The 55,089-nt window shown below is 70.3% G+C and carries 55 protein-coding genes, 2 tRNA genes and 1 other RNA gene (1 of these 58 cut by a window edge); 33 read left to right on the top strand and 25 right to left on the bottom strand.

Annotated features, from left to right (window positions below):
- Positions 1-108 precede the first annotated feature (108 nt).
- Positions 109-429 (bottom strand): helix-turn-helix domain-containing protein, encoded by a 321-nt coding sequence (locus LAJ19_RS13425; RefSeq protein WP_225476250.1) that lies wholly within the window; start codon positions 427-429, stop codon positions 109-111.
- A gap of 705 nt (positions 430-1,134) precedes the next feature.
- On the opposite strand from LAJ19_RS13425, the gene LAJ19_RS13420 reads away from it, so the two are divergent.
- Complete coding sequence (locus LAJ19_RS13420; protein ID WP_225476249.1) at positions 1,135-1,332, top strand: helix-turn-helix domain-containing protein; 198 nt, start codon at positions 1,135-1,137, stop codon at positions 1,330-1,332.
- Positions 1,329-2,546 (top strand): tyrosine-type recombinase/integrase, encoded by a 1,218-nt coding sequence (locus LAJ19_RS13415; protein WP_225476248.1) that lies wholly within the window; start codon positions 1,329-1,331, stop codon positions 2,544-2,546. Before LAJ19_RS13420 ends, LAJ19_RS13415 begins: the two co-directional genes overlap by 4 nt.
- A gap of 440 nt (positions 2,547-2,986) precedes the next feature.
- On the opposite strand, the gene LAJ19_RS13410 is transcribed toward LAJ19_RS13415, so the two are convergent.
- Both LAJ19_RS13410 and LAJ19_RS13405 read right to left on the bottom strand, forming a co-directional pair.
- A complete protein-coding gene (locus LAJ19_RS13410) occupies positions 2,987-3,610 on the bottom strand; it encodes a hypothetical protein (RefSeq protein ID WP_225476247.1) in 624 nt (207 codons plus the stop codon).
- A 54-nt stretch (positions 3,611-3,664) separates the two neighbouring features.
- The gene (locus LAJ19_RS13405; protein WP_225476246.1) at positions 3,665-3,832 is read right to left on the bottom strand and encodes a helix-turn-helix domain-containing protein; all 168 of its coding nucleotides are present in this window, start codon (positions 3,830-3,832) and stop codon (positions 3,665-3,667) included.
- Positions 3,833-4,155: 323 nt separating this feature from the next.
- On the opposite strand from LAJ19_RS13405, the gene LAJ19_RS13400 reads away from it, so the two are divergent.
- From LAJ19_RS13400 to LAJ19_RS13385, 4 genes are all read left to right on the top strand, one after another.
- Complete coding sequence (locus tag LAJ19_RS13400) at positions 4,156-4,728, top strand: hypothetical protein (protein WP_225476245.1); 573 nt, start codon at positions 4,156-4,158, stop codon at positions 4,726-4,728.
- Between the two features lie 68 nt (positions 4,729-4,796).
- Entirely contained in the window at positions 4,797-5,042 is a 246-nt protein-coding gene (locus LAJ19_RS13395) for a hypothetical protein (protein WP_225476244.1), read from the top strand.
- A 64-nt stretch (positions 5,043-5,106) separates the two neighbouring features.
- Entirely contained in the window at positions 5,107-5,418 is a 312-nt protein-coding gene (locus tag LAJ19_RS13390) for a hypothetical protein (RefSeq protein ID WP_225476243.1), read from the top strand.
- A gap of 114 nt (positions 5,419-5,532) precedes the next feature.
- Positions 5,533-6,381 carry a helix-turn-helix domain-containing protein gene (locus LAJ19_RS13385; RefSeq protein ID WP_225476242.1) on the top strand — a complete coding sequence of 283 codons (849 nt, stop codon included), beginning with the start codon at positions 5,533-5,535 and terminating at the stop codon, positions 6,379-6,381.
- A gap of 347 nt (positions 6,382-6,728) precedes the next feature.
- On the opposite strand, the gene LAJ19_RS13380 is transcribed toward LAJ19_RS13385, so the two are convergent.
- A tRNA-Pro gene (locus tag LAJ19_RS13380) sits at positions 6,729-6,805 on the bottom strand.
- 108 nt (positions 6,806-6,913) lie between these two features.
- Between LAJ19_RS13380 and LAJ19_RS13375 the strand changes: the two genes are divergently transcribed.
- Positions 6,914-8,149, top strand: a complete 1,236-nt coding sequence (locus LAJ19_RS13375) for an aminopeptidase (protein ID WP_225476241.1) — start codon at positions 6,914-6,916, stop codon at positions 8,147-8,149.
- A 67-nt stretch (positions 8,150-8,216) separates the two neighbouring features.
- On the opposite strand, the gene LAJ19_RS13370 is transcribed toward LAJ19_RS13375, so the two are convergent.
- Complete coding sequence (locus LAJ19_RS13370; protein WP_225476240.1) at positions 8,217-8,939, bottom strand: carbonic anhydrase; 723 nt, start codon at positions 8,937-8,939, stop codon at positions 8,217-8,219.
- Positions 8,940-8,997: 58 nt separating this feature from the next.
- On the opposite strand from LAJ19_RS13370, the gene LAJ19_RS13365 reads away from it, so the two are divergent.
- A complete protein-coding gene (locus LAJ19_RS13365; protein ID WP_225476239.1) occupies positions 8,998-9,363 on the top strand; it encodes a hypothetical protein in 366 nt (121 codons plus the stop codon).
- Positions 9,364-9,712: 349 nt separating this feature from the next.
- Here LAJ19_RS13365 and ffs read toward each other — a convergent pair.
- Both ffs and LAJ19_RS13355 read right to left on the bottom strand, forming a co-directional pair.
- Positions 9,713-9,811, bottom strand: an RNA gene (gene ffs, locus LAJ19_RS13360) — signal recognition particle sRNA small type.
- A 95-nt stretch (positions 9,812-9,906) separates the two neighbouring features.
- Positions 9,907-9,990 (bottom strand) — tRNA-Leu (locus LAJ19_RS13355).
- Positions 9,991-10,164: 174 nt separating this feature from the next.
- Here LAJ19_RS13355 and rpsO point away from each other — a divergent pair.
- Positions 10,165-10,440, top strand: coding sequence for a 30S ribosomal protein S15 (rpsO, locus tag LAJ19_RS13350; RefSeq protein ID WP_225476238.1), 276 nt, complete (start codon positions 10,165-10,167; stop codon positions 10,438-10,440).
- Positions 10,441-10,497: 57 nt separating this feature from the next.
- On the opposite strand, the gene LAJ19_RS13345 is transcribed toward rpsO, so the two are convergent.
- Positions 10,498-10,947 (bottom strand): gamma-glutamylcyclotransferase family protein, encoded by a 450-nt coding sequence (locus LAJ19_RS13345; RefSeq protein ID WP_225476237.1) that lies wholly within the window; start codon positions 10,945-10,947, stop codon positions 10,498-10,500.
- 56 nt (positions 10,948-11,003) lie between these two features.
- Complete coding sequence (locus tag LAJ19_RS13340) at positions 11,004-11,687, bottom strand: XRE family transcriptional regulator (protein ID WP_225476236.1); 684 nt, start codon at positions 11,685-11,687, stop codon at positions 11,004-11,006.
- A gap of 128 nt (positions 11,688-11,815) precedes the next feature.
- Between LAJ19_RS13340 and LAJ19_RS13335 the strand changes: the two genes are divergently transcribed.
- From LAJ19_RS13335 to LAJ19_RS13320, 4 genes are all read left to right on the top strand, one after another.
- Positions 11,816-12,169, top strand: a complete 354-nt coding sequence (locus LAJ19_RS13335) for a hypothetical protein (protein WP_225476235.1) — start codon at positions 11,816-11,818, stop codon at positions 12,167-12,169.
- A gap of 60 nt (positions 12,170-12,229) precedes the next feature.
- Entirely contained in the window at positions 12,230-13,384 is a 1,155-nt protein-coding gene (locus LAJ19_RS13330) for a S1C family serine protease (RefSeq protein ID WP_225476234.1), read from the top strand.
- Between the two features lie 94 nt (positions 13,385-13,478).
- A complete protein-coding gene (locus LAJ19_RS13325; protein ID WP_225476233.1) occupies positions 13,479-13,949 on the top strand; it encodes a multidrug DMT transporter in 471 nt (156 codons plus the stop codon).
- A gap of 53 nt (positions 13,950-14,002) precedes the next feature.
- A complete protein-coding gene (locus tag LAJ19_RS13320) occupies positions 14,003-14,635 on the top strand; it encodes a hypothetical protein (RefSeq protein ID WP_225476232.1) in 633 nt (210 codons plus the stop codon).
- Here the strand turns inward: LAJ19_RS13320 and LAJ19_RS13315 are convergent.
- A complete protein-coding gene (locus tag LAJ19_RS13315; protein ID WP_225476231.1) occupies positions 14,632-15,408 on the bottom strand; it encodes a GNAT family N-acetyltransferase in 777 nt (258 codons plus the stop codon). The two genes, LAJ19_RS13320 and LAJ19_RS13315, sit on opposite strands and share 4 nt — an antisense overlap.
- Before the next feature lie 50 nt (positions 15,409-15,458).
- Between LAJ19_RS13315 and LAJ19_RS13310 the strand changes: the two genes are divergently transcribed.
- Both LAJ19_RS13310 and LAJ19_RS13305 read left to right on the top strand, forming a co-directional pair.
- Complete coding sequence (locus tag LAJ19_RS13310) at positions 15,459-17,888, top strand: glutamine--tRNA ligase/YqeY domain fusion protein (RefSeq protein ID WP_225476230.1); 2,430 nt, start codon at positions 15,459-15,461, stop codon at positions 17,886-17,888.
- 105 nt (positions 17,889-17,993) lie between these two features.
- Positions 17,994-19,784: a WD40 repeat domain-containing protein gene (locus tag LAJ19_RS13305; RefSeq protein ID WP_225476229.1), complete on the top strand. Its 1,791-nt coding sequence runs from the start codon at positions 17,994-17,996 to the stop codon at positions 19,782-19,784.
- A 120-nt stretch (positions 19,785-19,904) separates the two neighbouring features.
- Here LAJ19_RS13305 and LAJ19_RS13300 read toward each other — a convergent pair whose 3' ends face one another.
- From LAJ19_RS13300 to LAJ19_RS13275, 6 genes are read right to left on the bottom strand one after another with little or no spacing between them, the layout of a single operon-like run.
- On the bottom strand, positions 19,905-20,390 hold the full coding sequence (locus tag LAJ19_RS13300) for a hypothetical protein (protein WP_225476228.1): 486 nt from the start codon (positions 20,388-20,390) through the stop codon (positions 19,905-19,907).
- Positions 20,387-21,559 (bottom strand): DUF1501 domain-containing protein, encoded by a 1,173-nt coding sequence (locus tag LAJ19_RS13295; protein ID WP_225476227.1) that lies wholly within the window; start codon positions 21,557-21,559, stop codon positions 20,387-20,389. The genes LAJ19_RS13300 and LAJ19_RS13295 overlap by 4 nt, the downstream gene beginning before the upstream one ends.
- 29 nt (positions 21,560-21,588) lie before the next feature.
- Positions 21,589-22,854: a DUF1800 domain-containing protein gene (locus tag LAJ19_RS13290; protein ID WP_225476226.1), complete on the bottom strand. Its 1,266-nt coding sequence runs from the start codon at positions 22,852-22,854 to the stop codon at positions 21,589-21,591.
- A 51-nt stretch (positions 22,855-22,905) separates the two neighbouring features.
- Positions 22,906-23,682: a transcriptional regulator gene (locus LAJ19_RS13285; RefSeq protein ID WP_225476225.1), complete on the bottom strand. Its 777-nt coding sequence runs from the start codon at positions 23,680-23,682 to the stop codon at positions 22,906-22,908.
- Complete coding sequence (locus LAJ19_RS13280; protein WP_225476224.1) at positions 23,679-23,939, bottom strand: hypothetical protein; 261 nt, start codon at positions 23,937-23,939, stop codon at positions 23,679-23,681. The genes LAJ19_RS13285 and LAJ19_RS13280 overlap by 4 nt, the downstream gene beginning before the upstream one ends.
- Positions 23,936-24,490, bottom strand: coding sequence for an RNA polymerase sigma factor (locus tag LAJ19_RS13275; RefSeq protein WP_432804213.1), 555 nt, complete (start codon positions 24,488-24,490; stop codon positions 23,936-23,938). The genes LAJ19_RS13280 and LAJ19_RS13275 overlap by 4 nt, the downstream gene beginning before the upstream one ends.
- Positions 24,491-24,558: 68 nt before the next feature.
- Here LAJ19_RS13275 and LAJ19_RS13270 point away from each other — a divergent pair, with 68 nt between their 5' ends.
- From LAJ19_RS13270 to LAJ19_RS13250, 5 genes are all read left to right on the top strand, one after another.
- Positions 24,559-25,236, top strand: coding sequence for a metal-dependent transcriptional regulator (locus tag LAJ19_RS13270; RefSeq protein ID WP_225476222.1), 678 nt, complete (start codon positions 24,559-24,561; stop codon positions 25,234-25,236).
- Positions 25,233-25,967: an adenosylcobinamide-GDP ribazoletransferase gene (locus tag LAJ19_RS13265; protein ID WP_225476221.1), complete on the top strand. Its 735-nt coding sequence runs from the start codon at positions 25,233-25,235 to the stop codon at positions 25,965-25,967. The genes LAJ19_RS13270 and LAJ19_RS13265 overlap by 4 nt, the downstream gene beginning before the upstream one ends.
- Before the next feature lie 19 nt (positions 25,968-25,986).
- A complete protein-coding gene (locus tag LAJ19_RS13260; RefSeq protein ID WP_225476220.1) occupies positions 25,987-26,550 on the top strand; it encodes a histidine phosphatase family protein in 564 nt (187 codons plus the stop codon).
- A gap of 32 nt (positions 26,551-26,582) precedes the next feature.
- Positions 26,583-27,668 (top strand): nicotinate-nucleotide--dimethylbenzimidazole phosphoribosyltransferase, encoded by a 1,086-nt coding sequence (cobT, locus tag LAJ19_RS13255; protein WP_225476219.1) that lies wholly within the window; start codon positions 26,583-26,585, stop codon positions 27,666-27,668.
- A 117-nt stretch (positions 27,669-27,785) separates the two neighbouring features.
- Complete coding sequence (locus LAJ19_RS13250; protein ID WP_225476218.1) at positions 27,786-29,630, top strand: S1 family peptidase; 1,845 nt, start codon at positions 27,786-27,788, stop codon at positions 29,628-29,630.
- Between the two features lie 50 nt (positions 29,631-29,680).
- Here LAJ19_RS13250 and LAJ19_RS13245 read toward each other — a convergent pair whose 3' ends face one another.
- Positions 29,681-30,916, bottom strand: a complete 1,236-nt coding sequence (locus LAJ19_RS13245; protein ID WP_225476217.1) for a phosphotransferase — start codon at positions 30,914-30,916, stop codon at positions 29,681-29,683.
- 113 nt (positions 30,917-31,029) lie between these two features.
- Here LAJ19_RS13245 and LAJ19_RS13240 point away from each other — a divergent pair, with 113 nt between their 5' ends.
- Positions 31,030-31,272, top strand: a complete 243-nt coding sequence (locus LAJ19_RS13240) for a hypothetical protein (protein WP_225476216.1) — start codon at positions 31,030-31,032, stop codon at positions 31,270-31,272.
- Positions 31,269-31,898, top strand: a complete 630-nt coding sequence (locus LAJ19_RS13235) for a phosphoribosylanthranilate isomerase (protein WP_225476215.1) — start codon at positions 31,269-31,271, stop codon at positions 31,896-31,898. The genes LAJ19_RS13240 and LAJ19_RS13235 overlap by 4 nt, the downstream gene beginning before the upstream one ends.
- Positions 31,899-32,150: 252 nt before the next feature.
- On the opposite strand, the gene LAJ19_RS13230 is transcribed toward LAJ19_RS13235, so the two are convergent.
- Both LAJ19_RS13230 and LAJ19_RS13225 read right to left on the bottom strand, forming a co-directional pair.
- The gene (locus LAJ19_RS13230; protein ID WP_225476214.1) at positions 32,151-33,002 is read right to left on the bottom strand and encodes an alkaline phosphatase family protein; all 852 of its coding nucleotides are present in this window, start codon (positions 33,000-33,002) and stop codon (positions 32,151-32,153) included.
- A gap of 439 nt (positions 33,003-33,441) precedes the next feature.
- Positions 33,442-35,025, bottom strand: a complete 1,584-nt coding sequence (locus LAJ19_RS13225) for a tetratricopeptide repeat protein (protein ID WP_225476213.1) — start codon at positions 35,023-35,025, stop codon at positions 33,442-33,444.
- 101 nt (positions 35,026-35,126) lie between these two features.
- On the opposite strand from LAJ19_RS13225, the gene LAJ19_RS13220 reads away from it, so the two are divergent.
- Both LAJ19_RS13220 and priA read left to right on the top strand, forming a co-directional pair.
- Positions 35,127-36,350, top strand: coding sequence for a metallophosphoesterase (locus LAJ19_RS13220; protein ID WP_225476212.1), 1,224 nt, complete (start codon positions 35,127-35,129; stop codon positions 36,348-36,350).
- 73 nt (positions 36,351-36,423) lie between these two features.
- Positions 36,424-38,940, top strand: a complete 2,517-nt coding sequence (gene priA / locus LAJ19_RS13215) for a replication restart helicase PriA (protein WP_225476211.1) — start codon at positions 36,424-36,426, stop codon at positions 38,938-38,940.
- Positions 38,941-39,201: 261 nt separating this feature from the next.
- Here priA and LAJ19_RS13210 read toward each other — a convergent pair whose 3' ends face one another.
- Complete coding sequence (locus tag LAJ19_RS13210; protein ID WP_225476210.1) at positions 39,202-40,962, bottom strand: ABC transporter ATP-binding protein; 1,761 nt, start codon at positions 40,960-40,962, stop codon at positions 39,202-39,204.
- A gap of 133 nt (positions 40,963-41,095) precedes the next feature.
- Between LAJ19_RS13210 and LAJ19_RS13205 the strand changes: the two genes are divergently transcribed.
- The 3 genes from LAJ19_RS13205 to LAJ19_RS13195 all read left to right on the top strand — a co-directional run bounded on the left by LAJ19_RS13205 (position 41,096) and on the right by LAJ19_RS13195 (position 43,265).
- Positions 41,096-42,067: a CobW family GTP-binding protein gene (locus tag LAJ19_RS13205; RefSeq protein ID WP_225476209.1), complete on the top strand. Its 972-nt coding sequence runs from the start codon at positions 41,096-41,098 to the stop codon at positions 42,065-42,067.
- Between the two features lie 98 nt (positions 42,068-42,165).
- Entirely contained in the window at positions 42,166-42,744 is a 579-nt protein-coding gene (locus LAJ19_RS13200; protein ID WP_225476208.1) for a DUF2231 domain-containing protein, read from the top strand.
- 56 nt (positions 42,745-42,800) lie between these two features.
- Positions 42,801-43,265 (top strand): PaaI family thioesterase, encoded by a 465-nt coding sequence (locus LAJ19_RS13195; RefSeq protein ID WP_225476207.1) that lies wholly within the window; start codon positions 42,801-42,803, stop codon positions 43,263-43,265.
- Positions 43,266-43,329: 64 nt separating this feature from the next.
- On the opposite strand, the gene csaB is transcribed toward LAJ19_RS13195, so the two are convergent.
- The 4 genes from csaB to LAJ19_RS13175 form a co-directional block, all read right to left on the bottom strand.
- On the bottom strand, positions 43,330-44,301 hold the full coding sequence (gene csaB / locus LAJ19_RS13190; RefSeq protein ID WP_225476206.1) for a polysaccharide pyruvyl transferase CsaB: 972 nt from the start codon (positions 44,299-44,301) through the stop codon (positions 43,330-43,332).
- Positions 44,298-46,106 carry a DUF5693 family protein gene (locus LAJ19_RS13185; RefSeq protein ID WP_225523272.1) on the bottom strand — a complete coding sequence of 603 codons (1,809 nt, stop codon included), beginning with the start codon at positions 46,104-46,106 and terminating at the stop codon, positions 44,298-44,300. The genes csaB and LAJ19_RS13185 overlap by 4 nt, the downstream gene beginning before the upstream one ends.
- A 233-nt stretch (positions 46,107-46,339) precedes the next feature.
- The gene (gene udk / locus LAJ19_RS13180; protein WP_255639852.1) at positions 46,340-46,939 is read right to left on the bottom strand and encodes a uridine kinase; all 600 of its coding nucleotides are present in this window, start codon (positions 46,937-46,939) and stop codon (positions 46,340-46,342) included.
- An 11-nt stretch (positions 46,940-46,950) separates the two neighbouring features.
- Positions 46,951-48,000, bottom strand: coding sequence for a Glu/Leu/Phe/Val dehydrogenase family protein (locus tag LAJ19_RS13175; protein WP_225476204.1), 1,050 nt, complete (start codon positions 47,998-48,000; stop codon positions 46,951-46,953).
- A 286-nt stretch (positions 48,001-48,286) separates the two neighbouring features.
- Between LAJ19_RS13175 and LAJ19_RS13170 the strand changes: the two genes are divergently transcribed.
- Complete coding sequence (locus LAJ19_RS13170; protein WP_225476203.1) at positions 48,287-49,993, top strand: E3 binding domain-containing protein; 1,707 nt, start codon at positions 48,287-48,289, stop codon at positions 49,991-49,993.
- 58 nt (positions 49,994-50,051) lie between these two features.
- On the opposite strand, the gene ahbA is transcribed toward LAJ19_RS13170, so the two are convergent.
- Positions 50,052-51,107 carry a siroheme decarboxylase subunit alpha gene (gene ahbA, locus LAJ19_RS13165; protein ID WP_225476202.1) on the bottom strand — a complete coding sequence of 352 codons (1,056 nt, stop codon included), beginning with the start codon at positions 51,105-51,107 and terminating at the stop codon, positions 50,052-50,054.
- Positions 51,108-51,202: 95 nt separating this feature from the next.
- Here ahbA and LAJ19_RS13160 point away from each other — a divergent pair, with 95 nt between their 5' ends.
- The 5 genes from LAJ19_RS13160 to LAJ19_RS13140 all read left to right on the top strand — a co-directional run.
- Positions 51,203-51,496: an Lrp/AsnC family transcriptional regulator gene (locus LAJ19_RS13160; protein WP_225476201.1), complete on the top strand. Its 294-nt coding sequence runs from the start codon at positions 51,203-51,205 to the stop codon at positions 51,494-51,496.
- Between the two features lie 94 nt (positions 51,497-51,590).
- A complete protein-coding gene (locus LAJ19_RS13155) occupies positions 51,591-52,508 on the top strand; it encodes an ABC transporter substrate-binding protein (RefSeq protein ID WP_225476200.1) in 918 nt (305 codons plus the stop codon).
- Positions 52,509-52,542: 34 nt separating this feature from the next.
- Positions 52,543-53,730 (top strand): ABC transporter permease, encoded by a 1,188-nt coding sequence (locus tag LAJ19_RS13150; RefSeq protein WP_225476199.1) that lies wholly within the window; start codon positions 52,543-52,545, stop codon positions 53,728-53,730.
- On the top strand, positions 53,727-54,668 hold the full coding sequence (locus LAJ19_RS13145) for an ABC transporter ATP-binding protein (RefSeq protein ID WP_225476198.1): 942 nt from the start codon (positions 53,727-53,729) through the stop codon (positions 54,666-54,668). The genes LAJ19_RS13150 and LAJ19_RS13145 overlap by 4 nt, the downstream gene beginning before the upstream one ends.
- 59 nt (positions 54,669-54,727) lie before the next feature.
- A protein-coding gene (locus LAJ19_RS13140; protein WP_225476197.1) for an ABC transporter permease crosses the window boundary here: on the top strand, positions 54,728-55,089 show its 5' portion. It continues 331 nt past the right edge of the window; only the first 362 of its 693 coding nucleotides appear in the window; it begins with the start codon at positions 54,728-54,730; its stop codon lies beyond the right edge, outside the window.

The raw sequence follows: 55,089 nt of genomic DNA, 5'->3' as shown, positions 1-55,089 counted from the left end.
CTTTTAAACGAGGGCTGACGAACAACTGTGAGCCCGTCCCTTGCCTGCCCTCGCTGGGTCAACACTTCAGCGTTCGCGTTTCCCCCCCCAACAGTAACCTCACGATGATCACCATTCCAGGTCACCCGCTGGCTCAGCAGGGGACAGAGTATCTGGAACGTATTCCAGGACGTCAGTGAGGCTGACGGGTGCTCCCGTCAGCTTCTGCAGGCCGTCAAGCACCAGGGCCAGGGTGGGCAGGTCGACCCGTGTGGGCTCGGCGCCGCGCCGGGCAATGCGGTAGATGGTGTTCATCCGGGTGATCCCAGTAGCCTTTCCCAGCGCATAAGCGGTGAGGTTTTTTTCTTCGAGAAAGTCAGCCAGCCGCCAGCGCACCATCGACATAAACAGCATTGTGCTGCATTCATCAATCGGAAATATCCCTTTCACTACCCGAATTGCTACTTACCGGAATTTCGCTTAGTGATAATATAATTGGCAGAGAGGGCTGGGGCCTAGGAAACCAGAGCCCTCTCTGAATCCAATTTCGAGGTGGATCACGTGGAACATACCACCGCATAGGGGTCCCGGATATCGTGTCTCTTAGAGAACCTCACAAAGGTCCCTAGTCCGCTATCCAGTGCTTTCTGTCGGATGGGCCACCATGGTATGCACATGATGCTGAGCCGGATGATTCGTCAGAGTGAGCTGAACAGTGGACTAGTGCGGCTGCACGCTAGCTATGACCACTACACCATGTCTACTGTGCAGGCATCGCCGCAAATGAGCCATCAATCTCCAGCTTCCTGACGTCCAGTCATGGCTTTGCAGTAGTAGCCAGAACAGGAACAGGTCCACCCTCGGTAGTTACGCAGGGGCCTTGCAACGGCCCAGCACTCGGCCCCCTACTGGCACCTCTTCGCTGAGCAGTCAGCGATTCTACTGGCCTCCATGAACATAACGGGTTGCCTCAGCGTTCCCCGCGGGGAACGACGGTCCACCATCCTAAGCAGCACGGCTCACCGAGCAGTTCGACGAACGGCCGCCAGGGTCAATTGCTGATGCCCGACCTTCCTCCGATCATTCCCGCGTTGTCCTACTACCTCCCGATGCGGCACAGAACTGCACGTGACTGAGGACACCAGGAGGAGTTCCATGCAAACCACCCCCCCCATTGTACCTGAGCTACTGAGCGCCAACCAGACGGCTCAAATGCTGAACATCGGCCGTAACCACGTGTACGAACTGGCGCACAGCGGCGTCCTGCCCGTCATCCGCCTGGGTAAGAAAATGCTCTTTCCTAGGCGTGCGCTCCTGAACTGGATCGACACTCAGGTGCAGATACACGGATGACCCGCAGAAAGCCCACCATGACAGGAGTGTCGGCCTTCGGAGAGCCGGCACACACCGCCCGCCGCCGCACCCGTGGCAACGGCGATGGCGGCATCTACCAGTTGCCCGACGGCCGCTACCGGTGGCAGGCGACCCTGGGCCGGGACGATAAGGGCAAGCAGATCCGGCGCAGTGGGACGGCCCCCACCAAGCGAGAAGCCAGCCGGGCCCTGACGGAGGTCCTGGCTGCCCAGCGGAAAGGGCTCCTCAGCCTGCCGGACGCCACGACGCTGGGCGAGTGGCTGGACCTGTGGCTGGCCCGCCGCAAGCCACAGGTCGCTCCTGGGACGCATGAGCAGTACACCTTCCGCCTGAAGCATGTGCCGTCGCGCCTGAGGCGGGTGCGCCTGCAGGATCTCCGGCGCACGCACATCCGGCAGCTGGCGGCTGACCTGATGGCGAAGTCGCTGTCCGTCAGCACCGCCCGCAAGGTCATGGCCCATCTGCGCGCCGCACTGGACGAAGCCATCGAAGAGGAGGTGCTGGTGATCAACCCCGCCCAGGGCGTTCGCATCACCATGACCGTCGCGGAGCGCAGCCGACAGACACGCAAGGCGCTGACCACCAGCGAACTGCGTGTCTTCCTGCGAGCAGCGCACGGGGACGCCCTGTATCCCTTCTTCTACACCCTCTTCTCGCTGGGCCTGCGCCGTGGCGAGGGTCTCGGCCTCCGCTGGCAGGACATCGACCTCGCATCCGGCGAGATCCGCATTGAGCAGCAGGTGAAGATTGAGGCCAACCGGGCGGTCATCGGAGCGCTGAAGACCGCTGGCTCCCGGCGCCGCCTGTATGCCAGCCCGGATCTCCTGGAGATCCTGCACGCACAGGCAGCCCACCAGCAGGCCGATAGGGAGCTGGCAGGTGACGCCTGGGTCGAGACTGGCCTGGTCTTCACTACGGCGATTGGCACTGCCGTGCACCCCAGGAACGTCAACAGGGCCATCTACGCCATCTGTGATGCGGCTGAGTTGCCCCACTTCAGCTCGCACACCGCCCGCCATACGCACATCACCCAGCGCCTCCGGGCGGGCGAGAAGGTGGAAGTTGTTGCTGCCGTCGCCGGTCACGCCAGTCCGTCGATCACCCTCGACATTTACCGGCACGTCACGGACGACGAGAAGCGGGTCTCCACGTTCAGCCTGCGCGATCAGCTCGCCACCCCTTCCGTGAAGTGACGTTCCCAGCACCCCGGCGACCCGAGCAGTGCGGCAGGTCGCCGGCTTCCTGTCAGTTCGCCACGATGAGTCGTGGCTTCCCGCCTGATCGGCCCGCCACGTTCCCCGCGGGGAACGCGCGCGACTGTCCTCCCAGGAACGTCCTGACAGCCCGGCGGCAAGAGGTCGGCTCGCGTCGGAGGCCGGAGTCTGGTGTGGCGTGCACGTACAGGCACACGAACTCCTTACGCGTGTCAGAGACCCCTTATGCCATCTCCTGGCACGACTGCCGACCACCGCTTACGCTTGGCCCGACCATGCTGGGGACAGCCAGAGCCAGGTCGTATGCAGGAAGGTGGTGGTAGACCGACCAACTCCGCACTGCGGCTTGGTCGGTCTACCACCACCTCTTCGAGACAGCCAGGCTCTGGGGTAACGGGAGGGCTATAACACGTAGGGTATTAGGACCGCCGCCCGAGGCCGTGGTGATGACGGAACCGCATTCGCTCCCCACCGCCAACGGGCCGGGTGACGAAGTCATTGATGGCGGCCATCCGCTGCTCATCAAACTGCTGCGGCGTCCATGTCGACAGGTCTTTCGGTCGACGTCCGCAGGCCCGCGCGTCGGCTGGTTTACAGAGGTAACGCGCGGTCTCGAGATCATTCTCGACCACCTTGTAGTGCACGAAATCCATGAGATTGGCATCGGCAGCGATAACGGCGTGGACGTGGGTACCGCCGTCCCGACCACGCTCTAGCTTCCAGATGTACTCGTTCACGTCCTGGCGCCGGAAGTGAGCATCCACGATCTTCTGCGCTCTCGCGATCGTGCGCTTGCTGTAAAGGGGTAGATGGTCCAGTTCCCTGAGGTCGAGCGTACCCATGACGAGGGTGTCGCAACCTGACACCGCCTTCAGCCGCTCCATCCACTCAAGTAGGCTCTGCGCAGCACTGTTCCGGCCTCTGGTGGTGTCCTTCAGAGCGTCGGGGAGGTAATTGCCGTGCTGATCGAGGTACGCGGCTGCTTCAGGGTAGGCCGAGCGGTACTGCTCGACACAGTCGGGAGTGATTCGCGTGGAGTCCATGACTGGAGCCCTGAGTCCTTGTCCCGCCAGGTGGACCGTGGCGGGTCAAGTCCCTTAGCGCTGTCTCCGCAGACGCACGAAGACCGCGAGGTCTTCAGCCGCGATCCGCCAGGAGCGGCCCAGCTTGGAGGCGGGCAGCGCCCCGCTGTAGATGAAGTGGAGCACCGTGGAGCGCGAGAGGCGCAGGGCGGCTTGGGTTTCCTTCAGGGTCAGCAGGTGCATATGCGAGCGATCTTCGTCCACCGATCGGGCAACGTCAGACGTTGATAGACGAAGCTGGCGGCTGTTGCTTGCTGCGCAAAGACATCTGCAGATGCGCCCCGCCTCCTCCCTCGGGCATTCAGGCCCGACAGGTAGTTGCAATCGGTGGAAAACACCTGCCCATCCCCGAGAGCCCGCGCTCCGACCTTCTGCAAATAACTGTCGCCACGTCCACCAAGCCTTCTTATCACTTGACGTAATCCCGCCTAATGGTAATATCCTCACCTGGATGGAGGGGCCTAGGAATCCAGAGCCATCCCAGAATCCAAACTGAGGTGCATCACATGAGCAATAACCGCAAGACGTTTCGACCCATTCCACTTGAAGAGCAGACCCTGCTTCATACGGTCACGGTCTGGCAGACCTGCCGCATCCTGGATGATCTGGCCACGCATCTTCTCGACAGCACCTTTCCCGGCTGGGCCCAACAGGCCGAACCTGCCGCCCGCATGAATTGGACCGCCATGTGCCGTGATCTGCTCGTTGATACCGGCGAGCTCGTACAGGCCATCTGGACCACCCTCGAGGCCGGCGGCACAATGCGAATGTTTACCCGACCGCTGCCAACCCATACCGACCTCATCCTGGATTTCGTGAACGCCACTGGGCAGCAGAACGTCCAGCTCCACCTGCTCGAAGTGGTTCAAGCGGAGCTGAACCGAGAACGGACGTTGGGTAAGGGCGACGATGCCTACACCTTCCGGCTGCTGGATCTCCTGCGTGAGGAGTACACCGAATCCGAGGCTGACTACGGCGCACCTTCACGGCAGGGTGTCGGTGAGATCGCACAGATGCTGAGTCTCTCCTGGGCCCCCAATCTCAAGGCGGCTCTCCGGCAACCCGACGTGCACACCTGAGACAACCAGCGAGTCAGCATTCCCCGCGGGGAACGTGGCGGGTCTGGGTGCAGCCGCCCGGACCCGTTTTGCATCCCGCCTGGCGCCTGACCGTGCGCCGGGCGGGCCAGCCGCCCCAGAGTTACCGGTTCCGGCGGCCCGAAGCCGCCGAGGAGATTGTTCGCGGCCTGCGCCTGACCTGCGCGCCGCCCGCGCCGCACGAGGTCGACGCCCTGCGCGAAGAAGGGCGGATCCTCAAACGGCCCGGCTGGACGCTGGAATACGCGCCGGCCTCCCAGGACGAGCTGCTCACCCTGCCGCCGAGCGGCTTGTGAAGTGGCGGCACAAGCCGCGCGCGGCACGTTCCCGGTGCCCGCTTCGTGCCGCACGGTGACCCCCATGAACGCGAGACCGCTGCTTCAGACCTCGCGTCACCATCTGAAGTGGGACATGCGCGGCCTCGTGGCCCTGCTCGAAGACCTCAGAGAGGCGACGTTCGAGGAACTCCTCACGCACACCCCCCAGGGTGAACACGCCCTGCGCCACCTGCTCAAGAAAGCCAAGAAGCTGGGCCTGATCCAGATTCCCGTCGTGCGCGACGACAAGCAGCGCTTTCAGAAAAGCAAGTACCGCCTGACCGACTTCGCGCTCAAAGGCGCGCCGCTCACGGCCGCCGACTACGGCGAGGACGATCAGGACGCCGCTGCCTGAGCCGCCCCCGCGCCTGAACCCCAGCCCCTGCGCCCGGCTGGGGTTTTTTCGCCCCGCCCGCTGGGCGCCGTTCGGGCGCTGGGTGCTGCCCGGCGCCCCAAGGAGGTTACTTCCATGAGTGAGATCAGACCCAGGCATTCGTCCTGGCAGACCGGCATGTTCGTCCACCTGGACGTGGACCGCAACGACCTCGACCCCTACGAATTCCGGGTGTACGCCCACCTGTGCTGCCGCGCCAACGAGGAGCTGCGGACGTGGGTCAAGCAGCAGACCATCGCCGTGCTCACCGGCATCAGCCCGCGCAAGGTTCGGGACGCCCTGCAGACCCTCGAAGACCGCGGGTGGATCCAGCGCGAGCCCCGCTACCGCGAGGACGGCTCCCGCGCCACCGACAACATCCTGGTGCTGGGTCCACCCAGTCGCCCGGCGCGCTACGAACCGCTCCCAGAGGAGCTTCAGCGTCTCAAGCCGGCGCGCGAGTCTGCGCCAGCGGCACCACATGCCGGGGGGGCTAACCGGCACCACGTGCCGGGGGTACCGGCACCACATGCCGGGGGGCCCGGCACCACGTGCCTAGCTGAAGTAATACCAAGTGAAGTAGAACCAAGTGAAGTACAAAAAGATTCCGAGCTGCGCTCGGTCCCCCGCGCGGGCGAGGGTGGACGGGTCAAACTGAAACCCAAGGTCCGCAGCGTGAAGGCCGAGCCTCCAGCGCCGGAACCCGAGGGCCCTGCACCCAAGGCGCCGGAGCGCAACGCGGCGTTCGACGCGGCGGCCCGCTTCATCGTGGGCAGCGAGGACCCGCAGGCGCTCTCGGCGGCGGGCAGTCAGGCCGGCAAGGTGGTCAAGCACCTCAAGGCGCACGGCGTCACGGCCCCCGAGGAGATCACCCGCGTCGGCCGCTTCATCCGCGACGAGTGCTTCGTGTCGCCCGGGGTCATCAAGTACGACTCGTGGGAGTAATGGCTGCCTGGGTCAGCAGGTCGTCAAAGAGGGTCAGGTAATGATGCGCTACACCTGGGAGTATCAACTGCTGCTTTAAGAGCTCACGGGGGTGCCAGCACCAGCCCAGGGCAAAGCAGCTCTTAGACTGTACTGCCGCAAAGTGATGTGAACCTGAGGCAGGCCTCATTTGATGGCCTTAGCGCGGCGAGGACCTGAGCATCTCATAGGCAGGCGATAGGATCCTCGAGGGTGGAACGGCCTCAGGGTTGTGGCTGTAGCACAGCTGTAGCACCGCCCGCCCATCTGCTCGTTAGCCCAGGGTTCTATACAATAGAAAAAACTCCCTCAGAGAGGGAGTTTGTTGCTGGTCGAGGCGGCGAGATTTGAACTCACGACCCCTACCACCCCAAGGTAGTGCGCTACCAGGCTGCGCTACGCCTCGACGGCCAGCCCCAAAACTATAGGTGGCGTTCCGGGTTCCGTCAAGGGCAGGCCGATCTCCCGGGACGCCTTTTGAACCTGTGTGCGTGGGGTGGCTATCCTGCCAGGGATGACACTGACATTTGAAGAGAAGCTGCGCAACTACGCGCGCCTGGCGGTGCGGGTGGGCCTGGGCGTCACGCCGGGACAGCGGGTGCTGGTGCAGGCCCCGGTGGAGACCGCGCAGCTGGCCAGAGCCGTGGTGCGTGAAGCGTACGCGGCAGGTGCGAGTTTCGTGGACGTCCGCTGGGATGACGATGATGTGCAGCTGGCGCGCTTCGAACTGGCGCCGGACGGCAGCTTTGAGCAGATCAGCCGCTGGCGCGTGGACGCGGAAATCGAGACGGCCGAGGCAGGCGGCGCTGTCATTGCTATTCGTGCCACGAACCCGAACCTGCTGGGCAGCGTGGACCCGGAGCGCGTGGCGACGCACCAGCGGACGCTGGCCGCGTACCGCCGCCCGTACACGGCTCAGGTGATGACGAACCGCCTGAACTGGAATCTGATCAGCGCGCCCGTAACAGGCTGGGCCGCCCTGATGTTCCCGGACGTCAGCGCGGAGCAGGCCGTGGAGCAGCAGTGGGACGCGATCTTCGCAGCCACGCGCGCTGATCAGCCTGATCCCGTGGTGGCCTGGGAAACGCACCTGGCGAACCTGAAACGCCGCCGCGACACCCTCACCGCGAAGCAGTACGCGGCGCTGCACTTCCAGGGTGGAGGAACGGACCTGACGGTGGGCCTGGCGGAGGATCACGTGTGGGGTGGCGGCGCGGCCGACACGCCCGGTGGGATCACGTTCACGGCGAACATCCCCACAGAAGAGGTGTGGACGGCGCCGCACCGTGAGCGGGTGAGCGGCACGGTGGTCAGCACCAAGCCGCTGTCGTACAACGGCACGCTGATCGACGGCATCCGCATTGAGTTCGAGGGGGGGCGGATCACGAAGGCGAGCGCCGCGCAGGGTGAGGGCGCGCTGCTGAAGATGATCGACACGGATGAAGGCAGTCACCGCCTGGGTGAGGTGGCGCTGGTGCCGCACTCCAGTCCGATCAGCCGCTCAGGGCTGTTCTTCTTCAATACGCTGTACGACGAGAACGCCGCGTCGCACATTGCGATCGGCAGTGCCTACCGTTTCAACGTGCGCGGTGGGGTGGACATGAGCCTGGAAGAGTTCCTGGCGCGGGGCGGGAACGACAGTCTGACGCACGTGGACTGGATGATCGGCAGTGGCGAGATGAACGTGGACGGCGTGACGAAGGACGGGCAGCGTGAGCCTGTGATGCGCAGCGGCGAGTTCATGATCTGACGGCCACAGCAGCGGCAGAGGGGGTCAGCAGCGCCGCGTCTGCTGACCCCCTCTGCCGCTGTGGCGTTCAGGGGCGCAGGTCCTCTTCCTCGGTCAGGAAGTCCACGGCGCCGCTGCCGATCTCGTAGTAGGCGCCGATCACGCGGATCTGTCCGCTTTCTTCCGCGGCGCGGATCAGGGATTCCTGCCTGAGCAGGTGCACCTGATAGCGGACGTTGTTCAGGACCGCCTCGCGCATCCGGGCTTTCTTGTCGCGGATGGTGGGCATGGCCTGCAGGCTGGGCTGGATGCGGCGGATCAGGTTCTGCAGGTGTTCGGGTTCCTCACTGATGCGCTGTTCGGGCAGCAGCGCGGCAGCGACGGCGCCGCAGGCTTCGTGGCCCATCACGACGATCAGGTGCACGTCGAGGTGACGGATGGCGTACTCCAGGGTGCCCAGGCCCGCTTCGCCCACCACATTGCCCGCGACGCGCACCACGAACAGCTGCCCGAGCCCCTGGTCGAACACGAGTTCGACGGGCACGCGGCTGTCGCTGCACGCCAGGATGGCGGCGTAGGGCGTCTGGCCCATGATCTGCGCGCGGCGTTCGTTGGCGCTGACTTCCGGTCGGATGGCCTGACCGCTGAAGAAGCGGGCGTTGCCGTCCTTGAGGGCCTGAATGGCGGCGTCAGGGGTGGCCACGTCGGACTCCTTGAGCCCGGCGATGTCCTCCATGCTGGCTCCGCGCCGGATGGCGTCAAGAATGCGGCGCTCCAGGTCAGCGGCGATCTGTGCAGCAGTGTCGTCCATGCCCGGCATGCTAACGCGCAGGTCCGGCGGCCGGCGGCACGGGGTCTATCCTGAAGGCATGGATGACGCGGACGTGACCCTGAGCGAGCTGCTGGAACGCTACGCGACCCTGCGGGACACCCTGCTGGGCCTGGAGGCCGAGCGGGATGAACTGGCGGGGCGGATCAAGGCGGCGCTGCTGCAGGGGGAGGCGGCGGAGACGGACCTGTACCGCGCGGCGCTGAAGGTGTCCCGGCGGGTGGAGTATCCGCTGGACCGGTTCCGGGAGGTGTTTGGGGACGCGGCGGCGCTGGAGGTGGCGAGCATTGACCGCAGGCGGGCTGAACTGCTCGCGCAGGCCGGCGACCTGGACGCCGGGCAGCTGCGGGAACTGGCGGTGGTGAAGGAGACGCAGGCCCTGGTGCTGCAGCCCAAGACCCGCTGAGCGGATGGCCGCACTCCTGACGGCGAGCGAACCGGGCCGTGACCGGTGCCGGGCACGCTGGGCGCAGGAGTCAGCTGTTGCCTGTGAATCTGCCCCTGCCCTTGCCACTGGCGCTGTGTGCGCTGGCCCTCATCTGGCTGCCACTGCCCTGCCGGGTCCAGGGAGAGGCAGTCAGGCAATCGGCGCCTGGGTAGACCGGGCGCGAGGCGCGGCTGTCCCGCCTGACCGGCGCGCCAGCTCACTCCGCGCGCCAGACGCGCTGAAACGACTCGGGCATGGTGAGAGGGGACAGCAATACGTGGGGCCCGGATACGCTGCATCCGGGCCCCGCGGGAAGTGGTTTGAAAAAGCATTGCCGGTGAGCAGCGGCACCCGCAGATCATCCCTTATGGCTGCTGCCTTCCGGCCCTGACCAGGTTCAGGCGTCCACGCTGCGCTGCGCCAGCAATGCGTTCAGAACCATAGCACAGGCGGCGCGGCGTGTGCAGGGCAGCTCCGGGAGCAATGAGGCGCGCCGGACCCATGAAGAGTCCGGCGCGTTTCTGGTGCTCGGGATGGGACTTGAACCCACACAGCTAAGCTACACGCCCCTCAAACGTGCGCGTCTACCAATTCCGCCACCCGAGCAGGGTGAGAGGCGAAAGCAATAGTAGGGGCGGGGCGGGGCTGTGTCAAGCCGGGGACTTGCACAGATGCCCGGACGTGATAGTCTCGCGTTTGCCGTCGCGGTACGGTCAGGCCCGGGACTCCCGTTTTTTCCTGGCTGGCGCGCACGGGACACCACAACAAGAGAGGTTTTTCATGATCGACAAACAGCAGACCATCCAGACCCACGCCAAGCACGGCACCGACACCGGCAGCACCACCGTGCAGATCGCGCTGCTCACCGAGCGCATCAACAACCTGTCGGTGCACCTGACCGCCAACCGCAAGGACAAGCACGGCCAGCGCGGCCTGCAGCTCCTCAACGGTCAGCGCCGCCGCCTGCTGAAGTACCTGGAGCGCACCAACTACGACCAGTACATCGCCCTGACGGACCAGCTGAAGATCCGCCGCGGTCAGCGCATCGTCCGCTAACCCCGCGCTGCACGCCGCCTCGCCCCACCCGGGCGGGGCGGCGTCTTTGTTGGGCCGTCAGCGGGCGTTGGGGGCCGGGCGGTCCCGGCCGGGCACGCCGCGCCAGTCCCCGTGCGGGACAGGCTCCGCGCCGGGGGCGTCCAGGCGCGCCGCACGGGCGTACACGTAGACCCAGGCCTGGGCAGGCTCGCCGGTGTGCAGGGTGAGGGTCACGCGCTCGCGGGTGTACAGGGGCGGCGTTTCATGCAGGCCCTCAAGGTCGTCCAGGAAGGGCAGCGCGGCCGCCCAGCTGCCGGGCGTGTAGGTCAGCACGACGCCGTGCACGGTGGCGTCCGGCGGGCCGGGGCGCAGCGCGGGGTACGCCTCGGGGCTCAGGTGGTAGAGCCGGAAGCCGCGCAGTGTGGCGGCCTGGGCGGTAAAGGCACCGCCGCGCGTGGCAACGTGGGCGTTGCGCTCGCCGGGCAGCAGGGTGCCGTACACGAAGACGCGGGTGAGGTCAGTGGTCATGGGCTGAGGGTAGCCCCCGGCGGGGAGGGAAGCGGGGGGCCGCGCAAGACAGGACCCTACAGGCGGGTGCCCTGCGGCTGGTGGTAGTACACGCGGCCGATCACGGTGGCTTCCTCGGGTTTCACGGGGGGGTGGTTGGGGTTGTCGCTGCTGAGCCACAGCTGCGTGTCGTAGCGGCGCAGGCGTTTGACGGTCAGGCCCAGGCCTGGCACGTGCAGGACGTACACGCGGCCTTCGCGGAGGTCGAGGTCGCCCGGATCGACGTAGATGCGGTCGCCGGGGCGCAGGCCGCCGTGCTCGGTGGTCATGGAGTCGCCCTGCACCTGCAGGACGAGCATGCCGGGCCGGTGATCGCGCAGGGGCACGAGTTCGTGGTCAATGATGCTGGCGTGATCCTCACTGCTGGGCAGGCCGGCGCTGGCGAGGGCGCGGACAGGAACGCGGATAAGTTCCATGGCGCCGAGCAGGTCCTCGCGAGGTTCGGGGGCGAGGGGACGCAGGCCGGTGCGGGCCGCCCATTCGCTCAGGGAGATGTTCAGGGCGCGGCGCAGGGCGTCCTGGCGGATGGCGGTGAGGGCGCTGAGGGGACGGTCGCCGCGTTCCAGCCGGCTGAGGTACGGCTGGGTCAGCCGGCCCTGGGGGCCACCGAGCTGCAAGGTGAGGGCGCAGAGGTCGTCCTGACCGAGGCCCCGCTGCTGCCGCTGTTCGCGCAGCCACGTGGCGAGGGGGGTGGGGGGCATGAGGGCAGTGTAACGGCAAGTTCATGCCTGGTTTGAGGTCCTGCTCCTTGATTTATGCCTGGAGACATATTATGCTTGGAGCAGATCGCCACCCGTCCACTCTGCCGTCTCCCCTCTGGAGGTCTGTGATGCCGGATCTGTCCCCCGTTCCCTCCACCCTGCCCGCCCTGGCTCCCCTGCTGATCACGGCCTTCACGGCAGGAACGTTGACTCAGCTGACCCGGCTGCTGACCCGCACCGGCCGGCTGCGCGCCCGCCCCACTGCCGCCCGCGCAGCCGCAGCCGGCATCGCCGCCCTGACTGTGGCGGCCCTGCTCAGCGCCACCCTGACCCACCCCTCCCCCGCCCTGCTGCTGGCCCTGGCCTGCGTGACCGGCTGGACGGGCCCCAGTATCCTGGCGCGCCTGGGCAGCCTGGTCGAACGCCAGCTGGACCTGCGGCCGGACGCCCCCGGGGCCCACCCCGGCGAGGCCGACTTCTGATTCCCCTGCAAACGAGATTTCCGCCACAGCTGACCCGCAGGGCAGCCCGCACAATGGCGCATGAACCTTTCTGGTGGTCAGGGCGCCCGCGTTCGTCCGTTCCTGTTGACCCTGGTGCTGGGCCTGCTGCCCGGGCCGCTCGCCCAGAGTGCCGCGCCCGCCGTTCCCTCCGCTCCTGCCGCAACGCCCAAAGCGCGTCAGGTCCCGGCCACTCCGGCCCTTACCCCGCAGGAGCAGAGCACCCTGCAGAAGCTGATCAGCCGCGTGCGCCCCGCCACGGTGCGCGTCGAGCAGTGTCTCTCCACCCGCTGTGACGACCCGGACGGCATCGGCTCGGGCGTGCTGATTTCAGGTGACGGCCTGGTGCTCACGGCGTATCACGTCATCAGTGGCGCCACCGCCCTGAGCGTGCAGCTGCTGAACCAGAAACGCTACGCGGCCGAGGTGGTCGGGTACAACGACCAGGACGACCTCGCCCTGCTGCGCGTGAAGATTCCCGCCGGCACGCCCTTCCTCGCTCTGGCCGCCGGCCGCCCCGCCGTGGGGGACGTGGCGCTGGCCGTCGGGAACGGCAACGGCGCGTTCCTGACCCCCAAAACCGGGCGCCTGCTGGGCCTGGACAGTGATCCGGGCCGCGCAGACTTTCCGCCCGGCACGCTGGAACTGAACGCCCCGCTGATTCCCGGCGACAGCGGCGGGCCCGTGGTGAACACCAGAGGCGAGGTCACCGGCATCGTGAGTTACATCCGCCTGACCCAGAGTGGCCAGCCGCGCTCGTACGCCGTGCCGGTCAGCACCACTGACGCGCGCGTGGCCGCCCTGAAACGCGGCGAGAAGCGCGACGCGCCAGTCATCGGGATCGGGCTGGGCGGGGTGTTCTCGGACCTGTTCTTTCTGCCGGAGGAAGGCTTCCGGGAACTGGCGGGCCCGCTGAAACTGGGCGATACCCCCGGGGCGTTCTTCACCAGCGTGACGCGCGGCAGCCCCGCGGCGAAAGCAGGCCTGAAGCCGCTGGTGCTGAACAGCGATGATGAGCGCATCTCCGGGGACATCGTGACCGCGGTGAACGGCAAGCGCATCGTGAACTTCGCGGAGTTCCAGTATGCGGTGCGTGCCCACCAGCCGGGCGAGACGGTCACGCTGAGTGTGCTGCGGGACGGGAAGCCGCTGGAAATCAGGGTCACTCTCGTGGGGCGCAGCCAGTTGCAGAACTGAGGGCGGGCAGCCCAGCAGGCCGGGGAGAAGCCCCCGGCCTTCATATTGTCGTAATACCCCTTGACAATTCTGCCCTGGGCAGAATAATGCGGGTATGGACACCCTGAAAAAAGCCGGAGCCATGCTGGCCCACCTTGACCTCTTCCACCACATGCTCGACCTGCGCGGCCTGCTGCAGCTCGCCGCCCACATGGAAGACCGGGGAGACCGCGTCACCCTCATCAACCCCCAGACCATCACCCTGATCGGGACTGACATGCACAACGACGCGCAGATCACCACCACCAAAGGCGCGACCATCCAGGCCACCACCGCCTACCGCGTCCTGCAGAGCCTCAAAGGCCACGAGGCCCCCGAATACGCCGTCACCCGCGAAGAACTCGCCGCCCTGAACGCCCGCGCCGTGGCCGAACTCGGCGACAGCGACGCCCTGCGCGCCTTCGAGGCCACCCTCACCCGCATCAGCGCCCCCACCGACCCCGCTGCGGAGCGCCCCGCCGGCGCCAGCCGCGGCCGCCGCGCCGCCGAGCCCGAAACCTCCACCACCGACCAGCCCGCCGCCTGAACCGCCCCCAGCTCATCTGCCGCACTTCACCCCCACCCGTTAAGGTGGACCGCGTGAAGCGCGGCCTTCTGCTCTCCCTCCTGCTGTGTACCGCTCCCGTACACGCCCAGACGCCCGACCTGCTGACCGGGGGCGACTACGCCCGCGCCTTCGACAGCGCCCAGGCAGACGGCGACCCCCTCACAGCCAGCCGCGCCGCGGCCGCCATGGCCGAGTACCGCGCCGGCGGCCGCGGCTGGATCACCCGCGCGGTCAGCGCCGCCCGTCAGGCCGTCACCACGCGCCCCACCAGCCCGGACACCCACCTGGCCCTCGGCAGCGCCCTGGGCCTCCAGGCGCGGGCAGGCGGCTTCACCCTGGGCGCCCTGAACAGCGCGCAGCAGGCCCGCGCCGCCCTGGACCGCGCGGACATTCAGGCCGTGCTGGCCGAATGGCACGCCGGCGCCTGGACGAAAGCGGGCGTGTTCAGCGGCGGGAATGCCAGCCGCGCCCGCACCCTGGCCGCCGCCGCCCGCCACGCGCCCGACAACCTGTTCGTGCAGGCACACGCCGGCCTCGGTCTGGCCCTGCTGCGCGACCCCCAGGCCCGCCTCCTGCTGAACCGTGCCGCTGCCCTGGAGGCCCGCACCGCCCTGGACCGTGACCTGCAGGCCCAGGCCCGGCGAGCGCTGAGAGAGCTCCACTAAGGCCGGTCGGCCTGCCCCGAGCTGCCTTCGCCCGCGGTCCACCAGGAGGCCGTTTCCGTTCCCGGCCGCAGCGGCACACCGGGGACATTTCCGGCGCGGTCGGCCAGGGCCTGCGCTTCCCGTCCGGCCCGCCCGGCGCCCAGCCACCCGGTCCAGTACGCGCGCAGAACCCCGGTCACCAGGGCCAGCGGCACCGTGGCGGCCGGGGCCAGCGGCTGGTACAGCAGGTCCAGGTCCTTGAGGGGACCGCCGTCCGGCCCGCCCACCGGCTGCCAGTACGGGAGATCCACCGTCCGCAGGCCCAGGGCGTGCAGCGCGGTGCGGCGCGCCACGGGATCCACGCCGGTTGCGGCCTCGGCAGCGCGGTCAGCCGGGTCCTGCCGCAGCGGGTGCACGCTATCGGCAAACATGCCTGCCAGACCCGCAGCACGCACCTCACGCAACGTGGCTGCGTGAAGCGCCCGGCCCACCCCCAGGCCACGCGCCGCGCGCGTCACAGCCATGAAGGAATTGAACCCTGCGCCCCTCACGTCCCCCGGCAGGGGCAGCAGCGCGTACAGGGTGCCGCCCACCACCTCACCCTGCGCGTTCTCGGCGACCAGCAGGCGATCCTCACGCTGCGGGCCGCGCCGGGTGATCAGGTGCCCGAACACCTCCGGGGGAATCAGCATGTCCGGAGCGTAGTAACTGGTCTCCTGCACGCGCCCGAACGCTTCGACGGCCGGATCATCGGGGTCAGTGACGTGGCGCAGCTGAACGTCAGTGCGGATCATACGGCTCACGGTAACGGTCCCGGGCGCGCGACACCGTTATTCTGGGCGGCATGACGGCCCCCGACCCCTCCCCCGCGACCGCGCCAGCGGTAAACCACGCGCCGCGCGTGACCCCGAACTTCATTACTGAGATCATTGAACGTGACCTGCAGGGCGGCAAATACCCGCAGGTCGTGACGCGCTTCCCCCCGGAACCCAGCGGGTACGCGCACCTGGGGCACATCTTCGCGTCGTTCGTGGACTTCCAGACGGCCGCGCAGTACGGAGGGCGCTACCACCTGCGCATGGACGACACCAACCCGGCGCTCGCCACGCAGGAATACGCCGACGCCATTGCCGAGGACCTGCGCTGGCTGGGCTGGGACTGGGGCGAGCACCTGTACTACGCCAGTGATTACTTCGAGCGCTACTACGCGTACGCCGAGCAGCTCGTGCAGCAGGGCGACGCCTACGTGGACTCCGTGACGGGCGAGGAAATGGCGCGCCTGCGCGGGGACGCCCGCATCCCCGGCACGCCCAGCCCCTACCGCAGCCGCACGCCCGAGGAGAACCTGGACCTGCTGCGCCGCATGCGCGCCGGAGAATTCCCAGACGGCGCGCACGTGCTGCGCGCAAAAATTGACCTGGCGAGCCCGAACATGAAACTGCGCGACCCGGTGCTGTACCGCATTCTGCGCGGGCAGCACTACCGCGCGGGCACCGCCTGGTGCATCTACCCGATGTACGACTTTCAGCACCCGCTGCAGGACGCCATCGAGGGCGTCACGCATTCCCTGTGCTCGCTGGAATTCGTGGACAACCGTGCCATCTACGACTGGCTGATGGACCGGCTGAACTTCACGCCGCGCCCCCACCAGTACGAATTCGGACGGCGGGGCCTGGCGTACACCATCACCAGCAAACGCAAGCTGCGCCGCCTGGTGGAAGCCGGCGCCGTGCACGGCTGGGACGACCCGCGCATGCCGACCCTGCGCGCGCAGCGGCGCCTGGGCGTAACCCCCGAGGCCATCCGGGCCTTCGCCGCGCAGATCGGCGTGAGCCGCACGAACCGCACCGTGGACCTCAGCGTGTACGAGAACGCCGTGCGTGACGACCTGAACCACCGCGCGCCCCGCGTGATGGCGGTCCTGGAGCCCCTGGCGGTCACGCTGGAAAACCTCGCTGCGCCGCAGACGCTGAGCCTGCCGTACTGGCCGTTCGACGTGGTGCGCGACTCGCCGGACGGCCTGGTGGCCCTGCCGGACGGGACGCGCGTGCCGGCCGAGCAGGCCGTCCGGGACGTGCCGCTGACCCCGGAGCTGCTTATTGAGCGCGAGGATTTCAATCCAGCCCCTCCCAAAGGGTACAAACGGCTCACGCCGGGCGGCACGGTCCGCCTGCGCGGCGCGGGCATCATCCGCGCCGAGCGCTTCGATACCGACGAGCAGGGACAGGTGACGCGCGTGTACGCCACGCTGCTGGGCGAGGACGCCCGGGCCGGCGGAGTGATTCACTGGGTGAGTGCCACCCAGGGCGTTCCGGCCGAGTTCCGGCTGTACGACCGGCTGTTCCGCGTCCCGAACCCCGAAGCGGCCAACCCGGAGGACGCGCAGGCCGAGCCGGTCCCGCCCGCCTTCGACCCGGAGGAGAACAGCCATGAGGACGAGACCCGGCCCCTGAACGCGGATTTCATGGCGTTCCTGAACCCCGACAGCCTGCGTGTGACCCGCGGCGTGGTGGAACCCAGCGTGCGGCGTGACCCGGCCGGCACCCGCTACCAGTTCGAGCGGCAGGGGTACTTCTGGCGTGACCCGGTGGACAGCCGTGAGGACGCGCTGGTGTTCGGGCGGATCATCACCCTGAAAGACACCTGGGCCAGAATGGACCTGAAGCCCGCCGCACCGGCCAGGGACGCACGGCCGGACGCAGCAAAACCCGGCAAGGCCGCCGCGCCCGCTGTTCCCACTTCCCTGACGCCCGCGCAGGAAGCAGAAGTGACGCGCCTGACCGGGCTGGGCGCCGCGGACGCTGAGGCCCGCACCCTCGCGCGCGACGAGACGCTGCTGGCCTTCCTGCGTGACGCGCCCCAGGACGATACGTTTGGGCAGGTGGCGTCCTGGACCGTGAACGACCTCGCCGCGGGCCTGCGCGCCGGGGACGTTCGCGTGACCGCCGCCCAGCTGGCGCCGCTGGCAGCGCTGCTCGCCGGGCGTCAGGTCACCACGCGCGTGGCGCGCGAGGTGCTGGCGCGCGCCGCGCACAGTGGCGAGGCCCCCGCCACGATCATTGACCGGGACAACCTCGCCGGAGGACTGAGCGACGAGGCCCTGCACGCCGCCATCGCGCAGGTGCTGAGCAGCAACCCGGACAAGGTCGAAGCCTACCGCGGCGGAAAAAGCGCGCTGCTGGGCTTCTTCACCGGGCAGGTCATGCGCGCCACGGGCGGCAAGGCTGATCCGGCCGCCCTGACCGCCGCGCTCACGGCCGCCCTGAACAGCTGAATTGCGCCACTGCTGCAGCGCCCCGACACAGTCAGTCCACCGGGGCGGCCCCTGGAGACGGCAGGTCCCCTCACGGGCCGACGTGAACTTCTTTACAGTGGCAGCATGAGAATCTCTGCCCTGCTCCTCACTGCCGCCCTGACCGCCGGGGGGGCCGCCTCAGCGCTGACCCTGGCCACGCCGAAGGTGTACACCGTGCCGGGCGCCGACTCGAACTACGCGGCGTTCCTGCCCGGCGGTCAGGTGGCTGTGGACGCCGATAACGCGGTCCTGATCCTGGATCAGAACCTGAAAACGCAGCGCGGCTGGTACACCCTGCAAGGCCCGGTGAAGGCGCTGGCGGCCAGCCCGGACGGCACGCGCCTGGCGGCCCTCACGCAGAGCCGCTGGGTGGTGTGGGACGTCGCCACAGGCCGGGAGGTCCGCAGTGGCAAGCCCCGCTACGACGCCACGCTGGCCTTCAGCGCCGACGGGGCCCTGCTGATGCTCGATGACGGCACGCTGAAACGCACGGACCTGAACAGCGGGCAGGTCACGGACGTGCTCGGTGACGGCGAGTTGTACGACGTGCGCGTCAGCCGCGACGGCACCCTGGCGATCCTGGCCTTCGAGGATCACGTGGAATTCGTGCGCCTTGGCACCGCCGCGCCTCTGGCGCAGGCAGACATCAGTGAGGACTGGGACGGCCTGGCGGTGACCTTCAGCCCGGACGGGCAGGCGGCCGTGGTGCGCACCGGCAGCGAAACGCTGATCCTGCGCGCCGGGCAGGCGCAGGCCACGGAAGTGGAGGGCGGCGAGGACCTGAGCCTTGAGGGCAGCGTGGTGTTCCTGAACGCCGGGCAGTTCGTGTACGCCGAGGACGGCGAGGCGCAGCTGTTCGACGCGCAGAGCGGCCAGAGCGTGGAGGACGCCTTTGAACTCGACAGTTACGAGACGCTCGCCGCCGGACCGGACGATCAGGTGCTCAGCCTGGGCCGCAGCGTCGGCCGCCTGACGCTGGGACAGCTGAGCGCCCCGGCCCGGCCACGGGTGACCCTGCCGTCCGCGAACGCCTGGACCGGCGCGTTCATCGGCGGGGTGCCGCACGCCGGCGTGGGTGAATTTCTGAACCTGAAAACCGGCAGGGCCCTGAACGTCGGGAACCGCGAGAACCTCTACGCCGCCGAGGGCCAGAGCGAAAGCATCTGGACGCTGAACAGCGGCGTGACCGTCAACGTGTACCGCGCCGGGAAGGTCATGAAGGTCGCCACGCTGGACGAGAAAGGTGAGTACGAGACGCTGCACGCCTCCCCCGACGGGCGGTACGCGGCGGTCAGCGGGTACCACGGCCTGGCCCTGCTGGACGGGCAGAGCGGCAAGGTCCTGAAGAAGTTCACGCCGGAGCAGCTGAAGGTCGAAGACTTTCACGACGCCATTCCCACGCCGGACGGCAAAGCCCTGATCGTGATCCCGCACGAAGGGGCGCTGCTGCGCGTGGACGTGGCCAGCGGGCGGCAGAGCGTGGCCTTCAAACTGCCGGCCGACGCGGACGCCAGCGAACTGCAGGTGAGCCGCGGCGGAACGCTCGCCGTGGCGTACAGCACCGAGGACGACGACGACCGCCTCGCCCTCGTGAAGCCCGGCGCGACCACCGCGTTCAAGACCCTGACCTTCACCGGCGAGGTGCGCGGCGTGCGCTTCAGTCCGGACGGGAAACTGCTGGCGGTGCTGACCACCGACGCGCAGAACGCCCTGCAGGTGTTCGACACGGCCACCGGCGCGCTTCTGGCCCGCACCGGGCAGTTCAGCCTGCGCACCTCGCTGCTGGCGTGGGCGCCAGGCGGCACGCAGCTGATGGTGGGCGCCGGGCTGCTGGGCCAGCCGGGCAGCGTCACCGTGTACGACGTGAAACGCTGAGCACGCAGGCGGGCCCCGGACAGATGAACCTGTCCGGGGCCCGCCACCGCCCGCATAGCCTTGACGCGCCGTGCATAAGGCGCTATAGTTATTGACATCACCGCCCACGAGGCGGCTTTTTTATTTGTCTTTCCTGGGCGGCGCGTAGCGGGTGACGCCGCCGGCCTTTTCGAAAGCGGCGCGCACCTCAGCGGGTGGCCGGTCCGGGACGCTGGCCGGGTCGCCGGGGAGGGTTCGGGCGAAGATTTCCAGTGCGTCCGCGTACCCGTCGCCGTCGGCGTCCGTATCGGCCTGCAGCAGCGTGTACAGCGCCCGGGGGAAGGTCAGGTGCCGTCCGGCCGCCGCTTCCCGCGCGAAGGTGGCCTGAATGGCCTGGCCGAACGGATTCCAGGGCGCGCCGCCCTCGGCGTTCACGTGGCAGAACGTGCAGGGAACCACCCGGCGGTCCAGTTCCCAGAGTTCGAAGCCGTCATTCAGGTGCAGCTGCGCCGCGGCCTGCAGGCGGTACTTCGGCAGGGCGTGCGCCGGGCGGACCAGCAGGGGAGTCATGCCGACCAGGGCGGCCAGGGTCAGCGTCACGCTGCGGACGGTCAGCGCGCGGCTCATGCGATCCAGCGCGGGCCGTTGAACGTGCCCCCCAGGATCGCGCGGGCGTCCAGGCGCAGCCAGCGCGTGAGGGCCTCGGCGTACACGCCGCGGAAATCCTGCCGGTACTTGATGTCACCGTCCGACAGGTCCTCCAGGTCGGGGCTGCTGCCGTGCACGCCGCCGCGCACGCCCTCCCCGAAGGCAAACATCACGCTGCCCTTGCCGTGGTCGGTGCCGGCGCTGCCGTTCTCGGCGACGCGACGCCCGAACTCGGAGAAGCCCATGACAACCACGTTCTTCGCGAGGCCCTGGCGTTCGAGGTCCGTCTGGAAGGCCGCGAGGCCCTCGGCGAGCGTGGTGAGCAGTTCGTCCTGCTCGGCGCGCTGCCCGGCGTGCGTGTCGAAGCCCCCCAGTGAGACGTACAGCACCCGCTGCCCCAGGCCCGCGGCGATCACGCGGGCGGTGTCGCGCAGCTGCTGCGCGAACTTCGTGTCGGGGTACGCCGCGCCCGCCTTGTACTTCTTGATGCCGCTCTGCACGCGGGCGGTGTTTTTCAGCATCTGTCGGGTGGCGCGCGTCAGGTACGCCGCCTCGCCGCTGCGCGGGGAGTTCAGCAGGGACTGGAAAGGGGTGTCTGTCCCGGCGGGAAGTTTGATCTGAAAGTTATCCACGGCGTCGATGCTGGGCAGGCTGAAGTCGCTGGCGCGCAGGGCCTGCGGTGTGGACGCGCCGACGTTGCTGGCGCAGAACGGATCGCCGATCTGTTCGGCCAGCCGGCCGATCCAGCCGTCCGCCTGGGCCTGCGTCGGGTCTGCGGTGTGCCAGATGGCCATGCTGGCGAAGTGACTGCGGTTCGGGTTGGGGTAACCTACGTTTTCCATCCAGGCGAGGTGGCCCGCGTCCCAGAGTTTCATCAAGGGCCGCAGTCCGGGGTGCATGCCGAGGTCGGGCGTGACGGTCAGCACGTCCTTTTTCGGAATGGCGATGTTGGGCCGCGCGGCGTAGTACGCGCCGTTGGTGTACGGAATCAGGGTGTTCAGGCCGTCGTTGCCGCCGGTCAGCTGAATGACCACCAGGGTGTTGGTGCCGCCGGCCTGCGTGGCGGCGCGCGCCAGGAAGCCGGGCATGCCGGTGGTGGCGGCCACGGCCAGCGCGGAAAGTTTCAGAACGTCACGTCGGTTCGTCATGGAGGGTCCCCCGGGGGTGCGTGTGGCGCTCAGGCCAGCTGGAATTCAGGGCTGATGAGGCTCAGGTAGGTGCGCTGGCGGCCGTCCAGACTGGCGAGCAGCACTGCGCCGGGCGGGCGCTCCTGCCCGGTGAGGGCCAGGAAGCTGGGCGGCGCGCGGAGGTCCGGCGCCTTGGAGCCCAGGGTGAGGGCCGCGGCAACCTGCATGCGCAGCAGCAGGGTGGTGTCGTTGATCCACTCGCGCCCGCCGTCCCAGCCCTTGACGGTGTCGGGCTGCAGCATCAGCTGGCCCATGCGTCCGGCCGTGGCGGTCAGGTTCAGGAGGGTCCGGGCGTCCATGTTCGGCTGGCCCAGGGTGCGAACGGCGCCCACCAGGAAGTCCAGCGGCGAGCGGATGATGCGCGCCCGGCTGGCGTAGAAGGCTTCGCTGGCGAGCAGTTCGCTGAGGACGGCCAGCACGTTCCCGTTCGTGCGGCGCCACGTGTCGGCGCTGCCCTGCACAGCCCCGGGATCGGGGGTGTCACTGAGGAACGCGCGGTGCAGTTTGCGGCTCACGAACGTGGCGGTGGCGGGGTGCGCGGCGGCCAGCCGGATCACGTCCTCGCCCTGGAAGGTGCCGCTCTGCCCCAGGTACGTTTTGCGGCCCGGGTCGTGCTGGGTGGGCTGGTTCACGAAGGCTGGTTGCTGCAGGTACTGCCTGTTGCCGCGCCCCCCCTGGTACGTCCAGCCGGTCAGCGCGCGCGCACCTTCTCGCACGTCTGTCTCGGTGTAGGGGCCGATGCCGGTGGTGAACAGTTCGAGCAGTTCGCGACTGAAGTTCTCGTTGGGTTTGCCCTTGCGGTTCTGATCGTTGTCGAGGTACCGCAGCATGGCGGGCAGCTGCGCGACCTCCAGCGTGAACTGCTCGAAGGACGGGGTGGCCGCGTGGCGGCGCAGGGTACCCAGGTACCCGGCCAGGGCTGGCACGTTGCGGACCTTGTCGGTGCCCACCACGAAATGGTTGCTCCAGGTGAGGGCAAGTTTCTCCCGCAGGGGATGCGGGCCGTAGCACAGCTCGAACAGCCACGCGCCGCGCGTGAGCTGCACGGCCGCGCCGGGCGTGGCGCCCTGCATCGGGTCGAAGGGGTTGCCGGGCGCGAGGCTCTGGTCGAAGGCCAGGGCCTGCTGGGCGACCTGCTGGGCGCTGCGGCCCACCAGCGCGCGAATCTGCGCGTCGGTTGCGCCGAAGGCGGTGCGGCGCAGGAAGTGTGCGGCGTCCTCGGCGGTGAGGGGGCGGGACAGGGGGGTCAGGGGCATCGGAACTCCTTGCAGGAACAGTGGTCAGGCCGGACGGCGAAGGGCACGGTGTTACGGGTTGACGTCAGGGGGCGCCCCGAACGTGCTCAGTGGGGCCGGGTCGGCGGCGCGCACGCCGGCCAGCGCGGCCTGCAGGGCGTCCGGCGGGAGGTTACCGACGAGCCACACGAACACCCGGCCCACGCGGCGGGCGGCGACGCCCGGGGCGGCCTTCACGTTCTTCGGGGCAATCACGAGCGCCAGGACGTTCAGGCCGTCACTGAGAGTGATTTCCAGACCGGCGGCGCGGGTCTGCGCGCCCACCGGCACGAAGCCTGGCGGGAGCGTCAGGCCCGGCAGGGCGCGGGTCAGCGCGGCGCGCAGGCCGGGGGGCGCGGCGGGCGCGGGCCGGTTGACGCGCGCCAGGGTGGGCGGCGGGCCGCTCAGCGCGGCGCGCCGGGCCAGGGTGCCGTCCGCGCCGCGTTCCTCGAAAGCCAGGGGCACGTTCCAGGTGCGGTCCACCCACAGCGTCCAGCGCGCGGCGTCCCCCACGCGGGGGGTCAGGGTGAAACGCGCAGCGGCCCGGCCGGCCACGCGGTCCGGGCCGCTGCGGGTCACGGTGAAGTTCCGCGCAAGCAGCGCCGGCCGGACGGGCAGCGGCGGCAGCTGGGTGGCCGTGCGGGTGGGCGTGGAGCGGGGGGGGAATAAGACGGTCACCTCCACCTGACCGCGCGCCGTGAAGGTGCGGGCCCGGCGCAGCGCGCTCAGCAGATCCTCAAGATCGGCGGCGACCGCGCCGCTCAGGCTGAGCAGCGCCGCGAGGGCCAGCACGGGTCGGGCGGCCCTCACCAGCCTTCTCCCCACGTGTGCTGGTACGCGTCGTACGCGGCGCTGGGGGGCAGGGCCGGGGCGGGGCGCAGCACGCTCAGGCCCGCCACGACGGCCGCCGAGGCGAGAGCCGCGGACAGCCACGCCGCGCGCCGCCGCTGCGTCCGGGCGCGGCGGCGCGTGAGGAAGCGCTCGCCGGCGCCGAGGTCGTCGGGGCCCAGGACGCGCGCCCGGGCAAGCAGGTCATCCAGGTCGAGGTCATCGTGAGGGGGGGTCATGGGGTCACTCCGGCCCGGGTGAGCAGCACGCGCAGGGCCGCGCGTGCCCGGGCGATACGGCTTTTCACGGTGCCGAGCTCCGCGCCGGTGAGTTCAGCTATCTCGGCGTACTCCAGGCCGGACAGTTCGCGCAGGGCAATCGCCTCGCGCTGCTCGCGTGGAAGGCGCTGCAGGGCCAGGGCGAGCCGTTCGCGCACTTGCGCCTGCTCACCTGAGCGGGCCGGGTTGTGCGGCGCGGCCGGTTCGGGCGCCTCGGTGAGCGGCAGGGTCCGGCGGGCGCCGAGCACCTTGTGGCAGGCGTTCAGGGTGATGCGGTGCAGCCAGGTGCTCAGCGCCGCGTCTCCCCGGTAGGACCGCAGGCCACGGTGGGCGGCCATGAACACCTCCTGCACCACGTCATCCGCGGCGCCGGGGCCCACCAGACTGGCGGCGAGGCGGTGCACCTGCGGAGCGTGGCGCGTCACGAGCACCTCGAACGCCCGTTCGTCCCGGGCGGCAAGGCGCGCGAGCTGGGCGTCCGGCAGGGTGGCATGCGCGTCATTCAAAAGCACCTCATACCTTAGAGGAGCGGCCGGACTGAAAAGTTCCCACATGCGCCGGGGTCGCTACACTGGGCGGCATGACCGGCCGCTCCCTCTCCCGCTCCGCGGAGGATTACCTGAAACATCTGTACGTGCTGGGGCAGGCGGGCAAGGTGAACACCCAGGCGCTGGCAACGGCGCTGGAAGTTGCGCCCGCCAGCGTGACCGGCATGCTGCGCAAACTGGCCGAGCAGGGGCTCGTGTCGCACGCGCCGTACCAGGGCGCGCAGCTGACCGCCGAGGGGCAGCGGGTGGCGCTGGAGGTGCTGCGCCACCACCGGCTGCTGGAACTGTTCCTGCACCGCGCGCTGGGCGTGCCGCTGGACGAGGTGCACGAGGAGGCCGAGCGGCTGGAGCATGCGCTGAGCGAGCGGCTGGAAGCGCGCATCGCCGCGTGGCTGGGTGATCCCACGCACGATCCGCACGGCGACCCGATTCCCACCCTGGCGGGGGAACTGCCGCACCAGCCGCAGCGGCGCCTGTCGCAGCTGGCGGTGGGCGACGCGGGCACCGTGGCGCGCATTCCGGACGGGGACGCCTCGCAGCTGCGCGCCCTGATGGCCGCCGGCCTGACCCCCGGCGCGCCGCTGCGCGTCGATGGCGTGGACACTGCGCTGGGCACCCTGACCGTGTGGGCCACCGACCACACCCTGACGCTGGCCCTGGGCGTGGCCGCGCAGATTCACGTGGACACGCCCGGCCCGCACGCCCGGTGAACGCCCGGAGCGGCGCGCAGGCGCAGGTGCGGGCGGCGCACCTGGCCCTGACGTTCCTGACGACCCTGCCGCTGCCCCACGTGACTGAGGTGCGCGACGGTGATTTCGCGCGGGCCAGCGCGTACTACCCGCTGGCGGGGTACGCGGTGGGCGGCGCGGTGACCCTGGCGCTGTGGCTGCCGCTGCCGCTGCCGGACGGCGTGATCGCCGCGCTGGGGGTGGCCGCGTGGCTGGCCCTGACCGGCATGCTGCACTTTGACGGCCTGGTGGACAGCGCCGACGCCCTGTTCGCCATGAAGACGCCCGCCGAGCGGCTGGTGATCCTGCGGGACGTCCACGTGGGCGCCTTCGGGCTGGCAACCGGCGCGCTGACCCTGCTGACCTTCTGGAGTCTGCTGGCCGCGCCGCTCGCGCCACTGGCGCCGCTGGTGGCCGCTGTGTGCGCGCGCACGCTGCTGCTGCTGCCTATGAACCTGTACCCCGCTGCGCGCCCGGAGAGCCTGGGGGCCCGTTCGCGCGAGGGCCGGGTGGGGTGGGCGCTGCTGCTGGCCACCCCCACGCTGCTTGTGCCGGGCGCCTGGGCGGCGTGGCTCGCGGCGCTGGCTGGCAGTCTGGCCGCCGCGGCGTTCGCGGCGCGGCGCCTGGGTGGGGGCCTGAACGGGGACACGTACGGCCTGATTGTCGTGACTGCCGAGCTGCTGGCGCTGGGCGCGTTCGCCTGGGGCCGGTAGGCGGCGCCGGAGTGCAGGCATGCTGACCCTGCATCTCGTGCGGCATGCTCCTACCGTTCCGAATGAGGAGCGCCGCTACCCGCATGCGCATGAGGACGCGCCTCTCACGCCCGCCGGAGCGGCCCTGGCCGCGCGGCTGCCGCTGCCACGCGCGGCGCCCGCCTTCACGTCGCCCAGCGGCCGGGCCCGGCAGACCGCGGCCCTGGCGGGTTTCCCGGCCGCTCAACCCACCCCGGCGCTGGCGGAGGCGGCGTTCGGCGTGATGGCCGGTCACACCTGGGCCGCCCTGGAAGCCCGGTACGGCGAGGCCCCGCGCGCCTGGATCGAGGCGCTGGCCGACCCGGTGTCCCCGCACGGCCCGCCCGGCGGGGAGACCGGGCAGGCGTTTCACGCGCGCCTGCACGGCTGGCTGAACGCACTGCCGCGCGAGGGCGAGGTGGTGGCCTTCACGCACGCCGGGCCGCTGCTGGCCGCGCTGTGCCTCACGGTGGGCCTGCGCAGTGCCGCCGCGCCGCCCGGCACGGTCGTCACGCTGCACTGCGCCGGGGAGTGGTGGCTGTCGCGTCTGCGGCCCCCGGACTGACCAGGGGCGGCGCGCGGCACAATGACGGGCAGATGACTTCTGCGCCCACCCCTGCTGACCTTTCCGACCTGATCGCGGCCATCCGGCCAGCTGACCCTGCCGTGATGGCGCGCGCCCGGGCGCGACAGGCGCAGCTCACCAAACCCCCCGGTGCGCTGGGTGATCTGGAGGACCTCGCCGTGCGGCTCGCCGGGGTACTCGGCAACGAGCGACCCGACCCCCGCGGCGTGGCGGTGCTGGTGGCGGCCGGGGATCACGGCGTGGCGCGCAGCGGCGTGAGTGCTTTCCCGCCCGAGGTGACCCCCGCGATGGTCGCGAATTTCCTGGCCGACACGCCCGCCGGGCCGGGCGGCGCCGCCGTGAACGCCCTGGCGCGCACGGTGGGCGCGCGCGTGTACGTGATGGACGCGGGCGTGAACGCGGACCTGCCGGACCACCCGGCCCTGGTGCGCGCCGCGGTCCGCCGGGGCACGCACGACCTGAGCGTGCAGGCCGCCATGACGCCCGCCGAGGCGCAGACACTGATCCTGGCGGGCGCGGCCCTGGCCCGCAGGGCCGTCGCGGACGGCGCGGACCTCGTGATTCCCGGCGAGATGGGCATCGGGAACACCACGCCCGCCGCGGCCATCACCGCGCGGCTGCTGAACCTCGACCCGGCGCAGGTAACGGGCCGCGGCACCGGGGTTGATGACGCCCGCCTGGCGCATAAGGCGCAGGTGATTCGCGCGGCCCTGAACCGCACGCCTGCGAGTGCGCCGCTGGCGGTGCTGGCCGAGCTGGGCGGTTTCGAGATCGCGGCCATGCTGGGGATGATGCTGCAGGCCGCGGCCCTCAGGCGCGCGGTGATTCTCGATGGGTTCGTAGAGGGCAGCGCCGCCCTGATCGGTGTGCAGCTGGCCCCGCACCTGCGCGACTACCTGTTTCCTGCGGGCCAGTGCGCTGAAGTGGGCCACGGCGCGCAGCTGGCCCACCTGGGCTTACGGCCCATGTTCCAGCTGAACCTCCGGCTGGGGGAGGGCACCGGTGGGGTGCTGGCCGCGCCGCTGCTGCTGGGCGCGGCCGCCACGCTGCGGGAGATGCGGACGTTCGAGGAGGCGAGCGTGCCGGGCGGCGCCTGACGGAAGCTGCCCTGTGCCCCCTGTTCATGAACAGGGCGGTGGCCGCTCAGGAGGCCCGGGGGACTAGCCGGGCGTACTGACCGTGCGCTTAAATAGACCATGAGAACTTTAAGGGTCTTGGGGGGGCTGCTCCTCCTGCTGTGGTCCTGGGCCGGCGCGCAGAGCCTGCCGAAAGACGTGCGTGAACGCATCATCCAGGCCACCGTGATGCTGCTCCCCACCGACCGGAACGGCGAGCTCGACGGTTCGCTCGGCTCCGGCTCCATCATCAGCCCGCAGGGGTACATCCTCACGAACTACCACGTGGTGGGCGACCCCGACACCCGGCAGCTGTCCCCCTGGATTCAGGTGCGTGTGGTGCGCTTCGTGGACCGGGAACCGGAATTCACGTACTGGGGCAAGGTCGTGGCCGCCGACCCCAACCTGGACCTCGCGGTCGTGAAGATTACGGAGGACCGCAACGAGAAACCCGTAGGCACACTGAAACTCCCGTTCGTCGAACTCGGGGACTCCAACAGCCTGGGCATCGGGGACGACGTGTTCGTGTTCGGCTTCCAGGGCACCGGCGGCATGACCCTGTCGTTCTCCCGCGGGTCGGTGGGCGGCTTCACCGGTGAGGACCTGAACAGCAGCGGCCGGCAGTGGGTCAAACACGACGCGCAGACCGGGCCCGGCAACTCCGGCGGCGGCGCGTACGACGAGAACGGTGCGCTGGTGGGGGTGCACTCTGCCGGCGTGGCCGGCGAGCACAACTCCCGCACGTCCTTCATGCGGCCCCTGGCCGTCGCATGGGGCCTGATCACCCCGAACGTCACGGGCTTCGTGCTGAAAAAAGGCGCCGTGAATGCCGGCAGGACGGACAGCCCGAGGAGCACCCCTGCGCCCGGGTGGCCGCCCGCACTGACCACGGCGCGCGGCGGCGTGACCGGCACGGTCCGCGTGACCGGCAACGCCGCGAGCGGCACCTGGAGCACGGACTTCACGGAGCTGGACAAGGACGGCAACCTGAAAGGCACCGCCCGCAACGGCAGCCAGAACCAGACGGCGTACTTCTACTACGACGACGACAACGACGAGGTCTGGGTGGAATGGACCGCGGACGGCAAAGCCTACGCCAGCTGCATCATTACACCCGGCGCGGCCAGCAGCAGCGACTGGAAGGGCACCTTCTACACCTTCCCCACGCTGGACGCCAAAGGCACCCGCACCGGCGAGTGCGTGGTCAGCCTCAAAGCCCGGACCGCTGCGCCCGCCCCCCCTGCCAGCACCACCAGCGGAACGTGGCCGCCCGCCCTGGCAGGCGGCCAGGCGTGGACCGCCACCTTCGCGCAGGGCGGCACGTACGCCATCAGACTGGCCGCAAAAGACAGCGAAGGCGACTACCCCGGCACCGCCACGCAGGGCAGCGCCAAGAGTGACGCCCTCGTCACCTTCGACCCGGACACCTCCAAGCTGCTGTTCATCGTGAGCCGCGCCGACAAGACCCTGCTCACCTGCAGCGCCGAACGCAGTGGCCAGTCGGGCGGCACGCTGCGCGGCACCGCCAGAGCCTACCGGGACGCCAAGGACACCGGCGCGGCCGCCGGCACCTGCACCCTCAGCCTGGGCGCCGCGCCCACCCCCAGCGCTCCGGTCCTGACCTGGCCGGTCCGGCTGGGCCTGGGGCAACGCTGGGACGTGACCTTCCCGGGCGTGGGCACCTTTGCCCTCAGCGTGGATGAGCGCGACGACAAAGGCGGTTTTGACGGCGCGGCCACGCGCGGCAGCGAGAAAGGCAGCGTCCTGCTGGACGACGCCGGCGGGGAACTGCTGGTGATCGTGCAGCGCGCCGACAAGACCTTCCTGGTGTGCAGCGTGCAGCAGGGCCCCAGTGGCGGCAGTCTGCGCGGCGCCGCCACCAGCCACCGCGACAGTCAGGACAAGGGCGTCAGCCTGGGCAGCTGCACCGTCACCCCCCGCTGACCCGCGCGGCCCGCAGGTGCGTCCCCGGACATCCAGGGACGCACCCGTTTTCAGGGGCGCAGCAGGCGGCGCAGATGCCACAGGTGCGCGCCGGCCCATTCACCGGGGTCCGGGACGGCACGCTGAATGCCGTTCCGGTACCCCAGGGCGCGGTACAGCTCTCCGGCACGCACGGCGTCGGCGTGCAGGGCGCGCAGTTCGTCCAGCGGGGCGAGATCCGTCCAGACGCTCAGGTATGCGTCCCGCGCGGCATTCAGCTGCGCCGGGCCGGGCGCCGGGTCGTCCGGGAACAGATAAGCGGGGTTCGCGTCCAGGAACGGGTGCGTGAGGCTCACGTCGGACCAGTCGAGCAGCGTGACCGCCCGGCCACGCGTGGTGACGTTCCCGGCGTGCAGGTCTCCGTGACCGAGCGTGAGGGGCAACGGGCTGGCGTCCAGACGCGCCAGGGCAGCCAGCAGGTCGGTCCGCTGGGCCCGCAGCGCGGCCACCTCGTCCGGCGTGAGGGCCCCGGGCTGGTCTCCGCGCAGGCTCTCGTCTCCCAGCAGGTCATCCAGGTGGGCCCGCAGGTACGCCGGGCCGCGCTCGCGCAGGTGCAGCTGGGACCGCAGGGGGAGCGTGGCGCGCTGCACGTGCGCGAGGTGCTGCAGCACACCCGCCGGGTCCCCTCCGGGCTCCCCGCTGTCGGCGAGCAGCAGGAAGCCCCGCTGCTCATCGGCCGCCAGAACCTCCGGCGCGGCGCCCGGCACTGCACCTGCCAGGCGGGGGGTTACCTGCACTTCCCGGCGAAAAAAGGCGGGGACGGCCTTGAAGTACACGGCCCCGCGCACCGTGGGCACGCGCCACAACAGGCTGATCTGCCAGTGTTTCAGGACGGTGGGCGCCCCGGTGCGTGAGCACCCCTGTACGGCGAGTTCCGCGTCCAGCCACGCGAGCGCGCCGGCCTGCCAGTCTGCGTGGAACCAGGGGGTGGCGGTGGGTGAGCGCGCGGCGCAGGCCAGGGCGCGCAGGCTAGCCGGAACGGGTGGGCCGGCGACAGGACCGTCCGTGAACAGATGCCAGGCGCAGGTTGCGCGGGTGACCCCGTCCGCGCCGCGTCCGTGGGGAGTAAACGCCAGACGCCGGCCCAGGCGTCCGCGCAGGCCTGCGCTCTGCGCGGCTTCCAGAACGTTCTCGCCCGCATAGGTGGTCGTGTGCACGGTCAGCGTGTGGCACGCCGCGTCCGCGCCGCACCCGGCGCGGGTCACGAGGAGATGCAGGGTCGTTTCGCGCGGCGCCGGGTCGCTCATGCCGCCCAGCCTCGCACGGGCGGTCGCCGGGCGGCATCGGCACTTTGACGCAGCTCAGCGGCGCAGGTCAGCGGCGGCGCCCCGAGCCGGCCCGGGTGCCGGACAATGGAAGGGTGAGTGACCGGGAACTGAATTTCGCGCGGGAGATCTTGGGCAGCCGTTCGTACCGGGACGTCCCGGACGCGGAGGTGCTGACTGAAGCGGAGCGGCTGCTGAACAGCTGGCTGAGCGGCGAGCTGCGCATGGAGCGGCCGAAACTGTACGACCATTACGCACTGCTCCTGCTGGCGCTGACGCGGCAGGTGCGGGCCCTGGAAGCCCGCGTGAGTGAGCTGGAAGCGGAGCGCGGCGCGTGAGTGGCGTGCGGGTGAAGGTGTGCGGGACGACCAGCGTACGGGACGCGGTGCTGAGTGCCGAGGCGGGCGCCGACGCCCTGGGGTTCATCTTTGCGCCGGTCAGCCGGCGGCTCGTGACGCCCCAGGTGGCGCGCGAGGCGGGCCTGAGTGTGGGCCCCGCTGTGGCGCGGGTGGGCGTGTTTCTGAACCAGGGCCTGGACGAGGTGCTGCGCCTGTCCGAGGAGGCCCGCGTGAGTGCCGTGCAGCTGCACGGGAACCTGCCGGGACTTTACGTAACCCGGGTGGCCGCGTATTATCCCGTTCTGCGTGTCGTGCGCCCGGTTGAATTAGCCGACGCGGCAGACATGTGGCACGGGCACCCTGGCGTTACCCTGATGCTGGACGCGCCTGAACCTGGCGGTGGAATTCCGCTGGACTGGAGCGCTCTGCGTCCTCAATTCCCCCGGGGCGCCTGGCTGGCAGGGGGGCTGGGACCAGAGAATGTGGCGCAGGCCATGCAGGCCCTGGCGCCAGCGGGGGTGGATGCCGTCAGCCGCCTGGAAGCTGGGCCAGGCGTCAAAGATCCGCGCGCGGTGCGCGAATTTGTGCAGGTGGCCCGCCTGAACGCACAGAGTTTTCCACAGTGAAACGAGAGCCTGTGGAAAACTCTGGAACCAGTGGAACACCACCGGTAAGGACCTGAAAAAGGTGTGGCACGCGAACAAATTCGCTTGCCCAAGGCGCCAGCGCGTCCCTGTTATCCACAGCCTGTCCACAGCGGCTGTGGATAAACCTGTGGATAACTTTGCCGGTCAAAGGTGCTCCGGGAGCTCCAGCCGCGCCAGATGGGCCTGCCTCACCGCCAGCGGACTCAACCGGGATTCCGGACGTTCCCTGCTCTAGACCCCGAACCAGCTGGACAGAACCACACCAGCCTCCACCACCGTTTCTGCCCCGCCCAGGTCGACCCCCACCCCGGCAAACGGCACGCGCGCCCGCGTGTGGGATTTCGTGTTCAGGTTCTCCAGATTGCCGTGATCGCTGCTCACCACCACCCGCGCGCCCCCCGCCACCACACCGGTCAGCAGCGCGTCCACCCGCCGCAGGTAGGCCCGGCCGGCTCGCAGCGCATCCACCGGAACGTCAGGTTCCCCTGCGTGCCCCAGCAGGTCCCCAAACCACAGGTCCAGCATCAGCAGGTCCAGCTCGCCAGCCGCGCTGCTCAGGGCCTCTCCGGCGCGGTTCAGGGAGTCCAGGGCCGACACTTCCCGCCAGGGCCGCTCGAACGACATGCCCAGCGTCGCCCCGACCAGCGGCAGGCCGCCCGGGTTCAGCGGCGCGCCCGCCGCCCGCACCGAGAACGGAAAGCACCCCATGCGGTTGCGGCGCCCCGCCCCGACCTCCAGCGCCTGAAAGTACGCCGGTACGTACTCGTTCGCCAACGCCACCCGCCTCCCTGCACGCACCAGCCGGACCGGCAGGGCCTCTTCCCTCAGCAGGGCCTGCAGGGTGGGTCCCGGGTGCGGCCCGAAGTGCTCCCCCATGACGCGCACGGCGTCCCGGCCGGTCAACCAGCAGCTCTGCCCGGTGCCGGACTGTGGCAGGCCCGGCACGCCCAACGTGGCGTCCAGCACGCGCCCGGCGTCCACCAGAGGACGCAGGGTCGGGAGGGACTGCGCCCACACGCTGCCGGCAGGCGCATCCAGCGGGTGTCCCACCCCGTCCAGTGCCAGCCACACCACGCCGCTCACCGCGCTGCCCTCACGCCCAGAGGATAGCCCCCAGGCCGACCCCTGCTCTCCGGCCACACAGCGGCCCGGCGCTGCATACCGCCGTCACCGTTTCCTGCCGGCGCGGCCAGCGGGCCTGGCCCACCGCCTTCCTGTCACGCCCACCGCATAGCCTTGACCGGCCCTGCATAAGGCGCTATATTTATTGACATCACCGCCCACGAGGCGGCTTTTTTATTGCCTGTCGCCCCTGCTGGCGCGCGTTCTCCACTGGACTGACAGCGCACGTTCCCGGGCCGGTGAGTGGTGGGGTTCAGGAAGGACGGCGCTTCGTCCGGCCTGCTGGGGTTCACATGGGCGCCCCGGCCCTCCGGCTGAGCTGGCCTTCTGCACCCCTGGCGGGACGGGTTGAGGGGCAGTCCAGCAGGCACTGACGCGAGGGGCGTTCATGGGCCGCGTTTCACTGCACGGTGAAGGGCCGCGCGCGCGTCAGGAGGGGTTCCCCGGCGGCGTTCAGGGCAGTGAGGGTCAGGGTATGCGGCCCGGACGTGAGGTCGGCAGGGAGCGTGAAGGCGAACGGAAGGGCCGCGCCGACCGTCACGGGCCGACCGTCGAGGGTGAGGGTGAGGCGGGCGAGCGGCTCAGCCGTTCTGACCCACAGGTGGCCCTGAAGGGGAGCGCCGCGCCGGACCCGGGTGGGAAAGGGCTGCGGCGTGAGCGGCGCGCGGCCGCCGGGACTGGTCAGGAAGGCCGGGTGGGTGAGGACCTCGCGGAAGGCGGCGAGCTTCTCGGGAATGTCCAGCAGGCGGTAGTCGTTGCGGCGCGTCATGGGGCGGGGCTGCACGTACGGGTTGCCGAGCATGTTCAGGTCCAGCCAGTTAATGTTCTTCACGCGCGGGTAGCGCAGGGCGGCCCCCCAGTACAGCTCGCGGAGTTTCTGCGCGGCGAAGCTCGCGTATCCTGCGCCCGGCTGCGCGCCGCTGCGGTTGGAGGACGCGAACTCGCTGATCTGGATGGGGTGCGTGCAGGCGTAGCGGCGGTAGATGGGGTCCAGGGCGTCCAGGGGACTGTCCGTCAGGGCGCTGTCGCGCAGGTTTCCGTTGCGGTACGGGGTGGCGTACAGGCTCAGGCCGACCCAGTCCACGGCGTCCGGGCCAGGGTAGTACCGGTCGATGATGTCCAGGCGTGACGGCATGGGCATCCAGACCAGCGCGACGTTCGGGGCGGTGCGGGCCATGACGTCATGCACGAGGCGGAATCTCGTGCGGTACAGCGCAGGGTCGCGGCTCCATTCGTTGCTGGGATCATTGAATTCCCCGGCGAAACGCAGGTAGATGGGCACGCCCGACGTCCGCGCGGCCCGGGCGAAGGGCAGGAGCGTCTGTTCTGTCACCTGCCGCAGCGGCATCCCGGGCTCCAGGGCGATGTGGACGGCCTGGCCGGCGCGGCGGGCGGCGCTGACCCAGCGGGTGGGGAACGCCTCACCCTGACCCGGAGCGCGCAGGGTGAAGTACCGGAAACTCACGGCCAGCGGCGTGCCGAGGCGTGGATCGACGCTCAGGGTGCCGCTGGCCGTGACGGCCTGCTCGTCGGCGTACCGGCCCAGCAGAATGCCCGACTCGGGTTCCAGTTTTGCGGGGCGGGGCGTGCAGGCGGGCGGCGCGGCGCCGGGGGTGAGCAGGTACGCTTCGCCCTCCTGGCGGTAGCGGGCGGCAATCAGGTCTGTGGCGCGGGCGGTGGCGGTGTCGCCGCGGGCGCGGGCGCGGGCGGCGGCCTGCTCGTAGGCCTGCACGGCCGCGTCGTAGTGGCGCAGGGCGGCGCGGGTGTCGGCCAGCGCGCGCCAGTTGGCGGCGGTGGGGTTCAGGGCGGCGGCCTGCGTGAACGCCTGCTCCGCAGCCTGCAGCTGCCTGGCCTGCATGTGCGATCGGGCCAGGGCGTACCAGCCGTCCGCACTGTGGGGCGTCGCGGCGCGGGCGTCAGGCTGCAGGGCCGGGGTCAGGAGCGTCAGGGTGAGCAGGGCGGCGCGGGAACCAGGAGAACGCATCGGTCCGGATGCTACGGGCCGGGAGTGCGCGCCGGGTGTGGGAAAGCCCGCAGCGTCAGCGTCCGGTCAGGGGCGCGGCGCGCTGTGCGAGGATGCGGGGCGTGACGCTGCTGAGTGACCCGCCCGCGATTGAGCTGCCGGCCCTGGCCCTGCTGCTGCTGCTGGGTGCGCCCGGGTCGGGGCGCGCGGCGTTCGCGGCGCGGCACTTCAGCGCCGACGAGGTGTTCGATGCGCGTCACTTCCCGGACGGGGAGGCGCTGCGGGCGGCCGTGGCGGCGCGCCTCGCGGCGGGCGGGCTGGCGGTGATGATCGCGCCGCTGGCGCGGCCTGTGGAGCGGGCGCCGTGGGCGGCCCTGGCGCGCGAGCAGGACGTCCGCGCCGCAGCGGTGATCCTGGACGAGCCGCGCGCCGTCCTGGAAGCCCGCGTGGGCGACCGGGTGCCGCCTGGGGAGCTGGCCGCGCAGATTGCCGAGCTGCGCCGAACGGCGGGCGGCCTGCGGGCTGAGGGGTTCCGGCAGGCGTGGCTGCTGCGCGGCGAGACGCAGATCACGGGGGTGCCGGTGCGGCGCGTGCCGCTGCGCGTGGACCGCCGGGATCTGACCGGCCCGTTCGACCTGATCGGCGACGTGCACGGCTGCCTGGATGAACTGCGGGCACTGCTGCGGCGCCTGGGCTACGGGCTGGACGGGAACGCAGTGAGCCCCCCTGCCGGCCGCACGGCCGTGTTCCTGGGCGATCTCGTGGACCGCGGCCCGGACAGCGCCGGGGTGCTGCGCCTGGTGATGGGCATGGTTGCGTCCGGCGCGGCGCTGTGCGTGCCAGGCAATCACGATGAGAAACTGGCCCGCGCCCTGTCCGGAAAGGCCGTGAAGGCGCTGCACGGCCTGGACGTGACCCTGGAGCAGGTCGCGGCCGGCGGCCCGGCGTTCCAGGCGCAGGTGCGGACGTTCATCGAGGGGCTTCCCTCGCACCTGCTGCTGGACGGCGGCCGTCTGGTGGCCGCGCACGGGGGGCTCCCGGCGCACTACCACGGGCGCACCAGCGGCCGCGCCCGCAGTTTCGCGCTGTACGGCGACACCACCGGCGAACGTGACGACCTGGGCCTTCCCGTGCGCCGCGACTGGGCGGCCGGGTATGCGGGCGAGGTGCTCGTCGTGTACGGGCACACGCCCCACGCCGCGCCCCGCTGGGTGGGCAACACGGTGAATATTGATACAGGCTGCGCGTTTGGGGGGGCCCTCACGGCCCTGCGGTACCCGGAACGTGACACGCTCAGCGTCCCGGCGCGCGCCACGTACGCCCCGCCTCCCCGCCCGCTGCCCTGAAGCACATGGTCCCTGGCCGGGGTAGGGGCCGGGTCACCGTTCCCGAAGGTCTGGCCGCGCTAGCCTGAGGCACGTGACGCCGCCCGCTCCTCCCCTCCCCGGATCGTGGCTGGTGGTTGTGAACTTGCCCATCGCACCGTGCGATTTCGCGCCTCCCCATGGGCACGACGGTCCCGTTCCGCTCGGCTGCCGGGTCCTGGTTCCGTGGCGCGGCGAGCTTACCGTGGGACTCGTGGTGGGCGCCGGGGATGGCCGCGGCGGGCACCGCCTGCGCGAAGCGGTGCACCTTCTCGACGCCCCGGCGTGCCCCTGGGTGCCACCAGCCACGGTCCGTGGCCTGCAGGGCTGGGCCCATGACGCCCGCATTCCCGCCGGGCTGCTCTGGGGGGACCTGCTGGGCACCGGCTGGGACGTGGCCTACACGCACCTCGTGCGCGCCGTACCCGGCTCGGACCTGAGCGCCTTCGCGCGCCGCGTTCCCGGAGACCGCTGGACGGACGCCAGTGCCTTCGCGCCCGCTCTGCTGGACGCCATCCGCGAACAGGGCCTGCTCGAAGAGCGCTTCACGCCCACCCCCCGCCTTCTCACGGTCGTGGCCGCCCGCGCGCCCGACAACGTGCCCCCCGCCAGCCGCACGACCACCATCCTGCAGGCCACCGGGGAGCACACCGCGCGCCTCACCCCCAAACAGGCCCACGCCGCCGCGTGGCTCGCCCGGCACGGCCCGTGCGACTCCCTCAGCAGCTGGGCCAAAGCTGCCCAGGTGAGCCCCGCGGTCGTGACGGCCGTCCTGAACGCCGGCGCGGCCGAGTACGCCCGCGTGGCTGCCCCCCCACCTGACGCCTGGACGTGGCTGCGCGGGCACGGCCCGGTGCCCACCTACGCCGCGTGGGCCACCGGCGCCAGTGCCGCCGGCGTCCCCCTCTCCCCCACCCAGGCGGGCACGCTGGCCCTGCGCGGCTGGGCCGACACGGTTCAGGTGCCCGCCCCGCCGCCCCCACTGCCCGACCCGGCCCCATCCGCCGCTCTGCCGGACACGCCAGACCGCCTGCCGCCCGACCGCGTGTGGCGCCTGCACGGCGGCCGGGCCGCCACCCGCTACGCCCTGCTCGCTCCGCGCGTCACGCAGCTGCTCACGCAGGGCCGCGGCGTGCTGGTGCTCGCGCCGGACCACGCCACCCTGCGGCGCGCCTGGGACGCCCTGTCCGGCCTGGCCGCCCCGACCGGTACCCGCGCCGCACTCATCAGCGGCGCGCTCAGCGACGCGCAGCGCGAATACACCTGGGACCTCCTACGGCGCGGCGAGGTGCAGCTCGTGATCGGCAGCGGCCACGCCCTGACCGCTCCCCTCCCGGACCCGGCGCTCGTGATTGTGCTCGAAGAAGCGAGTGACGCCCACAAACTCCTCAGCGGCAGCCGCGCCTTCCTGCCGGACGTGGCCGCCCGCCTCGCCGACGAGCACGGCGCCGCCCTGGCCTTCGTGGGTGCCGCTCCGGCCGCCGAAAGCGTGCCCCACGCCGGCGCCGTCCTTCCCCCACCCCGCACCCGCATTCACGTCGTGGATTACGCCAACCCGCCCGAACAGCCTGAACTTGGCCCGCTGTCCGGCATTCACCTCAAGCACAGCGACATGGGGTATCCCCTCAGCCACGACCTGACCCGCGTGCTGCGGCAGGTCGGGGAACGCGGGCGGCAGGCTGCGCTGCTCGCCCCGCGGCGCGGGTACAGCGCCCTGCTGCGCTGCCCCGGCTGCGACCACACCCCGCAGTGCCGGAACTGCGACGTGCCCCTGCGGTTTCATCAGGAAACCCGGCAGCTCACCTGCCACCAGTGCGGGTACCACGAGGCCATCCCTGACCGCTGCGACCACTGCGGCGAGCGTCTCTGGAAAGCCCGCGGGCCCGGCACCGAATGGATCGCGCAGGAAGTGCAGAAACTCCTGCCCGGCCTGCCCGTCTACCGGCTCGACAAGGACCGCCAGGATGACCTGAGCCCCCTCATGCGCGGGGAGAGTGGCGTGGTCGTCGGCACGCAGCTTCTGCTCTCCCAGGAGGCCCCTCCGAACCTTGCGCTGATCGGGGTGACCCTCGCGGACACGTGGCTGAACGTCTCGGACTTCCGCGCCAGCGAACGCTACCACCGCCTGCTGCGCCAGCTGGCCGAATGGCACCCCACCCGCGCGCCCATGCTTGTCGTGCAGACCTTCCAGGCCGACCACCCGGCCCTGAAGGTCATGGTCGACGGCCGCGACACGCTCGCCTACCCCGCCGCGGAGGAACGTGCCCGCGCCGCCCTCGGGTACCCGCCCCACGCCCGCCTCGCGCAGATTGAAGTCAGTGCCCGCGATCCTCACCGCGCGCAGGCGGCCGCGCAGGATCTCGCCAGCGCCCTGCACGGCGCCGGCGCCACCCCCCAGGAAGTCCTGGGGCCCGCCCCCAGTCCTGTGGCGCGGCTGCGCGGCGTGTACCCGTACCACCTGTTTCTCCGCGCCCGCAACGACACCCGCCTGGGCGAACTGCTGCGCGTCCTGGACACCCGCACCTGGAAAGCCCGGGTCCGCGTGGACGTGAACCCCCGCGGCGGACTGTGACCGTAAGGCCTGAAGTGCCTCAGGCGTACGGCCCCGGCCCAGAAGCGGGGAGGAGCGAGGGCCGGCCACCCTCCGGAACCGCCGCCGCTCTCTGAGCCTGCCCGCAGGGACCGTTCCTTACCACTCAGTGCCGCCAGACTCGATTCCGCCAGGACGGGCCCCTGGCTTTCACCCCTTCAGGCGGCCTGCAGTGTCTTCCTCCGGGTTGTTGCCCAGCTCAGCCGCAGGTCATCCGCAAGAACCCCGGGCCGTCCGGGGCGGTCATGGCTTGACCTCATGCGGAACTGCGCCGCCCATCTGGCGTTCCAGCGCGGCGTACGGGCCGTTTCGGCGGCGCAGGGTGTCGGGGTGGCCGTCTTCGGTGATGCGGCCGCCGGCCAGGACGATGACGCGGTCGGCGGTGCGCGCGAGGCTGGGGCGGTGCGTGACGATCAGGGCGGTGCGGCCGCGCATCAGTTCGGTCAGGGCGGCGACCACCTGGGTTTCGCTTTCGGCGTCCACGGCGCTGGTGGGTTCGTCGAGGAGCAGCAGGGTCGGCCGGGCGAGGAGGGTGCGGGCGATGGAGAGGCGCTGGCGCTGCCCGCCGCTGAGTTTCATGCCGCGCTCGCCGACGGTGGTGTGCACGCCCTCCGGGAGGGCCTCGACAAAGCTGAGGGCGTGCGCGGCGCTCAGGGCGGCGCGGACCTCGTCGTCGGTGGCGTCGGGGCGGGCGTAACGGACGTTGTTGAGGATGGTGTCGTGGAACAGGAAGGTGTCCTGGGCCATGCTGACGGCGCCGCGGCGCAGACTGGTGAGGGTGAGGTCACGCACGTCGTGCCCGTCGAGCAGCACGCGGCCAGCCTGCGGGTCGAAGGTGCGCGTGACCAGGGCGAGCAGGGTGCTTTTGCCGGCCCCGCTTTCCCCGAGCACGGCGACACGCTGCCCGGCGGGGACGTGCAGGGTGAGGTCGCGCAGGATGGGCCGGTCGGGGATGTACCCGAAGGTGACGTTCTGGAAGTGAATGTCGCCGCGCACGGGCAGGGGAAGGGGCCGCGCGCCCGGGTGCTCGTGAATGGGGACGGGCGCATCAAGCACCTCGAAGATGCGGCGACCGCTGGCTTCAGCGCGCTGGAGCAGGTCGCCGATGTTCACGAGGTCGTCGATCGGGCCGTAGAAGTACCGGCCGTAGCCGCGGTAGGCGAGGAGGCCGCCCAGCGTGAACTGCCCGGCGAGGATCAGCCACGCGCCGCCGCCGAGCATGATCACGTTGCCGAGGTTGCCCACGAAACGCGCGCGGGGAAAGGCGCGGTTGCGGATGCGCACGGCTTTCACGCCTTCGTCGTACAGCGCCTCGCCGAGGGCCTGGATGCGCTGCGTTTCGGCGTCTTCCCGGGCGAAGCCCTGCACGACGCGGATGCCGCTCAGGCGGTCGGTGATCAGGGCGCTCAGGTCGCCCAGGCGGGCGCGGGCGGCGCGGTAGGCGGGCTGCACGGTGCGGGCGTAGCGGCGCAGCATGAGCGCCACGGCGACCATCGGGAGGGTCGTGAGGACGCCCAGGACGGGTTGCAGCGCGATGAAGATGCCGATCACCCCGGCGAGCCGCAGGGCGTTGGCGAGCACGGCGTCGGTGCCGCGCACGAGGACGTCCTGCAGGGCGTCCACGTCGCCGGTCACGCGGGCGATGAGGTCCCCGGTCCGCTGGGACTCAAAGTACGCGGCGGATTGTCCCTGCAGCGTGCGGTACAGGGTGAGGCGCAGGTCCCGGGTGAAGGCCTGCCCGGCGCGTTCCAGCAGCAGGCCCCGCCACGCGGCGAGCAGCTGCTGCGCGGCGAACACAGCGGCCAGCAGGGCAAGTTGCGGGCCGATCAACGCCCAGTCGCGGGTCGGGAGGCCCTGGTCGACCACGCGGATCCAGACCAGCGGCGGGTACAGTTCGGCGGCGACGCTGCCGATGAGGAGCAGCAGCCCGGCGCCCACCGTGCGGCGGTACGGGGTGAGCAGTCCGTACAGGCGGCGCAGGGTGGAGGGCAGAGCGGCAGGCATACGGGGGAGGCTACGGGATTTGCCGGGCGGGAACGAGGGGAGCCGGCACCATCCGGCCGGGGCTTCAGGTGCGCGCGCCGGCCTGTGGGCGCAGGCGCCCTGCTCCGGGGGTCCCTCCCGTATGCTGCGCGGCATGACGACCCCGGACGGCCGAACTGACGAACGCATTCCCGTGGTGGTGGTGGGGGGCTTTCTGGGTGCGGGGAAGACCACGCTGGTCAATCACCTGATCCGGTCGCTGCCGCACCGGCTGGGCGTGATCGTGAATGAGTTCGGCGCGGCGGGCGTGGACGGCAGCCTGATTGAGCGGCTGCAGGATGACGTGACGGAACTCACGGCGGGCTGCCTGTGCTGCACGGGCCGCGATGACCTGCTGCGCGCCCTGGTGACCATTGCCCTGCGGGAGCGCAGGCCCGACGCGGTGCTGGTGGAACTGTCGGGCGTGGCCGACCCGACGCCGGTGCTGACGACGCTGCTGGAACGCTCGGTGCGCGCGGCGTTCCGCGTGACGACCCTGGTGGCGGTCGTGGACGCCCGGCACGCGCTGCAGACACTGCGGGAGCATCCGGAGGCGGCGCGGCAGCTGGCGTACGCCAACGTGGTGGTGCTGAACAAGACTGACCTGGCCGACCCGGGCCTGCTGGACCACGCGGAGGGGGTGCTGCGCGGCGTGAATCCGCTGGCGCGGGTGGTGCGCGTGGAGCGGGGGCAGGTGGACGCCGGCGCGCTCCTGGCACGTGACGATTTCGATCCGCGGGTGCTGGACGGCGTGGATGAACGCGCGGCGCACACGCCCGGCCTGAAGTCGTTCACGCTGCGCGCAGACCGGCCCCTGGACCCGTACGCGTGGCAGCGTTTCATGACGGATTTCCTGCTGTCCCGCCCGGCGGAGGTGCTGCGTGCCAAGGGGTTCCTGGACCTGCACGGGTACCCGCAGCGGATTCTGTTTCAGGCCGTGCGGGACCTGTTCACCGCGGACGCCTGGGACGCTGGAGACGGCACGTCGGAACTCGTGGTGATCGGCCGGGGCCTGGACCGCGCGGAATTTCAGGCGGGCTGGAACGCCTGCGTGACCCCGGACCCGCGGGACCTGATTCCCGACTGACACGGAACAGCAGCGCGGGGGCGCCGGGCGCGTCCCATGAACCCGCCTGAAGGTCCCTCCCACCCTCCGGCGGGGCGTGGGTGCCACGGTGGGGGCACATGCAGACCCTGACCCGGAAGGCGCCGCCGGCGTACGTGATTGAGGACGCCGTCAGTGAACATGACACGCTGGAGGTGACCGCCGAGGCTCTGCAGGGCCTGCTGAAAACGGTGGAAGCGGCCCTGCCGCCAGGCATGCTGCGGGCCCTGCACGGCGAGTCGCTGGGGCATCCGGTGCATCCGGTTCTGGTGCATCTGCCGCTGGGCGGGTGGCTGATGGCCGCGGCGCTGGATTACCTGCCCGCCGACACCCCGGGTGGGCATGACCGCGCGGCGGACCTCGCGCTGACGCTGGGCACGGCCGGGGCCGTGGGCACGATCGCCACCGGGTGGCTGGACTGGTCGAACGCGCGCGGTCAGGCCCGCCGGACCGGGCTGGTGCACGGCGCGCTGAACGAGACGGCGTTTCTGTTGAACGTGGCGTCCCTGGTGGCCCGCCGCCGGGACCGGCGCCGGCTGGGGCGGCTGCTGTCCGGGGCAGGGCTGGCCCTGTCGCTGGCCGGTGGGTTCCTGGGCGGTGAACTGGTGTACCGTCACGGGCTGGGCGTGGGCCGGACCATGCAGCATCCGCAGGGGTGAGCCTGTCGTCCGGCGGTGCGGGCTGCGGCGCGTGGGCCGTGTACTAGCATGCCGGCATGACGCTGCACCCGGACCTGCACTTTCCGACCGCGCATGAGCTCGACACCCTGCCCCCGGCGGTGCTGGCGGCGCGGATGAACGCCCTGTCCGGCACGCTGGGTGCGCGCCTGGGCATCGAGTTCACGCAGGTGGGGCGGGAGCGCGTGGTGGCGCGCATGCCGGTGGAAGGCAACCGGCAGCCAGCCGGGCGCCTGCATGGTGGGGCGAATCTGGCGCTGGCGGAAGAACTGGCGAGCGTGGGGTCCTGGATGAACCTTGATCCGACCCGGCAGGTGGCGGTGGGCGTGGACCTGAACGGCACGCACGTGCGCGGCGTCACCGGCGGCTGGGTGACGGGAGAGGGGACGCTGGCGTACCGGGGCCGCTCGGTGCTGGTCTGGAGTATCGAGATTCGTGATGAGCGGGGCCGCGTGACGAGCCTGGCGCGCTGCACCTGCAACGTGATTGCCACGGGCGCCTAAGCCGGGTTGAGCAGGGGGGGAGGAACGCCCTCAGGCGCCCCTCCCCCGCGGTGACTCCCGGCGCTCAGCGGCCGAGCGCCAGACTGAAACTGCGGGCGGCGCGCACCCGCATGTCCTCGATCGCGGCCCAGTCGGGCAGCACGCGGCGCAGGGCCTCATCGGCCACCTCAATGGGGTCCAGGCTGGTGGGGTGCGCGGGAGCGCCGGCGTCGGTGCAGAACCCCTGCACCTTTGGGTCGTACGCGACGCCGGTAAAGGGCGTGCCGCTGGCGGCAGCGAGAATCACGGCGTGCAGGCGCACGCCGATCACGTAGCCGCTCCGGGCGATGGCGTCCAGGGCCACCTGCGGGTCGCGGGTGCTGAGCACCTCGTTGGCTTCCAGGCTGCGGGCTGCGGGGTCGTCGTGGTCCGGCATGAAGCTCAGGGCCGTCACGTGCCGGCCTTCCTGCCGCAGGCGCCGCACCACGTCCCGCAGGTGGTCGGTGGCGTCGGTCACGTCGCCGCGCGGGGCGACGATCACGCGCCCGGCGTCGCGCGTGAGGCCGGGCGTGGGGGCCAGCAGCAGGGCGGGGTCGCCGCCCAGTTCGGCCGTGACGCCCAGAGCGGCGAGGGTCTCCACGCTGCCGCGGTCACGGACGATGACGTGCACGCCGCGCAGCGCGGCCGCAACCCGGCGGCCCCCGGCGGGACTCAGCGGTCCGACGCTCTGGTTGAAGACCACCACGCGCCGCCGCAGCAGGCGCGCGAGACGAATGACCGCCAGGTAGTAGGTCAGGGTGCGGGCGCTGGTCTTGTCCTGCAGCAGCCCGCCCCCGCCGGAGAGCAGCACCTGGGAGCGCAGCAGGGCGCCCAGCACCGCGGCGGGTTGCATGCGGGGCTCGCTGTCACAGCCGTAGGTGCGGGCGGTCTCCTCTGGGGTGTTGGAGAGCAGCAGGGGGGTCACGTGCCGCTGGCGCAGTTCACGGGTGATGGCCAGGGCGATGGCTTCGTCGCCGGTGTTGCCGAAGCCGTAGTAGCCGCTGACGGTGACCTTCACGCGCGCGCTCCGGTGCGCGGGCCGTGGGTCTGCCACAGGCGCAGGGCGGCGTTCACGAGGGGAATGGCGATCAGGCCGGCGATCAGGCCCACCGCCAGGCCGAGGAAGCAGCGCTGGGCGCTGATGAGCAGCGGCGTGTGGAAGTGCGAGAAGGTGTTCAGGATGCTGGACTGGCCGATCACGCCGCCCAGGATCAGCATGGCGCTGAAGTACCCGGGCAGCACGCCGCTCAGGCCGAGCAGGCCCAGGGGGTGCCCGGCCATCTCCTTGAAGCGCGGGCGGACCAGGGTGTCCTGCAGGTCCTGGCGGATTTTCGCTTCGGTGTCGGTGACGCCCGCGCCGGTGGTGTTGCCGCGGCGCAGGAACACCAGGGCGAACACCGCGAGGCCCAGCGCCATGACCAGCACGTCACCGAGCTTAATGGGCGCGTTGTACAGGTCGCGGGCCGTCTGGCGCAGGTCCTGGCGGGGCAGGAAGCTCAGGGCGACCAGCACCAGGGGCAGCAGCAGGGTCAGGCCCACGCCGCGGAAGGGTTCCAGGCCCAGCACGCTGTCGCGGTTGGCACCCAGCGCCGAGACGAACAGCACGCCGCACAGGCTCAGGCCCGTGGCGACGAACCAGTCGGTCACGCGGGCGCGGCGCAGCACCAGACCCAGTGCCGGGAAGGTCACGGCGGCAATCAGGGCGCCGCTGGCGAAGGGGTCGAGTTTGTTCATGGCGAAGGCCAGCAGGCCGGACCCGGCGGCCGCCAGCAGGCCCAGGCGCACGAGCGGGAAGCTCAGGCCCAGCAGCAGCAGCGCGGCGAGCGGCCCGATCAGGCTCAGGGTGCGCAGCAGGGTGTTCTCCCGGAAGGGCGCGATCACAGGCTGCGTGACGCGAACGCCGGACTTGCCGAGCAGTTCGGTGGTGCGGTCCAGCAGCGCTTCGGTCTCGTTGATGGTCGGGTAGGGGCGCAGGTACAGCAGGCGCATTCCGCGTTCCCGCGCGGCGAGGTTGTACTTGCTGGCGAGCGTAGCCGGATCCAGGCGGTTTTGCCAGGCGAGGTTCACGCTGAAGGTGCGGGCCGCGCCGTGCGTGGCGATCAGGGTGTCCAGGCCGCGCTGCGGGGTGGCTTCGATCAGGGCAGGAATCCGTTTGCCGAGGCGCTGGTTGATCTGGGCGAGCAGTTCGGGCGTGCGCGCCCCGATGACTTCCTCACCGTTGAAGATGACGAAGGGAACGTCCGGCCAGTCCAGACCGGGTTCCCGCAGCGCGTCGTCGGCGTAGGGGCGGTACACCACCGTGTACCCCTTGGCCTGCAGGCGAGCGAGCAGGGCGCGGTCCGGGCCGACCGGCAGGAAGGTGGGGTCGGTGGGCCACTCGGTCCAGGTCTGCCCGGCCACCTGCACGGTGCGGGTGGGAATGGTGAAGCGTGCGGGCAGCGCCTCGGCCACGCCGGGGCGCAGGGACCGCAGGTACACGTTCTGCGGCCGGATGTTCGCGCCGGGGTGGTCGGCGAGCAGGTCCGCGCCGCTGCGCAGGTACACCGCGCCGCGCTGCACGAGGTTGCCGATCACGTCCTCGTACATGCCGACGCCGTTCACGCCGTGGCTCTTGTACCGGTCGAGCAGCGCTTCAGGTTCCATCCCGAAGCGGCGGGCCTGGGCGGCCACGGCGGGGTAATCCATGACCAGCGCGGCGGTCTTCTGCGACTGCTCGTGGTTCACGCGGGCCACGGCCAGCAGCAGCGCCGGGATCAGGGACAGCACAATGACGCCCAGCAGCAGGGGCGTCAGCGGGTGCCGCGAGGGGCGCGGCACGGTCATTCCGCCCGTCAGGGCAGGGTCGGAACGAGTGGGGTCAGGCTGGGTCACAGGCAACATCCTAAGGGGGGGTGAAAGCAGAGGAAACGAGCGGCGAACTGCCGGGCATCATGGCGGCCGACCCGAGGGGTGCGCGTCCTCCAAAAGTCCGTGCCCCAGCCGGGGCAGGCCGCGCGGAACAGGTCGCCGGAGACGCGCCTTCCCCTGCCGCTGAGCGGACCCCGGCGCCGAGGGGGTCAGATGGTGGTGCGGATTCGGGCGGCGAGCATATCGAGTGCGGGTTCGTTCATGCCCCCGTGCGGAATGATCACGTCTGCGTAGCGCTTGGTGGGTTCCACGAAGCTCAGGTGCATGGGGCGCACGTACTCCAGGTACTGCTCAATCACACTGTCAGGCGAGCGACCGCGTTCCTGCGTGTCGCGCAGCAGCCGGCGAATGAAGCGCACGTCCGCGTCGGCGTCCACGAAAACCTTCAGGTGCATGCGTTCCCGCAGCCCCTCGTCGTACAGCGCGAAGAACCCTTCGAGCACCACCACGGGGGAGGGCAGCACGGTGGTGGTGTGCGCTGAGCGGGTGTGGCGCGTGAAATCGTACTCGGGCATGTCGATGGGCACGCCGGACAGCAGGGCGTCCACGTGCTGCCGCAGCAGTGACCAGTCGAACGCCGCGGGGTGGTCATAGTTCGTCTTGAGGCGCGCCTCGAAGGGAATGTCGTCCTGATTGCGGTAGTAGTTGTCCTGGTTCAGGACCGCCACGCCGCCCTGCCCCACGGTGTCCATCACGCGGCGCGTGACGGTGGTCTTGCCACTGCCGGACCCGCCGGCCACGCCGATCATGAAGGGCGTGCTCACGCGCGGCTCCAGCTGGCACTGCCGCCCAGACTGCCGATCAGTTCGATGCGGCGTTCAGCCATCCGGCGCGCCACGAGGTGCGGCGCCTTGCCGTACTGCTCGGCGGCGGCGGTGATGCGGCCCACGATCTGGTAGACCCGCTCGGCCGACTGGTTCATGTCGAGGCCCGTGGCGGCCGAGATCAGGCCGGCAGAATTCACGGCGAAATCCGGCATGTACACGATTCCTGCCTCCTTCACGGCCGCCTCGCCGCGCCGCGTCAGGGGATGGTGCTCCCCGCCGGCAATCAGGCGGCACTGCAGCCGGGGCACGTCGGTGCTGCGGATGGAATGCCCGTACCCGCACGGCGCGATGATGTCGCAGGGCGTGTCCAGCAGCTCGTGGCAACCCACGACACTCACGCCGGTGAGCGTCTCGGCAAGCGCCTCGGCCCGTTCGGGCCGGTCGTCGGCGATAGTCAGGCGTGCGCCCTCACGGTGCAGGTGCGCCGCCAGGGCGCGGCCCACGGCGCCGACACCCTGAATGGCAACCCGCACGCCACGCATGCTTTCAGACCCCAGTGCGAAGCGCGCCGCGGCTTTCATGCCGCGGTACACGCCGTAGCCGGTCACGGCGCTGGTGTCGGTGTGCATGCCCAGTGTGGATCCGGTCTCCTGCGCCACGAAGGCAATGTCAGCGGGACTCACACCGATGTCCTCGGTCAGAACCACCCGGGACTCCATGGGACGCACCTGACGGCCCAGCGCGCGGAACAGCGCCTCCCGGGCGTGCGGGTCGTCCATGCCGCATTCGGGCGTCATCAGGACGCACGCGCCGCCCCCATAGTTCAGGCCAGCCAGCGCGGCTTTCATGGTCAGGCTCTCCGAGAGGGCCAGGGCGCCGCGCACCGCCAGTTCCTCATCCTGTTCACGCAGCCGCACCCCGGCAATGGCAGGCCCCAGCACCGTGGAATGCACGGCGAGGGCGGCGCGCAGGCCGCTGGGCGCGTGATGAAGCAGCGTCAGGGCCTCATGGCCGCGCGACTGCATCTCCTCAAGTATCTGCATATCACTCCTGTGCCGCGCTGACCCTGGTGCAGACGCGCTGCCCGGGGCGCGGAAACGCCCTGCAGGGTAGCACCCGGCGCGGGGCGGCCACAGGGACATGCGCCGTCTTTGCGCGTGAGGGTCGGGGTATGAAAGAACGCTGTCAGACCCGGAACGTCAGGCTGCCAGCATGCTCACACTGGTCGGGCGGCACTGGCAGGCCTCAGCACCAGTGTGGCCGCGCATGAAACGCAGAGTTACCGATCTGGGAAGTCGCTTACAATGTGGCGCACAAAGGGGGAATTGAATGGAAGGGATTGCTCCGCTCGCCAAAATTCTGGCGGAAGCGAACGGGATTGACTGGCAGAGGCTTCAGGGTTCAGGTGCAGGTGGCATGATCGTGGAGCAGGACATCCTGAACTACCTGTCACGCGTCATGAGCGGTGAGGAAGATCCGCCCTCCACGCCGGTGGACCTGCCGCCGCCCGACTGGAACGGCGAGGAAGTCCCCACCGCCGACATGCTGGGCCGCGCCGGCATGAGCGCCGACATGCTCAGCCGCGCCGGTGTGGACAGCGACCTGACTGCGTTCGTGGAGCAGACCAGCGCGGCCGCGCCGCAGGCGCCCACCACCCCGGAACCCAGCACGCCGGGGCCCAGCACCCTGGAGGACGAGGCGCTGGACTTCGAGCTGGAAGACGAGGACGAGACTGTCGCGGCGGCCCCCACAGCACCCGCACCCGTCGTCCCCGAACCGACCATGCCGGCCGTGAGCGCACCGGCCGCCAGCAGCTGGGGCACCCCGGCGGCCAGCGCGGCCGTTGAGGCCGTCACGCCTGACGTCCCGGTTCAGCCGACCTTCATTCCGGCTGCGGAACCGGCGGCGCCGGCGCCTGTGGCACTGGCGCAGCCCACGTACACCCCGGTCCAGCCCGAGGTGGCGGCGCCTGAGGTCAGTGCGCCGGCCGCCGCGGCACCCGCAGCGGGCCTGGCCGCCGGCCTGGGCAGCCTGCTGTCGCGCCTGTACCAGAAACCCGCGCAGGCCGACGCGGCGCCCGCGGAGCCGACTGCGGCGCCCAGCGCACCTGCCGCTCAACCGGAAGCGACGGCACCTCAGGTGGCGGTGAGTGCACCTGCGGCCCTGGACGAGCGTCCGGCGACCGCCGCGCCGGAGCAGCCCGTTCACACGCCGGCTTTCGCTGCGCCTGTGGTGAATGCCGCGCCGGTCAGCGAACCTGCCTTCATTGAGGAAGCCGTGACTGAGGAAGTCGCGCAGCCTGCGGCGCAGGTCGCGGCCGAAGTGAGCCCCGTTGTGGCGCAGGACCGGACACCTGAAGTGGTGGCCAGCGAGCCCGTGACGCCCGACGTGACGCCCGCTGTCACGGAGACCCAGGTTGCTCCTGCATTCGAGGAGGCCGTGGCGGCCACCGCCGACGCCGCCCCGCGCCATGAGCTGGCCGAGCCGGAAGTGGCGGCCGTGCAGTCGCCGGAACCTGCCGCGCAGCCCGAGGTGGCGGCCGTGCCGGTCAGTGTGCCGGCGGCTGGCGCTGCGGGTCAGGGCGTGTGGTTCGGTGCGTACCTGCGCCGCGACGCGAACGTTTCGGCGCTGCATACCCTGCGTGATCAGGTGAGTGCCGCCCTGGAACGTGACCTGCCGCTGGGCCTGCTGGTGGCCCGCGCCGCGCAGCATCACGCGAATACGCTGGGCCTGAGCAGTGTTGCGCTGCACGGCGAAGGCAGCCGCCGGCACGCCGTGGGACAGGGCAGCCTGCGGGACGCGCTGGGCGGCCTGGACGCCGAGCATGCCGGCACGCCCGACCTGCTGGTTGTGGACGCGGGCGCGTTGGGCCTGGATGACCTGCACTTCCCGCAGACGGTGACGCTGAGCGTGGGCCGCGCTCAGGACGGCCGCGCTGCTCTGAGCCTGAACGGCGACGTGGACACGGGGCTCGCCGCGCAGTTCCTGGCGCAGGTGGCAGGCACGCTGGAGCAGCCGATTCTGCTGGTGCTGTAACCTCAAGCAATCAAGACCGCCCTGTTTCCAGGGCGGTCTTTGCGTGCAGGCTGACCGCTCAGGCGTCGGTGCCCAGGTACTGCTTCGCCCAGGCGTAGAACTCCGGCTGGTAGAACTCCAGGCGGATCTTCTTGTACTCCTTGGTGGAGTACAGGATGGCGTGCGGCGTGGCAGGGGCGACCTCTTCCTCGATGGCCTTGATCTTGCCGAACGCCTCGTCCTTGCTGCGCCCATGCACCATGGTGAAAATGGTGTAGGGCCACTCGGGGTAGGTGGGGCGCAGGTAGCAGTGCGAGACGGCCTTGAATTCTGCCATCTGGCGGCCCACCTCGGCCACCTGCTCCTGTGGAACGGCCCAGACGCCCATGGCGTTGAAGGTGAAGCCGGCCTTCTGGTGGCGGAACACGGCCGAGACGCGGCGCAGGGCGCCAGCGGCCTTCATTTTCTCGGCGTGGGCGGCCACCTCGTCGATGCTGAGGCCCAGGGCGGCGCAGGCGGCCGCGTAGGGTTCCTCGGTTACGGGCAGGTCCTTCTGGAATTCCATGACGAAGGCGCGGTCAAGGTCAGTCACCTCGTAGCCAATGTTGCGCTGGTCGTTGGTGTACTGGGGTTTGGCTTTGGCGTTCCAGTCTTCCTTGCCGGTCATGTCAAATTCCACGCCGATCTTGAACAGGTGCAGGGTGGGCATCAGGCGGGTGATTTTCGCGCCGCTGAGCTCGTGCAGTTTCTGAACGTGCGCCTCAAGGTCACTTTCGGGCGGCACGGCGATGGTGTACCAGAGGTTGAAGGCGTGGTTGCGTTTGTAGTTGTGGCTCACGCCGGGGTGGGTGTTGACGATCTCGGCGCCGGCGTCAAGCTGGTCTTCAGCGTACTCGGCGGCCACCAGGCTGCTTTTGTAGCCCAGGGTGCGGGTGTCGAAGATGGCGCTTACCTGGCGCAGGACGCCTTCGGCCTTGACTTCGCGCAGGATGGCGAGGGCTTCGGCCTCAGTCAGGCCCACGTCTGCGGCAATCTGCGCGTAGGGCCGCTGCACGATGGGGATGTCGCGCTGGATGCGGTTCAGCAGCTGTTCGCGCGGGGTGGGCGGCGCGGTCGGCGTTGCGGTGGCGGTCATGTCTGCACAATACGCGTGCCAGGGGCAGCAGAACGTCCCCGAACGAACGGTCAGGCGGGTGGCCCCTTGGGGGTGCAGGGCGCACAATGGCAGGTATGGTAACGGCGATCGTGATGGTGCAGGCGGAGCGGCAGCGGGTGCAGGAAACCGCCGAGGCGCTGGCGGGGGTGCCCAGTGTGCGGGAGGTGTACTCGGTGACCGGGGAGTGGGACATCGTGGCGATCCTGAAGCTCTCGCGATACGAGGACCTGGATGACGTGGTGACAGGCCACCTGCGCAAGGTGGAGGGCATCACGCGCACGCAGACGATGCTGGCGTTCCGCACGTACAACGAGGCGCTGCTGGATCAGGGGTTTGGGGTGGGCCTGGACGAATCTCAACAACGCTGAGAAACATGAAGATATCTTGAGGCGCTGGAGAAGCGCGGGCGCTTTTGTGACCTGCCCCACGCGCAGCGAACAGGACGGCAGGTACGGTGACCCCATGTCCCCCTCATTTCTGAAACGCGCCGCCCTGCTGCTGGGCGCGGCCCTGATCTCTGCGGCAGCGGCCAAACCCATCGTGGTGGGCAGCAAACTGGACCCGGAAGCCCAGATTCTCGGGCAGATGATCGTCCTCACCCTGCGCAACGCCGGCCTGGACGTAACCGACAGGACCAATCTGGGCGACACCGGCGTAAACCGCAAGGCCATCCTCGCCGGCGAGATCGATGTGTACCCCGAGTACACCGGCAACGCCGTGTACCTGTTTCCCCAGGCGAAAATCACCGCGAAACAGGCGGGGAATCCCGGCACCATCTACGGTCTGGCCCGGCAGCTCGACAGCAGGAACGGCGTGACCTGGCTCCGGCCCGCGAACGTGAACAACACCTGGGTGATTGCCGTTCCGCAGGCCCTGGCGCAGCGCGCGAAACTCAGCAGCGTTGCCGACCTGGCAAAGTACCTGAATGGCGGCGGCGTTCTGAAACTCGCGGGCAGCCCGGAGTTCTTCAACCGCCCTGACACCATGCCCGCCTTCGAGGCGGCGTACGGCTTCAAGCTGAAAGCGGAGCAGAAGCTTGTGCTGGCCGGCGCCACCCCTCCCCAGACACAGCAGGCGGCCGCCAACGGCACGAACGGCGTGAACGCCGCGATGGCCTACGGCACGGACGGAACCCTCGCGGCCCTGAAGCTCGTCGCGCTGAAGGACCCCAAGGGAGCGCAGGCCGTCTACCAGCCGGCGCCGATCATCCGCACAGCCACCCTGAAAGCCAACCCGCAGGTCGAGGGCATCCTCAACAAGACCTTTGCCACGCTTACCCAGGCGACCCTTCAGGGCCTCAACGCCAAAGTGGCCCTGGAGGGCCGGACGGCCCAGGACGTGGCGCGCGAGTACCTGAAAAGCAAGGGCTTGATCAGGTAATGAACCTCTTTCCACGCTGGAACAAACGCCTGTCATGAACGCCCGGGTGGACGGCGGGGCGGGGACCACGGTGTCACCTGCCCTTCCTTCTGCCGCGCCACGCGACGTACGCGCCGTGCTGTGGCTCTCGGCGCTGCCCATGCTGACCGGCGCGCTGCTGCCCTGGGTGCTGCTGCGCCCGAACCGGCTGGCCCCGGGGGACTACCTGCGCCTGCCGCCCCCATGGCTGGCGGTGGCCCTGACGCTGGCACTGCTGCCCGCCCTGACCGGCCAGGGGCGCCGTGGACTGGTGTGGCTGCCCGCCACCGTGGCCCTGATCCTGGGCGTGTGGCTGCTGGGGACACGCACAGCCGCCGCCCTGGCGGGACAGGCAGCATTCGCGCGGGCCAGTGCCGCCAGCGGGGTATGGCTGTACCTGCTGGGCGCGGGAATCAGCGTGTATGCCGCCCGCCTGGCTGCTCCGGAACGCCCCTGGCTGGTGTGGCTCTGGTTGCCTGCCGTGGCGGCACTCACGCTGGTTGGCACGCTGGAGCACTGGTCCGTTCTGGTGGAAGGGCAGCAGGAAGCTGCCCGGTGGCGACAGGAACTCACGCAGCACCTCCGGCTGGTGGGCAGCGCCCTGGTCCTCGCGGTGCTGCTGGGAGCTCCGCTGGCCGTCTGGGCGGCCGGGCGGGCGCGCCTGGCAGACGCCGTGCTGGGCGCCGCAAACGCTGTGCAGACCCTGCCCAGCCTCGCGCTGCTGGGGCTGCTGATCGCACCCCTGGCCGCTCTGGCCCGCGCCTTCCCGGTCCTGCGGGAGGCAGGAATCAGCGGGATTGGCGTGGCCCCGGCCCTCACCGCCATGACGCTGTACGCCCTGCTGCCGGTGGTGCGCAACGGTGTCGTGGCGCTGCGGGGTGTGCCGGCCGGCGTGGTGGACGCGGCGCGTGGCATGGGCATGACCGCCGGGCAACGCTTCTGGCGGGTGCTGCTGCCGCTGGCGCTCCCGGTGTGGCTCGGAGGGGTGCGGCAGGCGGCAGTGCTGCTCGTTGGTGTGGCGGCGGTTGCCGCCCTGATCGGCGCCGGGGGCCTGGGGACGTACATCTTCAAGGGCCTGCAGAGCGCCGCGCCGGACCTGATTCTGCTGGGGGCCATTCCAGCGGCGCTGCTTGCCATACTCCTCGACGGAGCGCTGCGGCTCGCGGAGCTGTGGCTGGGCGGCCGGCTTGGGAGGACCACATGATTGCCCTGGAACACCTCGAAAAACGCTACGGGGAGACGCTGGCTGTCCGGAACCTGAATCTCACCTTCCCGGAAGGCCAGCTGACGACGCTGCTGGGGCCATCCGGGTGCGGGAAAACCACCACGTTGCGGATGATCAACCGGCTGATTGAGCCGACCGGCGGGCGGGTCCTGCTGAACGGGCAGGACACCCGGAGCCTCAGGCCGGAGGTGCTGCGCCGCGGCATCGGGTACGTGATCCAGCAGATCGGGCTGTTCCCGCACCTGAGTGTCGCGCAGAACGTGGCGACCGTTCCGGATCTGCTGGGCCGGGAGCGGCACGCCACCCAGCGCCGCGTGGATGAACTGCTGGACCTCGTGGGCCTGGACCCGGGCACGTACCGGGAGAAACGCCCGGCGGAACTGTCGGGCGGGCAGGCGCAGCGGGTGGGCGTAGCGCGCGCCCTGGCAGCCGATCCGCCGGTGCTCCTGATGGATGAACCGTTCGGAGCGCTGGACCCCCTCGCCCGGGACCGTCTGCAGGACGCCTTCCGGGCCATCCAGCGGCGACTGGGCAAGACCGTCATTCTGGTGACGCATGACATTGACGAGGCGCTGCGCCTGGGTGACCGGGTGGCGCTCATGCGGGGCGGTGAGGTCGCGCAGTTCGGCACGCCCGACGACCTGATTCACCGGCCGGCCAGCACGTTCGTGAGGCAGTTTCTCGGCGAGGACGCCACGCTGCGCCAGCTGGCTGGCCGGCCCGTCTCCGCGTTTATGCGCCCAGGCCTCCCCTCCCCCAGCGCGCCGCAGGTGGACGCCGCCCTGAACGCCCGGAGTGCACTGAGCGTCATGCTGCGCGAGGGCAGTGACGTTCTGGCTGTGGTGCAGGGCGGGCAGGTGCTCGGCATGGTTGCCTGGGCGGATCTGCGCACCCCGGCGACTGGAACGCCGGTGTGACGGTCACTTCGGGTCTCTCGAGGAGGAAGGCGCCGCGTCCCCGCAGTTCATGGGGCGCTGTGGTCTGGCCGGCGCTTCTGCTGCTGGGCCTGATTCCTGGTGTCCTTCCCGCGCTGATTCACCCGCTTCATCTGGGTGAGGTCGGGCCGTTTGATCCACCGCTGTGGCGGCTGACGCTCACCCATCTGGGTCTGGTCGTGCTGGCGGGCCTGGCGGTGGTGGCCCTGGGCCTGCCTGTGGCTGTTCTCGTGACGCGCCCTGGATGGTCGGCTCCCCGCCGGCTGGCCGAAACGCTGGCGGGGCTGGGACAGACCGTGCCCACGTTCGCGGTGCTGGCCCTGGCTGTGCCGGCCCTGGGTTTCGGGTGGGCGCCCACCCTGCTGGGCCTGATCGTGTACGGTCTGGTTCCGGTGGTCAGCAA

This window comes from Deinococcus taeanensis (assembly GCF_020229735.1).
GTDB classification, from domain to species: domain Bacteria; phylum Deinococcota; class Deinococci; order Deinococcales; family Deinococcaceae; genus Deinococcus; species Deinococcus taeanensis.
Note: the sequence above shows the minus strand (reverse complement) of the source record. Positions and strands in the feature narration are given on the sequence as shown.

Coding starts and splice junctions, on each gene's coding strand:
- LAJ19_RS13300 (WP_225476228.1), bottom strand. CDS start 20,390: ATGAGCCGCGCGCTGACCGTCCGCAGCGTGACGCTGACCCTGGCCGCC.
- LAJ19_RS13385 (WP_225476242.1), top strand. CDS start 5,533: ATGAGTGAGATCAGACCCAGGCATTCGTCCTGGCAGACCGGCATGTTC.
- LAJ19_RS13330 (WP_225476234.1), top strand. CDS start 12,230: ATGAACCTTTCTGGTGGTCAGGGCGCCCGCGTTCGTCCGTTCCTGTTG.
- LAJ19_RS13305 (WP_225476229.1), top strand. CDS start 17,994: ATGAGAATCTCTGCCCTGCTCCTCACTGCCGCCCTGACCGCCGGGGGG.
- LAJ19_RS13200 (WP_225476208.1), top strand. CDS start 42,166: ATGCAGACCCTGACCCGGAAGGCGCCGCCGGCGTACGTGATTGAGGAC.
- LAJ19_RS13335 (WP_225476235.1), top strand. CDS start 11,816: ATGCCGGATCTGTCCCCCGTTCCCTCCACCCTGCCCGCCCTGGCTCCC.
- LAJ19_RS13310 (WP_225476230.1), top strand. CDS start 15,459: ATGACGGCCCCCGACCCCTCCCCCGCGACCGCGCCAGCGGTAAACCAC.
- LAJ19_RS13270 (WP_225476222.1), top strand. CDS start 24,559: ATGACCGGCCGCTCCCTCTCCCGCTCCGCGGAGGATTACCTGAAACAT.
- LAJ19_RS13150 (WP_225476199.1), top strand. CDS start 52,543: ATGAACGCCCGGGTGGACGGCGGGGCGGGGACCACGGTGTCACCTGCC.
- LAJ19_RS13295 (WP_225476227.1), bottom strand. CDS start 21,559: ATGACGAACCGACGTGACGTTCTGAAACTTTCCGCGCTGGCCGTGGCC.
- LAJ19_RS13245 (WP_225476217.1), bottom strand. CDS start 30,916: ATGAGCGACCCGGCGCCGCGCGAAACGACCCTGCATCTCCTCGTGACC.
- LAJ19_RS13160 (WP_225476201.1), top strand. CDS start 51,203: ATGGTAACGGCGATCGTGATGGTGCAGGCGGAGCGGCAGCGGGTGCAG.
- LAJ19_RS13210 (WP_225476210.1), bottom strand. CDS start 40,962: ATGCCTGCCGCTCTGCCCTCCACCCTGCGCCGCCTGTACGGACTGCTC.
- LAJ19_RS13375 (WP_225476241.1), top strand. CDS start 6,914: ATGACACTGACATTTGAAGAGAAGCTGCGCAACTACGCGCGCCTGGCG.
- cobT (WP_225476219.1), top strand. CDS start 26,583: ATGACTTCTGCGCCCACCCCTGCTGACCTTTCCGACCTGATCGCGGCC.
- LAJ19_RS13170 (WP_225476203.1), top strand. CDS start 48,287: ATGGAAGGGATTGCTCCGCTCGCCAAAATTCTGGCGGAAGCGAACGGG.
- rpsO (WP_225476238.1), top strand. CDS start 10,165: ATGATCGACAAACAGCAGACCATCCAGACCCACGCCAAGCACGGCACC.
- udk (WP_255639852.1), bottom strand. CDS start 46,939: ATGATCGGCGTGGCCGGCGGGTCCGGCAGTGGCAAGACCACCGTCACG.
- LAJ19_RS13370 (WP_225476240.1), bottom strand. CDS start 8,939: ATGGACGACACTGCTGCACAGATCGCCGCTGACCTGGAGCGCCGCATT.
- LAJ19_RS13145 (WP_225476198.1), top strand. CDS start 53,727: ATGATTGCCCTGGAACACCTCGAAAAACGCTACGGGGAGACGCTGGCT.
- LAJ19_RS13390 (WP_225476243.1), top strand. CDS start 5,107: ATGAACGCGAGACCGCTGCTTCAGACCTCGCGTCACCATCTGAAGTGG.
- LAJ19_RS13345 (WP_225476237.1), bottom strand. CDS start 10,947: ATGACCACTGACCTCACCCGCGTCTTCGTGTACGGCACCCTGCTGCCC.
- LAJ19_RS13195 (WP_225476207.1), top strand. CDS start 42,801: ATGACGCTGCACCCGGACCTGCACTTTCCGACCGCGCATGAGCTCGAC.
- LAJ19_RS13175 (WP_225476204.1), bottom strand. CDS start 48,000: ATGCAGATACTTGAGGAGATGCAGTCGCGCGGCCATGAGGCCCTGACG.
- LAJ19_RS13340 (WP_225476236.1), bottom strand. CDS start 11,687: ATGCCCCCCACCCCCCTCGCCACGTGGCTGCGCGAACAGCGGCAGCAG.
- LAJ19_RS13225 (WP_225476213.1), bottom strand. CDS start 35,025: ATGCGTTCTCCTGGTTCCCGCGCCGCCCTGCTCACCCTGACGCTCCTG.
- LAJ19_RS13405 (WP_225476246.1), bottom strand. CDS start 3,832: ATGCACCTGCTGACCCTGAAGGAAACCCAAGCCGCCCTGCGCCTCTCG.
- LAJ19_RS13280 (WP_225476224.1), bottom strand. CDS start 23,939: ATGACCCCCCCTCACGATGACCTCGACCTGGATGACCTGCTTGCCCGG.
- LAJ19_RS13325 (WP_225476233.1), top strand. CDS start 13,479: ATGGACACCCTGAAAAAAGCCGGAGCCATGCTGGCCCACCTTGACCTC.
- LAJ19_RS13365 (WP_225476239.1), top strand. CDS start 8,998: ATGGATGACGCGGACGTGACCCTGAGCGAGCTGCTGGAACGCTACGCG.
- LAJ19_RS13415 (WP_225476248.1), top strand. CDS start 1,329: ATGACCCGCAGAAAGCCCACCATGACAGGAGTGTCGGCCTTCGGAGAG.
- LAJ19_RS13410 (WP_225476247.1), bottom strand. CDS start 3,610: ATGGACTCCACGCGAATCACTCCCGACTGTGTCGAGCAGTACCGCTCG.
- LAJ19_RS13260 (WP_225476220.1), top strand. CDS start 25,987: ATGCTGACCCTGCATCTCGTGCGGCATGCTCCTACCGTTCCGAATGAG.
- LAJ19_RS13185 (WP_225523272.1), bottom strand. CDS start 46,106: ATGACCGTGCCGCGCCCCTCGCGGCACCCGCTGACGCCCCTGCTGCTG.
- LAJ19_RS13420 (WP_225476249.1), top strand. CDS start 1,135: ATGCAAACCACCCCCCCCATTGTACCTGAGCTACTGAGCGCCAACCAG.
- ahbA (WP_225476202.1), bottom strand. CDS start 51,107: ATGACCGCCACCGCAACGCCGACCGCGCCGCCCACCCCGCGCGAACAG.
- LAJ19_RS13315 (WP_225476231.1), bottom strand. CDS start 15,408: ATGATCCGCACTGACGTTCAGCTGCGCCACGTCACTGACCCCGATGAT.
- LAJ19_RS13155 (WP_225476200.1), top strand. CDS start 51,591: ATGTCCCCCTCATTTCTGAAACGCGCCGCCCTGCTGCTGGGCGCGGCC.
- LAJ19_RS13290 (WP_225476226.1), bottom strand. CDS start 22,854: ATGCCCCTGACCCCCCTGTCCCGCCCCCTCACCGCCGAGGACGCCGCA.
- LAJ19_RS13205 (WP_225476209.1), top strand. CDS start 41,096: ATGACGACCCCGGACGGCCGAACTGACGAACGCATTCCCGTGGTGGTG.
- LAJ19_RS13400 (WP_225476245.1), top strand. CDS start 4,156: ATGAGCAATAACCGCAAGACGTTTCGACCCATTCCACTTGAAGAGCAG.